A 56,156-nucleotide genomic window follows, 5' to 3' on the forward strand; every position below is an offset into this window, starting at 1 on the left:
AAGGTGCCTCCTTCGCTCGGGTGGATGCTTGCTTCGGCAGCTGCATCATCCCAAGTGGGAGGCACCTTTTCGCGAGTTCAGCCGCTCAAGAGCTCACGGCACCCAAGAGATTCGGTGGATCGAGGCTTAGGGGCGAAAAACCCCGGAAGTGGCTGAGCGGAGCTACGTCTCGAATCGTTCTCCTATCACTTCACTGTGGGTACCCACCGCCCACCCCGGCCGGGAGTGAGGGTTTCGCCTTTTCGAGCGGAGGCGGAGTCGAGGCGACCGAGCGACAGCGAGTTCTCAGGAAATCTTGTAGCGCTCGAGGAGCTGGCGGGCGATCACGATCTTCTGGATCTCGCTGGTGCCCTCCCCGATCAGCAGGAACGGAGCGTCGCGGTACAGGCGCTCGATCGTGTACTCGGCCGAGTAGCCATAGCCGCCGTGCACGCGCAGGGCGTCGGTGACGATCTCGTGGCAGGCCTCGGTGCAGAAGTACTTGGCCATCCCTGCCTCCAGGTCGCTTCGCTCGCCCGCCGACTTCTTCTTGGCCGCGTTCAGCAGCATCAATCGGGCCGCCTCCAGCTTGGTGCCCATGTCGGCCAGCTTCTCCTGGATCATCTGGTGCTGGGCGATCGGCTTGCCGAACGCCTGGCGCTCCTGCGCGTAGCGGATGGCCTCCTCGAAGGCCCGGGTGGCCAGGCCCACGGCTCGGGCGGAAACGTTCACCCGGCCCACCTCGATCCCGTCCATGACCTGGCGGAACCCGTCGCCCTCGCTCCCCAGCAGGTTCGCCGCAGGGACCCGGTGGTCCTCGAACACCAGCTCGGTGGTCTCGACGCCGTGGTACCCCATCTTCTCGATGTTGGGCGGGATGGTGATGCCCTCGAACTTGTTCGCGCCGGGCTCCTTCTCCACGAAGAGCAGCGACATGCCGCGGTACGGCGGGTCGGCCTCCGGGTCGGTCTTGCACAGCAGCACCACCAGGCCCGCCCGCAACCCGTTGGTCACCCACATCTTGGTGCCGTTCACCACGTACCGGTCGCCGTCGCGGACGGCCCGGCACTGGATGGACTGCACGTCGGAGCCCGCGCCGGGCTCGGACATCGACAGCGCCGCGCGGAGCTCGCCGGTGGCCATCCGGGGCAGCCAGCCCTGCTTCTGCTCGTCGGTGCCGTACTTCTTCAGCAGGTAGACGGCCATGAAGTGCGTGTTCAGGATGCCGGACAGCGACATCCAGCCCCTGGACAGCTCCACGCCCGCCAGCGCGTACGTGAGCAGGTCGAGGCCGGCGCCGCCGTACTCCTCCGGGACGGTGAGCCCGAACAGGCCGAGCTCCTTCATCCCCTCCACGATCTTCTCGGGGAACTCGTCGGCGTGCTCCAGCTCGTTGGCGACCGGGATGACCTCGCGCTCCACGAAGTCGCGGACGGTGGCGATGACCTCCCGCTGCTCGTCGGAAAGCTCGACCAGCTCCACCCGGGCACTCACAGGCCGGCCCCCTCCTGCTCGAGGAACTCCTCCAGCTTCTTCTGGCGCGCCATCCCGGCGGCCCGTCCCCGCATGGCCACCTGCTCGGCCATCTTCCGGCTGGCCTCGTCGATCATCTCCGTGCCGAACATGACCGCGCCGCGGAGCTCCACGTCGGTGGCGTGTCGGTAGGCCTCCAGCATGGCCTCGGACTTGTCGAACTCGTCCTGGGTGGGCGAGAAGACCTCGTTCAGCACGTCGACCTGGCCGGGGTGCAGGGCCCACTTGCCGTCGTAGCCGAGGGCCCGGCTGCGGGTGGCCATGTCCCGGAACCCGTCGAGGTCCTTGATCACCAGGTACGGGCCGTCGATGGCCTGGAGCCCGGCGTTGCGCGCCGCGATCAGGATGGTCATCAGGACGTGGTGCCAGTGGTCGCCCGGATAGCCCGGCATGGGGAGTCCCGCCGTGACGGTGGGCAGGCCGAGCGACGCGCTCATGTCGGCCGGGCCGAAGATCAGCGTCTCCGCGCGGTCGGTGGCGTTCGCGATGGCGTCGATGTTGGTCAGCCCGGTGGCCGTCTCGATCTGGAGCTCCAGGCCGATCCGCTTCTCCAGGCCGTTGGTCTCCTCGATCTGGCGGAGCAGCTCGGCCACGAATGTCACGTCGGTCGCGAACTCGACCTTCGGCACCATGATGCAGTCGAGCAGCTCACCGGCGTTCTCGACCACCTCGATGACGTCGCGGTAGCACCACTTCGTGTAGACGCCGTTGATCCGCACCACCACGGTCTTGCCGGTCCAGTCGCCCTCCTTGAGGGCCTGGACCACGTTGCCGCGGGCCTCCTCCTTGGCCCCCGGCGCCACGGAGTCCTCGAGGTCCATGAACACCTCGTCGGCGGGGAGCCCGGGGGCCTTGGCCAGCATCTTCGGCGAGGAGCCGGGCACGGAAAGGCACGAGCGGCGGGGCCTGGTCACGCGGGTCGGGCGGGTCGTCATGGCGAGAGTTCCTTTCGTCCAGCGGAGCGAGCGCGCACCAGCCGGGAGGATACCCGCGCGGGCCCGGGCCTACCGGGGCCGAAGGTGTCGCCGTAGGATCGACCGGCTCATGGCGGAACGGGAGGTCGCGAACTGCGCGCGTTGACGTGGCGGGAGGCGCCGAGCCTCCGGGGCGCCCGGGCGTCGAACCGCGGATCGGACGAGCCCGCCGACCCCCATCCGTGGCGAGCCGCCGTCTGGCTGACCCTGCTGGTGATCGGCATCGGGATGGCCTACACGATGCTCCAGTGGCCGCCCTGGCACCTGCCCCGGCAGTGGGGTCCGCCCGGCGACATCTGGCACCCCATGGTGGCAGCGCACGCCGTGGCCAGGGGCCATCCCGGCCACCTGTACCGGCCCGACGACTTCTACGTGGCCATGCCGCTGTTCGCGATCCTGCTGGCTCCGGTGGCGGCGGTGGGGCAGGCCCTGCACCTCACCGAGAGCTATCCGCGGACGGTGGCGCACCCGACGCTGTGGCTGGTGTACGGCCCGTACGGCCTGGCCATGAGCCTGCCGCTGCTGTACGCCGTCCGGGCCCTGGCCACCGAGGCGGGCATCCGGCGAGGCCGCCTGATCCTCCAGGTCCTGGTCGGGGTGCTCGCCCTCGCGTCGATCTCCGTCGTATTCGGCCACTACGAGGACGTGCTGGCCCTCGCCTTCGTCATGCTGGCCGCCCGGGAGGCCCTCCGCGGCCGGAGTGTCGCCGGGGCCCTGTGGTTGGGCCTGGCCATCGCGGTGAAGCAGTGGGCGCTCCTGGCGGTGCCGGTATACGTGGCCATGGCCCCGCCCGGACGGCGGCTCCGGGCCCTCGGCGCCGACGTGGCGCTCCCGGCCGCCCTGGCGCTGTTCACCCTGGCCGTGGACTGGCCCCACGCGTCGAAAGCGCTGTTCCAGGCTCGGACGTTCCCGCAGGTGGGGCACGCCGCGCTGTGGGTCTCCAGCCAGACCCAGGTGCTGGTGGGCACGCCCAGCCGAGCCGGCGCGTTCGCGGTGGCGTTCGCGGTGGCATGGCGCCTCCGGGGACGACCGGAGCCCGGCCCGCTGCTGGCCGGCCTCGGGCTGACCTTCCTGTCCCGGATGGCCTTCGAGCCGACCCTGTACTCGTACTACCTGGGTCCCTCCCTGGCGTTCCTGCTGTTGCACGAGTGGCTCCGCACCGGCCGGCCGTGGCGGACACTGGTTGTGGGCGGCGGCTGGCTGCTGTGGTTCGAGGCCGACCCGTGGCCATGGCTGTGGTGGGCGGTGTCGGCGGCGCTGGCCGTGGCGCTGGCCGTGCCCGCCGTGCGGGAGCTGGTCACGTTCCGCCGGGAGCCGGCCGCGGTTGCCGCTTAAGCTGGCTTCGTCGCCCGGAGCGAGAAGAACAGGGGCAGCTCGCCTTCGCCGAACTTGCTCGGAGGCAGCCGGTGCAGCCCGTCCTCGCTGTGCTCGGTCAGGGGCGGCATGGGCCAATCCACGAAGTCGAACTCGTGGAGGAAGTCGATACGCAGGCCGGCGTCGGCGATGGCCGACACGATCTCGCCCAGGCTGTGGTTCCAGCCGTATTCCTTGGGCACGGTCACCGGTTGGCTGCGGTCGGCATAGGAGCCCACGTTCTCGAACTCGAGCGGGTCGGGGCGTGTCCAGTACGGGTACCGGAGCCGCAGATAGGGCTCGTCGAGCTCGTCGTCCAGCACCATCAGGAACGGGTGCGCCTCGGTCACGTAGAAGACGCCGCCCGGCTTCAGGAAGTGTCCGACCACCTGTCCCCACCGGGCCATGTCGGGCAGCCAGTACAGGGCGCCGCGCGAGGTATATACCACGTCGAACTGACCCTCCAGGACGTTCGGCAGCTCGTACAGGTTCGCGTGCACGAACGTGGCCTCGATACCGAGCTCCGCAGCCAGCGACCTGGCCACCTCGATCCCTCGTTCGGAGAAGTCCGCGCCGGTGACGACGGCACCCTCCCGGGCCCACGACAGCGTGTCCATCCCGAAGTGGCACTGGAGGTGCAGCAGCGTCTTGCCGCGGACGGCGCCGACCTCCTCCAGCTCGTAGGGACGGAGCTTGGTCCCGCCCCGACGGAACTCGTCCAGGCCGTAGAAGTCCGAGCGGGCGTTGATGTCCACCCACTCGTTCCACATTGTCCGGTTGGACGCCAGGAACTCTCGGGAGTCGGTCACGCGGTCGATCGTTGCGGCGGCGCGACCGCGTCCAGCAGGCGCCGGGACGCCGCGGCGACCTCGTCGACCGCGGCCTCGAAGGCCGCCTGGTTGGCCCGGGAGGGCGCGCGGTAGCCGCTGATCTTGCGAACGAACTGGAGGGCGGCCGCGTGCACCTCCTCGTAGGAGGCGGCGGCGTCGGGGCTCCTGAGGGTCACGATGCTTCGGCACATGCCCTCACCTTACGTGCCGGCGGAAGCACGTCCAAGCGGGGCGAAGGCGGCAGTTTCGGGGCAAAGGCCTTGAACCGGCCTTCGACCTGGAGTACGAACCTGGGGACATGTCGAGAGGACCCGGGCGTCTCGCCGCCACCCCCAGGCGTCTGGCCGCCATCCCCAGACGTCTGGCCGCCGCGCTGGCCCTGGCGGTGCTGTTCCAGGTGGCCGGGTGGGTTCCCGCGGCCGGTGGCACCACCACGCCACCCACGGTGGGAACGGATGTCGCGGTGCCGCTGGGGCCGCTGGTCCGAGGTCTGGCGCCCGGCGCCGCGTTCCTCGACGACGGGGCGCTCCGGGCCACCACGATGGCGTGGACCGGCGCAGAGTCGCTGTGCGCGCCCTTCTGGTTCACGGCCGTCGCCCTGGTGTGGGACCAGTCGGGCCGCGGCCTGGTTCGAGCCCGGCTCGCCACCGGACCTGCAGCGGGGGACCTCGGGCAGACGACGGTCCTCACCGCGGAGCCGGCCGAGGCGCCCGACCCCGGCACTCCCGAGTACCACCCGGGCCGGCAGGGCACGGAACTGCTGTGGACCGGGGGAAGCCGGTGCGTCCGCCTCTCGCTGAGGCTCCCGGCCGGCTCGGCCCTGTCGAACCTCCGGGCGGCATTCGTGAACACCTCCGGCACCTCTGCGGGGCCGGGGACGGGTCCCCCAGACGGGGCGCCGCTGGCCTCGAGCGGCCAGGGCAGCCTGCTGGGCGGGCTCTTCGCCCCCTCCGCGGCCGGCGCGCTCACCGTTCGGCCACACCTCGTGCCCCGGTGGAAGTGGGGCGCCGACCCTGCCTACTTCAACACGGGGACGCAGGGGTGCAGCGCGCCCTACTACGCCCCGTCGGTGAAGATGGCGTACGTCCATCACACCTCGGGGACGAACGACTACGCGCAGTCGCAGTCCGACGACATCGTGCGGTCGATCTACTGGTACCACACCCGGGAACGTGGCTACTGCGACATCGCGTACAACTTCCTGATCGACCGGTACGGCACCGTGTTCGTGGGCCGAAAGGGCGGCGTGACCATGCCGGTCATCCCTGGATCGCAGATGGGCTTCAACACGGGCACGTTCTCCGTGGCCCTGCTGGGCGACTTCCAGGACGCCCCGCCCCCGGCCGCCGCGGTGGACTCCCTGGAGCAGCTGCTGGCGTGGCGGCTGGACGTGGCCCACCTTCCCCCGCAGGGGACGGCGATGATGGTCTCGGCCGGCGGCTCGACCACGATGTACTCGGCGGGAACCCGGGTGAAGCTGCGGCTGATCTCCGGGCACCGCGACACCGGGATCACCGACTGCCCGGGGGACTTCCTGTACGTGCAGCTGCCACAGATCCGGGCCGTGGTGAGCGCGAGCGGCCTCCCCAAGTTCTACCGGCCGAAGGAATCCGAGCCGCAGGTCACGTTGGGCCTGGACACCGTCACGTTCACGGCCTGGACCGGCGAGCCGGTGACGTGGCGGGTGGACATCGTGGCCGCCGACGGGTCGGTCCTGGCCTCGATGTCGCAGGCCGGAACCGACCTGGCCCTGACGTGGGACGGCACGGATGCCTCCGGCCTTCCCGTGGCGCCGGGCGCCTACACGGCGCTCATCCAGGCCCAGGATGCCGACGGCGGCGTCGCCCTGCCGGCCTCCCTGCCGATCGCGGTCAACCCGCTCCCGACGCCGTCACCCAGTCCGACGCCCAGCACGTCGCCCACGCCCACCGCGACCTCCAGCCCCACGCCGAGCTCGACGCCCAGCTAGCTCGGGCCCTCCCGAACGGCCCGAAACCTACTCGCCGCTGCCCTCTTGCACGGGCGCGGCGGTCTTGCGGGCGGCCACGGCGGCGTCGGCCAGGACGTCCAGCCCCTCGTCGAGCTGCTCGTCGGTGATCACGAGGGGAACCAGGTGCCGCAGGACGTTGTGGTAGGGGCCGCACGAAACGGACACGACGCCCCGCTTCATGGCCTCGCCGATCAGGGCCGACAGGTACCCGCCGTTCGGCTCGCGGGTCCCGCGGTCCTTCACGAACTCCACGCCGATCATGGCGCCCAGGCCCCGGACCTCCCCGATCTCCGGCACGTCAGAGGCCAGCTCCTCCCACCGGGACCGCAGCACCTTGCCCACCGTCTCCGCCCGCTCGATCAGGCCCTCCTCCTCGATGACCTGGAGCACGGCGTTGGCGGCGGCGCAGGCCACGGGGTTCCCGACGTACGTCCCGCCGATGGCCGACGGCCCCGGCGCGTCCATGACCTCGCTCGCCCCGACCACCGCGGACAGCGGGTAGCCGGACGCCAGCGCCTTCGCCAGCACCACGATGTCCGGCTGGAAGTCGAAGTGCTCCGAGGCCAGGAACCGGCCGGTCCGCCCGCACCCGGACTGGATCTCGTCCGCGATCACCAGGATGCCGTGGCGGCGGCAGATGTCGGCCAGCCCACCCAGGAACTCCGGCGTCGGGACGATGAACCCGCCTTCGCCCTGGACCGGCTCCACGATGGCCGCAGCCACGCTGGACGGGTCGACCGTGGTGGCGAAGGCCCGCTCGATGGCGTCGAGGGCGACGCGGCCGGCGTCCTCCGGCTGGCTGCTCCGGTACGGGTACGGGAAGGGCAGCCGGTACACCTCCGGCGCGAACGGCCCGAACCCGCTCTTGTACGGCTTGTACCGGCTGGTCAGGGTCATGGTCAGCAGGGTCCGGCCGTGGAAGCCGCCCTCGAAGCACACCAGCGCCGGCCGCCCCGTCGCCGCCCGGGCGAACTTCACCGCGTTCTCGACGGCCTCGGCCCCCGCGTTGAACAGGGCGACCTTGCGGTCCCCGCCGCCCACCAGCGCCACCAGCCGCTCGGCGAGCTCCACGTAGGTCTCGTACGGGATGACCGAGAAGTCGGTGTGCGAGAATCGCTCGGCCTGCCGCCTGACGGCCTCGACCACCTTCGGGTGCGAGTACCCGACCAGGTGGCACCCCAGCCCCCCGGAGAAGTCCAGGAACGTGTTCCCGTCGACGTCGGTGAACGCCGCCCCTGACGCCCGATCGACCACGACCGGTGCATGCAGGTCCAGCGCATCGGCGACCACGCGCTGCTTGCGGGTCACGATGTCCCTGGAACGAGGCCCCGGGATCTCGGTCACAAGGTCGATGGTCGGCACGGCATCCTCCTCGGTCGCTCGGCTCCCGGGAGGCTACATGCCGGATGGGACGGTGGCATTCGAAGCCAGGCCGCTTCGCGCGGGGACGGACGGGTCTTCTATCCAGCGCCGGCGGGCCGAGGCGCTCGCGCTCCACCGCCGTCAACCGCGGCCTGGGACAGCTCTTCCGCCCCAAGCTCGGAGGCCTGGCCCAGGTCCACGGCCAGATCGACCGCGGCATGCACGTTCGCGGTCGTGCGCAGGGGGATCTCCTTGAGCAGAAGGGACAGCACGAACGCAATCGCCATCAGCGGGAGGGCCAGCTCGAAGACGGTATGGAGCGCTGCCGCGAGGCTCTGGCGGACCGCCTCGAAGAGGGCGGGCGACAGGTTCCTGGCCAGGGTGGGATCGGTCAGGGTGCGGGGGTCGAGCTTGGCTCCCGCGGCGCCGAGGCGGGCCGCGAGCTCGGAGCCCAGGCGGGAGGTCAGGACGGCGCCGAAGATGGCCACGCCGAAGGTGCCCCCGATCGACCGGAAGAACTGGGTGGAGGCGGTGGCGATGCCCATCTCCGCTCGCTTGGCGGCGTTCTGCACGGCCAGCGTGTACACCTGCATCATCTGGCCGATGCCCAGGCCGATCACGATCATGGCCAGCGTGGCCTGCCCGCTGGTGGCGTTCACGTCCAGCCGGGAGAGCATCCAGAACCCCGCCAGGGCGAACACCGAGCCGCTGATGGGGAAGAGCTTGTACCGCCCGGTCCGGGTGACCATCTGACCCGAGATCACCACCGACGCCACCACCGCCAGCATCAGCGGGATCAGCACGACGCCGGAGTTCGTGGCGGACGACCCGATCACGAGCTGCACGAACACCGGGATGAAGACGATGGTCCCGAACATGGCGCCGCCGATCAGGAGCGAGGCCGCGTTCGCCACCCGGAAGATCCCGTTCTGGAACAGCGAAAGCGGCAGCACCGGCTCCGGCGCCCGCCGTTCCACCAGCGTGAACAGCACCAGGAGGACCAGGCCGCCCACCGCCAGCCCCACGATGGCCGGGGAACCCCACGCGTAGGTGGTGCCTCCCCACACCGCGACCAGCAGTATCGCCGTGACCCCGGCGGAGAGCACCGCCGCGCCCAGGTAGTCCACCCGGTGCTCCCGGCGCTCGAACGGCAGGTGCATGGTCGTGGCGATCACGAACAGCGCGATGGCCCCGAGCGGCAGGTTGATGTAGAAGATCCACCGCCAGGAGGCGTGGTCCGTCAGGTAGCCGCCCAGCAGCGGCCCGATCACCGAGGACGCACCGAACACCGCTCCGGTCAGGCCCTGGTACCGGCCCCGTTCCCGGGGGGAGAACAGGTCCCCGATGACGATGAGGGCGAGCGGCAGGATCCCGCCCGCGCCCAGGCCCTGGATCCCCCGGAACAGGATCAGCTCCGTCATGTTCTGCGACAGCCCCGACAGGGCCGATCCCAGCAGGAACAGTGTGATCGAGAAGATGAACAGCTTTCGGCGGCCGTAGAGGTCGGACAGCTTCCCGTACAGCGGCACCGTCACCGTGGAGGTCAGCAGATAGGCCGTCACCACCCACGACAGGTGCTGGAAGCCCTGGAGGTCCTCGACGATGCGCGGGAGCGCGGTGGCCACGATGGTCTGGTCCAGCGCGGCCAGCAGCATCCCCAGCATGACGCCGCCGAACACGACCATGATCTGGCGCCGGGTCACGGACGAACCTCCCGCCGGCCGGTGGGACCGGGCGAGCGGCCGGAGGGCGCGGTGCGGCGGGCGCGGAGTGCTTCGGCCACCACGCCGAACAGCCGGACCAGCTCACCGCGCTCCGCGGGCTCGAGGGTCTCCAGGATCTCCCGGAGGAACTCGCGCCGTTCGGCCCGGACCCTCCGCATGACCCTGCGGCCCTCCGCGGTCAGGCCGGCCTCGACGCACCGGCGGTCCCCCGCGGCCGGATGGCGGTCCGCCAAACCGACGGTCTGGAGGCGGTCCACCAGCCTGGTCAAGGAACTCTCCGCCAGCCCCAGCCGGGCCGCCAGGTCGCCCATCCGCACGTCCCCTTGGGCAAGCACGGTGAGGGCGGCCAACTGGATGTGCGACAGGTCGCCGGCCGGACCCCGGTACAGCGACGAGCGCATCTTCCGGTCGAGGACGAAGCGACTGAGCTCCTCCCAGTGGGCGGCCAGCTGGTCGGCCCCATCGGCGGGCGCCGGCCGTGCCTCCGCGGGCGAGCCGGTGGCACGTCCCAATGCTTGCATACCGGAACTTTCCCACATGCGAACTTCCTTCGTCAAAGCGACCGGCTCGTTTGATCGGTGAGCGAGTGCTCGTTCAGACTCGTCGGGGATGAAGGAGTCGACCCGGGCCTCACTCCGCCTGCGGGCCACGCCGCCGTTCGACTTCTCACGCTCCCTGCGCTTCCTGGAGACGTTCCCGCCCGCGGCGGGCGAGCAGACCACGGCCGGGGGCGTCCTGACGCGAGCGCTCCGGACCGGAGGACGCACCGTGGTGTTCCGGGTGCGTTCGACCGGCACGGTGGAGGCGCCCCGGTTGGCGGCCACCCTGCACACGGAGGGGTCGATCGACCGGCGGACCAGGGCCGCCGTGCGCGCCCGGATCGTCGAGCACCTCGGCCTGGAGGACGACCTCCGGCCCTTCTACCACCTGGCGCACGCCGACCCGCCCCTGGCCGACCGGGTCGAGGAGCTGTACGGGCTGCACCAGGTGCGGTTCCTCACGCCGTTCGAGAGCGCCTGCTGGTCCGTGCTGGCCCAGCGCGTCCCGCTGGAGGGCGCCCGGAAGATGAAGCGCGCGCTGATCGAGCGGTACGGCGAGGTGGCCGAGCTGGAGGGCGAGCGCTACCCGGCCTTCCCGGACCCCGAGGACATGGCCGGGGCGACGGAGGACAAGCTGGCCTCGGTCCTCGGGAACGCCCGCAAGGCCAGGTCGATTGCCGCCGTGGCGTCGGCGTTCGGGGACGTGGAGGAGAAGTTCCTGCGCAAGGGCGACCACGACGAGGTGGAGTCGTGGCTTCGGTCCATCCACGGCGTCGGGGCGTGGTCGGCGGCGTTCGTGCTGTTCCGGGGCCTGGGGCGGCTCGAGCCGATGCCCCTCACGGAGCCGATGGTCCGGGCGGCCAGGGGCGCGTACGGGCCGAAGACGTCCGACGCCAGGATCCGGAAGATCGCGGATGCGTACGGGCCGTGGCAGGGGTACTGGCAGCTGTACCTCCGGGCGACGCCCTGATCCTTGGCCCCGACCCGTTGACGCGCGGCACCGTGGCCATCTTCACCGTGGGCCACGGAGCTCGCGCCATCGAGTCGTTCGTGGCCCTGCTCCGGTCGGCCGGCGTCCGGCGGGTGGTGGACGTGCGGACGGCCCCGGGGTCCCGAAAGCATCCGCAGTTCGGACGGGACGCGCTGGCGGCGTCGCTTCCGGCGGCTGGCATCGAGTACGTCTGGCGGAAGGAGCTGGGGGGGTGGCGGCGCCCCCGTCCCGATTCCCGCCACACCGGGCTCACCTCCCCGGCGTTCCGGGGCTACGCGGACCACATGGAGACCGCCGAGTTCCGGGAGACCCTGTCCTGGCTGATCGAGACGTTCCGCCGGACCCCGACGGCGATCATGTGCGCGGAGTCGCTGTGGTGGCGCTGTCACCGGCGGATGCTCGCCGACGCACTGTCCGCCTCCGGGTGCGAGGTCCGCCACGTCATGGAGGGCGGCCGGTTGGAACCGCACCGGCCGTCGCCGTCACTTCGGGTCGAGAACGGGGACCTCGTGTACGACGTCTCGGAGGCGGAGCAGCAGGAACTGCTGTAGCGGGGCCGGGCGCCGCCGGCCTAGGCGCGAAGCGCGTGGAACCGCAGCGCTGCGTCCTCGAACGGCTCGAGCGGCGCCATGAGGTCCTGGATGGTGAAGGCCATCTGGTCGAACGACAGCTCCGGCGCGGCGAGCCGGAGCTCCTCCGCCCGGCGCAGCGCCTCCCGGACGCCGTCCCGGCACCGGTCCCACTCGGAGGCCAACGCCGGATGCCACCAGGTGTCCATCAACCCCTCGGACTCCCGGAGGTCCTCTTCGAAGGCGAACAGCGCCTCGCCCAGCGGGCGGCCGGGGGCCCGGGAGGTCGGCAGGCCCAGGGTGATGGCCTCCTTGGCCGCCTCGACCAGCCGGAGCGTGACGGTGAAGCCCGCGCCGGCTTCGGCCAGGTCCTCGGGAAGGCGCTTGCGGCGGATCACGGCGGCCATTCTAGGAGTGTGGTCGGGCGCCACGGGGCCCGGCCGGAGCCGCCCGAGCGGACCGAAGCGTGCGTTTCCCACCGGGCCGATAGAATCCGCGCACATGCACGAATCCGTGCTGGTCACCATCCCCGCCATCACCAGCCACGTCGCCCTGCTGCGCGCGGCCGGCTCCGCATTGGCGGCACGGCTCGACTTCCCGGTCGACCGCATCACGGAGCTCCAGATCGCCATCGACGAGGTGTGCGGGCGGCTGCTCGCGGTGTCCCAGTCCCCCACCACCATCCAGATGGAGTTCCAGGCGAAGGAGGACGCCATCGCCATCCGGGCCTCCGCGGACGGCCCCCAGCGGGACGACCGCGAGCTCCTGTCGGACTGGTCCCGCGTCATCCTGGAGGCCATCGCCACCGACGTCTCGCCCGAGGGGTCGGATGGGCGAACCACCCTGTCGCTGCAGATCGCCAGGGCGGCTCGATGAGGACGGCGGCGCGCCGGGGCGTGCCCGACCGGGACCACGTGAAGGCGCTGTTCCGCCAGTTTCGGGAGACCGGTGACCCCGAGGTCCGGCAAGAGCTCATCGAGGCGCACCTCGGCCTGGTCGAGTACCTGGCCCGGCGCTTCGCCGGGCGGGGCGAGCCCCTGGAGGACCTGGTCCAGGTCGCCACCATCGGCCTGATCAAGGCGGTGGACCGGTTCGATCCGGACCGGGAGGTGGAGTTCTCCACCTACGCCACGCCCACCATCGCCGGCGAGCTGAAGCGGCACTTCCGGGACAAGGGATGGGCGGTACGAGTTCCCCGCCGGCTCCAGGAGCTGAACCTCCAGCTCGGCGAGATCATCGGGCAGCTGTCCCAGAAGCTCGGGCGCTCCCCCACCGTGGCCGAGATGGCGGAGGCGGCCGGGACCACGACGGAAGAGGTGCTGGAGGGCCTGGACTCCGCGCACGCCTACACGCTCACCTCGCTCGACGCGCCCACCGGGGAGGAGGACCTGGCGCTGCGGGAGCAGATCGGAGGCGAGGACGAGACGCTCGAGCTGCTGGAATACCGGACCAGCCTCATCCCGCTCCTGGCCCAGCTCCCGCCGCGGGAGCGGACCATGCTGTACCTCCGGTTCTTCAAGGGCATGACGCAGAGCGAGATCGCCGACCGGCTCGGGATCTCGCAGATGCACGTGTCGCGCCTGCTGGCGCGGACCCTGGCCCAGCTCCGGGAGGGCCTGGAGGCCTAGCTGCGGCTCCCGGCGGCGCCGTCGCGCACACTGACGGCGAGCCGCGGATCGTTGCTGGCCACGGCGTCGACTCCCCAGCCGAACAGCGTCGCCATGGTGCTCGGTTCGTCCACGGTCCAGGTGCCCACCCGGACCCCGGACTCGTGGGCCTCCCGCACGAAGGCCTCCCCCGCCCGGAGGAGCGCCTCGACGTTCGGCAGGACCCAGGCATGGCCGGACCCCCGCGCGTACACCAGGGCCGCGGACGGCTCGATCGCACCGATCGTGAGGAACCCGGTGGGGATGTCCGGAGCCAGGGCCAGGCTCCGTTCGATGGTGATCATGTTGAACGAGGAGATCAGGACCTCCCCGACGAAGGAAGCGGCGTCGAGCTCCCCCAGGGCCGCCTGGAGGACAGACTCCGTCGGTGAGTCGAAGGCCGGTTCCCCGGGGATGTTCTTGATCTCGAGGTCCACCCCGGCCCGTCCCGACACCGCCTCCAGGACCTCCCGCAGCGTGGCCACCTCCGCCCGCGGACCCCGGCCCCGCGATGCGTCCAGCCCCTTGAGCTCCTCCAGGGTCATCTCGTGGACGAACCCGTGGCCGTCGGTGGCTCGGGACACCTCCGGGTCGTGCATCACCACGGCCACGCCGTCGGCCGAGAGGCGGACGTCCAGCTCGACCACGTCGGCACCCGCCGAGATGGCCGCCTCGAAGGACGGCAGGGTGTTCTCGGGCTGGTCGGCGGAGGCTCCGCGATGCGCGACGACCAGCGAAAAAGGACCGGAGGGATAGTCAGATTGGACCATTGCGCCTGGAAAAGCGGGGCAAGTATACTCGGCCGCCTTTCAGCCGCACGCCGGGGGGAAAGCGGCGGAGGCAGCGTCTGGCTTGGGGGGATCGCAGCGCATGGAGTGGGTTCACCGAGCACGCTGCAAGGACGAGGATCCGGAGCTCTTCTTTCCCATCGGGAACACCGGACCCGCCGCCCAGCAGATCGACGTGGCCAAAGGCATTTGCGTGACCTGCGAGGTTCGCCCCGAATGTCTGGATTGGGCCATTGCGACCGGCCAGGATGCCGGGGTGTGGGGCGGGCTTTCGGAAGAGGAACGGCGGGCCGTGCGGCGGGCCCGGAAGCGCCAGGCCACGGGCCGGGTGGCGGTGGCCGGGTAGCGCCGCAGGCATGGGCAAACCCCGGGTGGGGCGCCGGGGCCGGCGGATTCGCTCCCAGTGGTCAGTCCCCACCCACCCCACGGCACTCTGAATTCTGGGGCTTGCGCACTACACTGATCGAGCAACACAAGCCATTGCTGGTCTGGATGGAACGGCGGGGGGATGGCTCTGGGTACGGTCTTGCTGGTTGGGCTCGGTCCGGATGTGGCCGTTCGGCTGCGGGGAGCGAACGGGCCGGATGAGGACCAGTCGTTCGAGGAGGTCGGCCGGCTCGCCGATCTCCCCGCCCGCCTGCGCCGGTACAACGGGACCCTCGACGCGCTCGTCATCGGGTCGCGCCTGGAGGATGCCATCGACATGGCCAGCCGGGCCCACGCCCGGGACCCTGACCTCTCCGTCGTCATCCTGCTGGAGGCCGGCCACGAGGAAGCCATCCGGCCGAATGGCCAGCGGGGGCCGCTCCCTCCGTCGCACGTGGCCTTCCGGACGCCGTCAGAGGACGCCGAGCTGAGCGAGGCGGTCCGGTCGGCGGTGGAGGCGACCAGGGACCGGCGCCGGCGTCCGCCCCAGCCGGCCGAGGCGCTGGCCCCCCGGGTCCGCGCCGAGATCGAGCTGGAACGGACCCGCCTGGAAGCCCTGTTCCATCACGCCCCCATGCCGGCGGGCTGGCTGTGGGGGCCGGACCACGTCGTCGAGTACGCGAACCCCATGGCCCTGGAGCTGTTCGGGGGCTCGCATCGCCAGCTCCTGGGAACGAAGCCCCGCGACAGCGTGCCGGAGGTGTCGACCCAGGGCTACTTCGAGCTCCTCGACTACGTCTTCGAGTCCGGTGACCCCTTCCTCGGGAGGGAGCTGCCGGTCCGGCTGAACCGCGACGGCGAGGGCCTGTACGAGGGCTACTACACGTTCATCTTCCAGGCCACCAAGGACCCGGTCGGGAAGGTCAACGGGATCCTGCTGCTGGGCGTGGAGGTCACCGAGCAGGCCGTGGCCAGGGACCGGATCAAGGAGCTGGGCGATGCCGCGGCTTCCGAGCGGGACCGGCTGGCGCAGGTGCTCGAGGCCATCCCGGAGGGAATCCTGCTGGCCGAGGCGGACTGGCACGTGGGTATGGCCAACCGGGCCGCCGAGGAGATCCTGGGGGACGTGGTCGAGGATCTCCGCGACTACGACGGCTACGGGCTGCGCCGGCCGGACGGCTCGGCCTACGGTCCCGGAGAGCTGCCGCTGGCCCGGGCCATCCGCCGTGGAGAGGTCGTTCGGGGCGAGCAGCTGGTGATCCGCAACATGCGTACGGGCCGGGAGGTCCCGACCCTGGTGAACTCGGCGCCCCTGCGCAACAAGTCGGGCCAGATCACCGGCGGGGTGGCCGCCTTCCAGGACATCTCCCGGCTCAAGGAGATCGAGGAGCGGCTGCGGCGAGCCGTCGAGGAGAAGGACGAGTCCCTGGTGGCCCGGGACCAGGCCCTCATGGAGGCGGAGGCCGCCCGGTACAGGCTCCAGTTCCTGCTCGAAGCCAGCACGGTGATGGGGGCGTCGCTCGAGTTCCCGGAGGCGCTGGACCGCCTGGCCCGCCTGGCCACCTCGTCCCTGGCCGACCTGTGCCTGATCGACATCGTGGAGGAGAGCGGGCAGGTCGTCCGGATGGCGACGGTGCACGCCGATCCCGCCAGGCAGCACCTGGCCGATCAGCTCAAGGACCGGTACGCGCCGGACCCGGCCGGCCCGCATCCGGCGGTCCGGGTCATGGAGACGGGCGAGGCCATGATCTCCCCGGAGATGCCCGAGGAGTTCCTGCGGGCCACCACCAGGGACGAGGATCATTTCCGGCTGGTCACCGAGCTCGGGTTCCAGTCCTACATGTGCGTGCCGTTGCGGGCCCGGGGGCACACCATCGGGACGATCACGCTGGTGTCCACGCGAGCGGACCGGCGGTACGGCCCCTCGGACCTGGCGCTGGCCCGGGACCTGGCGTGGCGGGCCGCGATGGCCGTGGACAACGCCCGCCTGTACAGCGAGCGGTCCCACGTGGCCCGGACCCTCCAGGCCAGCCTGCTGCCCCGCGATCTTCCGGCCATACCCGGCGCGGAGATCTCCGCGCGCTACCACGCGGCCGGCGAGGGGAACGAGGTGGGCGGCGACTTCTACGACCTGTACGAGACGGACGACGGCTCGTGGGCCATCGTCATCGGGGACGTGTGTGGCAAAGGGGCCGAGGCCGCGGCGGTGACGGGGCAGGCCCGGTACACGCTGCGGGCAGCGTCCATGCAGCAGCGGCGCCCCAGCCGCATCCTCGAGACCCTGAACGAGGCCATGCTGGCCCAGCGCTCCGACCTGCGGTTCTGCACGGTGACGTTCGTCCGGTTCCGGCTGACCGACTACGGGGCCCGGGCCACCGTGGCCTGCGGGGGGCATCCGGCGCCGCTGGTGCTCCGGGTGGACGGCTCGATCGAATCGGTGGGGAAGCCGGGGACGCTGCTCGGGATCTTCCCGGACCCGGACATCAGCGACCGGGCCACGGACCTCGGGCCCGGAGACAGCCTGATCCTGTACACGGACGGCGTGATCGGGGCCAGGGCCCACGGCGACATCTTCACCGAGGAGCGGCTCGGCGAGGTCCTGGCGGAAGCGGCCGGGGCGAGCGCCGCCGAGGTGGCGGCCCGCATCGAGCAGTCGGTCCTGGAGTTCCAGGCTGGAGACCTGCGCGACGACGTCGCCATCCTGGTGGTCCGCCTCGCCGGCTGAGGCCCGTTGCTTGCCTTCCCTTCCCCGAGGAATCCTGAGCCTGCCACGCTCACCGTGCGACGACATCGCGGAAAAGTCGCCTGCTCATGGCTTCAGGTGCCGCATCCCTGGGGAAGGTCATGGCGATGGAGCGTGGCGCCCCACGTCCCGCACCGGGAGGCAGGGTTGCGGATGGATCTCGAACTTCCCGGGGGGCCCCTGGCTCCCAAGATGGCCAGAGCGGCCGTCGCCGAGCTCGAGGAGGAACTCCCGCCGGAGGTGCTCGACGACGTGCGCCTCGTGGTGAGCGAGCTGGTGACGAACAGCGTCCGGCACGGGGGGGCCGGCCCCGCCGAGCGCGTCCAGCTCCGGATCACGCTGGAGGAATCGATCGTCCGGCTGGAGGTGTCGGATCCCGGTCCCGGGCCGCCCACGGGCAGGCCCGAACCGCGGAGCGACCAGACCGGCGGTTGGGGGCTGCTGGTGGTGGACCGTGTGGCCGATCGATGGGGCGTGCGTCCCGGGCGACCCGGCCGCCCGCCGGCCGTATGGGCGGAACTGTCGGCCGCCTGACCGCGAACGCTCGCCGGGCGCGTGCGGCCGCGGTCGGTCAGACCCGGCTGGACGGGCAGAGGTCGTTCACCGGACATTCCTCGCAGCGTGGCGTGGGGGCCTTGCACACCTTCCGGCCGTGCTCGATCAGGACGTACGTGAAGTCGAACCATCTCCGCCGGGGGATGATCCGCATGAGGTCCTGTTCGATCTTGTCCGGGTCCGTGTGCTCGGTGAACCCCAGCCGCTGGGACACCCGTCGCACGTGCGTGTCCACGGCGATCCCCTCGACCTTGCCGTAGGCGTTGCCGAGCACGATGTTGGCCGTCTTGCGGGCCACGCCCGGAAGCGTCAGGAGGTCCTCCATGGTGTCGGGAACGCGCCCGTCGTACGCCTCCACGATGCGCCGGGCAGCGCCGCGGACAGACTTCGTCTTCTGGTTGAAGAACCCGGTGGGGCGGAGCTCCGCGGCCAGCTCGGCCTCGGGCACCGCCAGGTAGTCCTCCGCCTTCCGGTACTTCTTGAACAGGGTCTTGGTGACCTTGTTGACCCCCTCGTCGGTGGTCTGGGCGGACAGGATCGTGGCCACGAGCATCTCGAGGGGGGTGGAGAACTCCAGGGCCACCTTGGCCTCCGGATAGGCCCGGGTGAGACGCCGGATGATCTCCGGGGCCCGCTCCTCGACCGGGCTCTCCCGTGTCAGTCCGGCCTTCCCCTTCGGCCTGGCCGGCTTGGAGGGTGCGTTTCGTTCTCCGGACGGCATCAGCGCCCCCTGAACTCTGGCGATCGGCGTTCCCGGAACGCCCGCAGCCCCTCGGCCAGGTCCTCGCTGGCCAGGGCCTGCGCCGCCATCATGTCGAAGTCTGCGGCCCGGTGGCCTTCGGACACCCGGTCCAGCGACAGGTGCTCGAGGGCGATGGCGATGCCCCGCTTGGAGCCGCGGACCGAGATCGGGGCCCCGTCCGCGATGGTTCGCGCGACCCCGTCCGTCCGGCGGTCGAGCTCGCCGGCCGGCACCGCCTCGTTGACCAGGCCCCAGGCGGCGGCCTCCACCCCCGACACCGACCGCCCGGTCAGCAGGATCTCGCCGGCCCGCTTCGGCCCCACCGCGACCACCAGGCGCTGCACGATCTCGAACGGGACCAGCACGCCGAGGCGTGCCGACGGGATCCCGAGCCTGGCGTCGTCGGCCGCGACGGCCAGGTCGCAGGCCGCCACCAGCTGGCACCCGGCACCGAGCGCGGCCCCCTGGACCCGCGCCAGCACCGGCATGGGATGGGTGGCGATGGCGCGCAGGGCCTCCTCGAACGATCCGCCGTAGTCGATCGCCTCCGGCCCGGTGCGAGCCGCCTCCAGCTCCACCACGTCGGCGCCCGCGCAGAAGTCGGCTCCCTCACCGTGCAGCACGATCACCCGGACGTCCGGTGCCGCGGCCAGGTCCCCCAATGCGGACACCAGCTCGGCCAGCATGGCCCGGGAGACGGCGTTGCGCTGCTCCGGCCGGTTCAGCCCCACGCGGGCGACGTGCCCGCCCGCCTCGACCTCGACGTCCACCAGGCCCATCTAGTCGACGACGGCGATGACGTCGCCCTCCTGGACCACGGAGCCCTCCGCCACCCGGACCTCCGCCACGGTCCCGGACACCGGCGACTCCACGGGGATCTCCATCTTCATCGACTCCAGGATGACCAGCGGGTCGCCCTCCTGCACCGCGTCGCCGGGCGCCACCACGACCTTCCACACGTTCGCCACCATCTCGGCCAGCACGTCGGCCATCCGCTCAGGCCACCACGGCGGAGCGGTCGGGCTCCGCGGGAAGCGACAGCAGGACCCGGGCCCGGGCGGGCTCGGCGACCTCGCGGCCCTGGAGCCGGACGATCTGCGCGGCGGCCTCCACCAGCTCTCCGTTGGAGGACGCCATCTCGCCGGACGGGAGGTAGAAGTTGTCCTCGAACCCCACCCGCACGTTCCCGCCCAGCGCGGCCGCCGCGGAGACCATCATCCACTGCTCGCGGGACACGGCGATGACCCCCCACGTCGATGCGGGCGGCACCGCGGAGGCCATGTGGGCCAGGTTCCGGGCGTTGGCCTGGATCCCGCCCAGCACGCCGTGGATGAGCGAGAACTGGATGGGCGGGGTGATCACGCCGAGGTCGATCAGGGGCTCCACGGACTCCACATGCCCGACGTCGAAGCACTCGCACTCCGGCTTGACGCCGGCCTCGTTCATCCGCTCCAGCAGGAAGACGATGTCCTCGAAGTTGTTCTCGAACACGAAGTTGAACACGAACGCCTTGCGCTTCCGCGAGTACCGCGCGTAGTTCATGGAGCCCATGTTCAGGGCGCCGATCTCCGGCTTGAGCTGCACGATGTGGCCGACCCGCTCCGCCATGGGCAGGCCGACCCACCCGGTCGAGAAGTTCACGACGATGTCGGGGGTGTCGGCCAGGATGGCCTGGGTGATGGCCCGGTAGTGCTCGACGGCCACGGTGGGGGTCCCGTTCGGCTCCCGGGCGTGGATGTGGACCATGGAGGCTCCGGCGTCGCGGGCCCGGCGGACCTCCTTCGCGTACTCCTCGGGCGTGTACGGGATGCCGGCGCACTGCTGCTTGTTGGCCACGGCCCCCGAGACCGCGCAGGTGATGATGCAGCTGTCTGTCGCCATTGGCCCTCTCAGGTCGCCGTTCGCAGGGACGCCAACGCGTCCAGAACGGCGTCGTTCGGCGGATTATCCGCCACATCCCGATTGCGGTGCGCGAAGCGGACGATCCCCTCCCGGTCGATGACGAACGTCCCCGGCATCTGGCGATAGTCGTCCCCGCTGGCCTTGGCCACCTCCACGTCCCGCGTCAGGAGGGCCCGCGCGTAGCGGAGGATGAGCTGCGGTCCGAACAGCTGGAGGTTGCCGCCGCGCTCGAGCCCGTAGGCCCGGTAGGCCTCCTGGGTGGGATCCGACAGGCACTCGAACGGGACGTGGCGCTCGTCGCAGAACAGGGCCGCGCGGGTGTGCGGGCCCAACCCGACGAGCGTGATGCCCGCCCCGGCCCGCTGGAACCGCTCACGGTCGTCGCGCAACTGCACGACGTGCTCCTGGCAGAACGTTCAGCCGAAGTGGCGCAGGAACACGGCCACCAGGGGCCGCCGGCGCCACCGCACGGCCAGCGAGACCTTCCGTCCGGCCTTGCTGACAAGCGTGACGTCGGGCGCCTGGTCGCCGGGACGCGGGCCGCTCATGGGCCCAGCATATCGGCCCGGCCTGCGGTCCCAGCCCACCCTTGACGGCCACGAAGCCGGGCCGCTATACATCGGACGCGCTTCCCCCCAGGCGCACCTGCCGTGACTGGAGGGAGCATGGCGTCCGGACCGCTCGACCCCGCAAGCACCCCGACCCGCGTGGACCCGGTGAGGGAGATCCGGTTCGCCGTCGTCATGTACGGCGGGGTATCGCTGGCCGTCTACATCAACGGCGTCGCTCAGGAGCTGTTCCACATGGTCCGCGCCACCGCCCCGGCGGACCCGGCGGCGCCCGGCTCCACCGCCCTGGTCCCCGACGACAAGCTCACCGGGTCCGAGGCCGCCTATCGCGACGTGGCCCGGATCCTCACCCGTCGGCTCATCGACGTCGAGCCGTACGATCGGACCCCGCCGCTCGCCGTCCGGTTCGTGGTGGACATCCTCTCCGGCAGCTCGGCCGGGGGCATCAACGCCGTGTTCCTGGGAAAGGCGCTCGCCAACGACCAGCCCCTCGCCCCGCTCGAGGCGCTGTGGGTGGACGAGGGCGACATCGCGAAGCTGCTGAACGACAAGGGTTCCAGGGGCGACCGGGTCCCGCTGCCCGTGCAATCGCCGCCCCGGTCGCTGCTGAACAGCCGGCGGATGTACTGGGAGCTGCTGCAGGCCCTCGACATGATGGATGGCAAGGAGCCCGCGGCCGTCTCGCCGTATGTGCGGGAGCTGGACGTGTGGATCACCACCACGGACCTGCGGGGGCTGGTCCTCCCCATCCGGCTGGCCAACACCGTCGCCTACGAGCGCCGGTACCGCAACGTGTTCCACTTCCGCCACGATCCGGGCGACGCGGTGCGGCCGGCCCGGACGGACTTCGAACCGGACAACGACCCCATCCTCGCGTTCGCGGCCCGGTGCACGTCGGCGTTCCCGTTCGCCTTCGAACCAATGCGGCTGGTCGACGTCGACGACCTCCTCGATCGCTACGAGCGGCGGCCGGGGGCGCGGAGATGGGATCGCTCGGACTCGCCCCGGTGGGAGGCCTACTACGGAGACTACGTCCCCGGCCCGGGCGAACCGGCGCTCCGGAACCCCTTCCCGGTCCGGTCCATGGCAGACGGCGGAGCCCTCGACAACAAGCCGTTCTCGTGGGCCACCGACACGCTGCTCACGCGGCGAGCCGACGTCACCGTGGACCGCAAGCTGATCTACGTCGAGCCTGATCCCGGCCAGCCCGAGCTCGAGAGGGAATCCGGCGATCAGCTGGACGCGATCCAGAACATCCAGCTCCAGGGGATGACGCTGCCCCGCGCGGAGACCATCCGGGACGACATCCAGCGCGTGGTCGATCGCAACCGGACCATCGAGCGCATCGCCCGCATCCTGCGGTCGGTGGACGCCGACGTGGCTCCCCGTGCGGAACCGGAGCCCGGGGACTGGGGAACGCTCGGGCTGGCCGCCCTGGTCCGGGAGCGGGGGTCGGCCTACAGCGGGTACCACAAGCTCAAGGTGGCCACGGTCACCGACGACCTGGCCGACCTGGTGTCGTCCGTGGCGGGGTTCCGCCTGGAATCCGACGAGCCGACGGCGGTGCGCTACCTGGTTCGATCCTGGCGGGACGGCGCCTTCGCCTACGATCCCGGGCCCGACGACACGGTGGAGTCGTTCAACGCGTTCCTGGTCCGGTACGACCTCCGCCACCGGCTCCGCCGGCTGGCCTTCCTCCAACGGAAGGCGGACGACCTGTTCGAGCTGGACCCCCAGGCCACCCAGGTCCTCGCCTCGCGCGAGGATGCCGCGGACCGTGTCCTCGAGCTCATGGCCGACGCCGGGAGGCGCCGAGCGTTTCGGGACGAGCTCCTGTCCATCAAGGGCGGAATCAATGCGATCCAGGGTGGGCTGCTCGCGCTGGACGAGGCGATGCGCCGCCGAGGCGACCTGAGCCCGGTGTGGCCGGCCGTCCGGGACACCGGCATCAGCTCCTCTCTGCTACGAACCCTTCTCGCGCAGCCCACCGACCTCGACCGGCGCGCGTTCGCCGCCCGAGTGGTCGGGGAGAACCGGGAGGCGTTCGAGGCCCTGGCCTCCGCCACCGCGAAGGCGTTCGCCGAGGGCGCCGAGGTCCGCCTCCCCGACGGCACCACCGCGTTCGTCGAGGGGACGGTGGAGGCCCGGTCCCGGCTCGACGCCGTCCTCGGCGGCGAGGGGCCGGGGTCCGGCCAGGGGCCCGGCCCCGAGGCGGCACGGGAGGCCCTCTCCCTGTATGCGGCCTGGTTCGACGACTACGACATGGTGGCGTTCCCCATCGCCTACGGAAGCGACGCCGGCGAGACGGACGTCGTCGAGATCTTCCGGGTGAGCCCTGGGGACGCCACCAACCTGGTGGACGAACGCGCCATGGACAAGCGGAAGCTGGCCGGGTTCCGCTACGGCCACTTCGGGGCGTTCCTCGATCGGGGGTGGCGCCAGAACGACATCATGTGGGGTCGCCTGGACGGCGCCGAGATCCTGATCAAGGCCCTGCTTCCGGAGCCCTCACCCGAACGGGACGCGCTGGTGGACCGGGCGCAGCTGGCCGTCGTGCAGGAGGCGCGGGGCCCCGACTGGGACCTGGCCAGGTTCCGGGCGGCCTACCCCATCGAGCCCCACCTCGAACCCGAACCGACCATCCACGCGGCCGGGCGAGCCGCGCACATCGTGGGGAACCTGATGAAGGGGATCAGCCAGGCCCGGGGGCTCCTGACCAGCCCCGTGGCCTGGTTGGCGAGGCTGGGGGCGCTGATCGGGGGCCTGGTCGAGGTGGCCCTCCCGGGCAGCGCCAGGCACCTGGTCTTCAAGCATCTCCTCAGCCTGCTGTATGCCTTCGAGGCCCTGCTGATCGCGGGCGGGATCGTGCTCGGCTCTGCCCCCGTGGCCCGGCTGGGATGGATCGCGCTCGGCATCACCGTGCTGGTCCGCATGATCGTGCTCGTGCTCCACGACGTCATGGAGGGGAAAGGACCGTGGAGGGCCGCGCTTCGAGGCGGCGTGGTGGTGCTGGTGCTGGCGGTGGTGGCCCTGGCCGTCTCCGGGGGCTTCCACATCGGCCACGACGTGAAGGACATCTGGCACTCGGTCAAGGACCGCGTGAGCAGCTGGCTCTGAACCGCGGAACCGGCCGGTCACGCGATCCAGCGTAGGGCGACGGCCGGCTACGGAGCCGTCCAGTCCGCCCGGCGCCCGAAGAACGCGAGGTACCGGGTCTGGAGGCCGGCGCCTTCCGGCACCTCCACCGTGGGCCCCAGCTCGCCGGCCGGACGCAGCAGCGCCTCGTATGGCCGGAAGTACGCGAGGGACCGCTCCATGCACTCGGGGTCGAGCGCCACCTCCACGCCGATAGCCCGGGCCAGGTCCCAGTTGTGCACCGTGATGTCGTTCATGCGCTCCCCGCAGTAGATCCACGCTTCCGACGGGCCCCGCGAGAGCTGCACGATGGTCTCGTTCCCGGCCCGCTCGAAGCCGGCGCTGGCCTCCTCGATGGTGCGAAGGGTCACGCCGATGGGGTCCTCACCCAGGACGTCTCCCTTCACCGTCGGCGCCACCTCGGCAAGGTTGCGTCCGTCGCACAGCGGCGCCACCCACAGGTTGTTCCAGGCGATGTGGTACGCCAGGTCCCGGACGTCCCACTCCGAGCAGGGTGTCGGAAGGTGCCACTGGTCGTCGCGGATCTCCTTCACCGTCTCGGCCAGCAGGTCCCCGGCCCGGCGGTGCAGCTCGTAGTACTCGCTCATGGTCGCCTTTCTCCGCGTCGCGTCGGTCGGGCTCAGCTCCGGGGCGGGTGGTGCTCCAGGTGGGCGGTGAATGAGGCGCCCGACGGGAACTCCGTCCATTTCCCGGCCTCCATGATCGCCGCTCCGCCCTTGCCGAAAATGTGCCAGTCGGTCCCGTCGCCGACCACGGCGGTGTCCTCGTCGATGGCCAGCAGCCGGCAGTCGTGCGGGATGGCGGCCACGATGGAGGCACGCAGCCCCGGGACGTGGACGTCGAGCGCGTCCCAGTGCGGCCCGAAGTACAGCTTCGGGAACAGCCCCAGGCCGGGCCGCCAGAAATGCGCGCTGGTGGGGTCGTTGGACGTGCTGTCCGGCGCCACGTCGCCCAGGCAGGCGATGCCGGCGCTGCACCCGGCGTAGGCCAGTCCCCGGTCCAGACCATCGAGGATCGCGTTCCAGAAGGGCGTCCCCTCGAGCGTCTCGGCGAGATGGGCCGGATTGCCGCCGGAGAAGTACACCACCGACGACCGGATCACCTTCTCCACCAGCTCCGGGCGCTCGGCGTCCTCCCGGACCTTCAGCGGCAGCACCTCCGAGGAGATGCCGCCTTCCTCGAGGTGGGCCAGCCCGAGGTCCCCCCACCGGTTGAACACGCGGTCCCCTTCGGGCGCGCTGGCGGTGGGCAGGATGAGCACCGTGCCGTCGCCGGTGGTTCGCTCCAGCAGGAAGCGATCCACCTCGTCGGTCCACGGCAGGAACTCGCCGGATCCGAGCAGGGCGAACAGGCTCACGCGGGGCGCTCCGCGGCCAGGCGGAAGAACTCCTCACGATGCGCTTCCCGGAAGAAGTCCTGCCCGAACGCGTTCAGCATCCCTTCGACCTGGCTCACGTGGGCCTCGATGGCCCGGAGCTTCAGGTCGAGGGCATCCGCCGGCAGCTCGTACAGGATGGCCAGCTCGCCCCGCGGCGTGACCGGCGGGACGTCCGGGCCCATGAACACGTTGAACCGATTCATCCGTTCAACGAACGTCTCCGCCCACTCCGGCGTCATGGTCGCGTAGTACAGCCGCGCCCCCGGCTTCCCGGCCCGCTCGAACGCCTCGGTGGTCCACGCGCACACGGACTTGTGGTCGGGATGGTTGGTCATGCCGTCCGGCCCGAACGTGAACACCGAATCGGGCTGGACCTCCTCCATGACGGCCTGGACCTTCACCGTGGCCTCACCGGCATCCGCCTGCGCGCACGTCCCGTCGTGGTAGTCCAGGAACCGGTGGTCGCGGACGCCGAGGATCTCCAGGGACCGCAGCAGCTCCTGCTCGCGGACCGCGCCGAGGGTCGCGGTGGGCCACCGCTCCTCGTCCCACGACCCCTCCTCGCCCCGGGTCGCCGTCACGCACACCACACGACTTCCCTGCTGTACCCCCAGCGCCATCAGCCCCGCGGTGAGGTAGGTCTCGTCGTCGGGATGCGCCCACACCCCGAGCACGGTCCCGAGGCGCGGGACGGCGCGATCCTCCTCGGTCATGGCGGCGACCTTACCCAGCGACCCGGGAGCGTGACAACGGGACCGGCCCGGCGAGGGGCCCGTTGTAGGATGCGGGTCGTGACCCCCCGCCTGTCTCCGCGCATCGCCCCCGTCATCGAGGTGCTCCAGCCGCTGCTGGGCATGTTCATCGAGGCGCAGAGCCTCATCGAAAAGGCCGGCCCGGATCTCTGCGACTTCATGGCCGGCAATCCGCAGGAGCTGGCCATGCCGGCGTACGTGGAGGCGCTCCAGAAGTGGGCGGAGCCCGAGCGGCGGGACTGGTTCGCCTACGTCCAGAGCGACCCCAACGCCCAGCAGGTCGTGGCGGCCTACCTCCGGGAGCAGCAGGGCCTCGAGTTCGAACCCGAGGACGTCACCATGACCAACGCCGCAATCGGAGCCCTGGCGGTGGTCCTGCGAACCATCGCCGGCGACGGCGACGAGGTCATCATGGTGAGCCCGCCGCATTTCCTGTACGAGCCGCTCATCCGGGCGGCGGGAGCGGAAGCCGTCCGGGTGAAGGTCCACCCGGAGACCTTCGACCTGGACCCGGAGGACGTGCGGGCGGCGATCACGCCCCGGACCCGGGCCATGATCCTGAACTCCCCGCACAATCCGACCGGACGGATCTTCCCGGCGGAAACGTTGGAGAGCCTGGGCCGGGTCCTGTCCGAGGCCTCGGAGCGGCACGGCACGATCTACCTGCTGTCGGACGAGGCGTACAGCCGGATCCTGTTCGACGGCCGGACCTTCGTCCCGCCGGCGGCGCACTATCCCAACACGTTCGTGATCTACAGCTACGGCAAGCAACTGCTGGCGCCGGGCCAGCGCATCGGCTTCATCGCCATGCCGCCGACGATGCCGGAACGTAAGGAGCTGATGCTGCCGCTGATGGCGGCTCAGCTGATCACTGGGTGGGCCTGGCCCAACGCGCTGCTCCAGCACGCGCTGCCCGACCTGGACCCGCTTTCGGTCGACATGGAGAGGCTCCAGTGGCGGCGTGATCGCATCGTGGAGGCCCTCCGGGACATGGGGTACCGGCTGCACGTCCCCGAGGCGACCTTCTACCTGCTGGTCGAATCGCCGCTGGAGGACGACTGGGCGTTCTTCCGGTCGCTGGCCGAGGAGTCCGTGCTGGTGCTTCCGGGGACCATGCTGGAGCTGCCGGGCACGTTCCGGATCTCCCTCACCGCGAGCGACGACATGGTCGAGCGGTCGCTCCCCGCGTTCGCCCGAGCCATCAAGCGCGCGCAGGAGTAGCCCGCCGCAGGGCAGCGCCCGCGACGCTCAGGGCTCCCACAGGTACATGGTCACGGTGCACACGGGACGGAACCCGATCCGCCGGTACAAAGGGAGGGCCCGTGCGGCCGACCCGAGCATGGCCACGCGGTACCCGAGCTCTCGGGCCCGGAGCATCGCCGCCGAGGTCATGGCGGCGCCGATCCCCCGTCCCCGGAGCGCCGGGGCGGTCGACACGCTGTAGATGCCGGCGATTCCGCCGCCCAGCATCGCGCCGGAGGAGGCGACCGCTCGACCCTCCACCAGGCCCACGAAGCGCTGCAACGGAGCGTCCGGCGCGTATCCCACGGCATCGCCCAGGCGCGCCATCGCGTGGAGCTCGGCGTCCTCCATGCCGAACCCCACCCGCATGGCCTCCTGGCACCGGGCCTGCGCCTCCGGCCCGTCGACTAGTTGGACCTGGAGCGGAACCTGGGCCCGAATGGCGGTGAACCCCTCCAGCCCGCACGCCATCCACGGCAGGTCGTAGTCGTGCCGGAAGCCATGGGCCTCGAGCCGCTGGCCCAGGTCTGTGGGCGAATCGTCCGGCCCTACCCACCACGTGGCCGGGACGCCATGCGCCCGCAGGACGTCCACGACCTCGGCGATCCGCCCGTCGGCTTCATCCGGCTGGAACCGGGCTCCCTGGATCCCGTTGGTGAAGGCGACCGGCTCGCCGACGATGGTGACCAGCAGGTCCTCCTGCGCCCGGACGAACCCGCCCTGGATCCGGGCCCAGCGCTCCGACAGCACCCAGCCGTGGCGGTCCAGGGCCCGGACCAGCGTCGCTGGCGCCAGGTCGGTGACCACCGGGTCCGGGTCCGTGGGAACGCCCACGCCAACGCCCACGCCCACGCCGGCGGTGCCGGTGCCGGTGGCGGCGGTCACACCGGCAGCACGCCGTGCTTGCGCCACGGCCGCTCGACCGTCTTGGTCTCGCCGATGTCCAGGCCCCGGACGATGGCCGCGCGGGTCGCCTGGGGCTCGATGAGGTCGTCCAGGAAGGACCAGCCCGCAGCGATGTACGCGTTGATCTGCTCCCGCACCGTCTGCGCCATCTGGTTCCGCATCGTGTCCTGCGCGTCCTGGTCCCCCGCGGCCTCGATCTGCTTGCGGAAGATGATGTTCACGGCGCCCTCCGGCCCCATCACCGAGATCTCCGCCGTGGGCCACCCCGCGATGTAGTCGGGCTCGTAGGCTCGCCCGTTCATCACGTAGTAGCCGGCGCCGTAGCCCTTGCGGAGCACCACCGTGACCTTGGGCACGGTGGCCTCGGCCACGGCGAACAGCATCTTGGCGCCGTGGCGGATGATCCCCTGCTTCTCCACCGCCGACCCGACCAGGAACCCCGGGCAGTCCATCAGGAACACCAACGGGATGGAGAACGCGTCGCACAGCCACACGAACCGCGCGGCCTTGTCCGCCCCGTTCACGTCGAGGGCGCCCCCCAGGAACATGGGCTGGTTCGCCACGATCCCGGCCGGGCGGCCGGCGAAGCGGGCGAACCCCGTGACCAGGTTCCGGGCCCATTCGGGCTTCATGGGGAAGAAGTCGCCGTCGTCCACGATCTCCCGGATGACCTTGCGGACGTCGTAGGCCTGCCGGGGGTTGGCCGGGACGATGTCGAGCAGGGCGTCACAGGACCGGTCGAGCGGGTCCGCCGGCTCCGCCACCACGGGTGGCTTCTCCCGGTTCGAGGACGGAAAGTAGCCGAGGTACTTCCGCACCACCTCGATGCACTCCCGGTCGTCGGCCACCTCCAGGTCGGCCACGCCGGAGATCTTGCAGTGCACCGCCGACCCGCCCATCTCCTCCGCGGTGACGTCCTCGCCCACCGCCGCCTTGACCAGGTGCGGTCCGCCCAGGGCCATGTTCGAGGTTCCCTTCACCATGGGCACGAAGTCGGCCAACCCGGGGATGTACGCCGTGCCGGCCGCGCCCGGGCCCATCATGGCGGCGACCTGCGGCACGACCCCGGACATGTGCACCTGCTCGCGGAACAGGTCGCCGGTCCGGGCGAACATGGAACCGGCCGCCTCCTGAATCCGCGCCCCCGCCGAGTCCACCAGCCACACGATCGGGATACGCTCGCGCAGGGCCAGCTCGCGCATCCGGGAAGCCTTCAGCTCCCCCACCATGCCCATGGACCCGGCCATGACGGTGAAGTCATACGCGATCACCGCCACCCGCCGTCCGTCGATCCGCCCCACACCGGTCACCACCCCGTCGCCCGGCGTGAGCTTCCCCTGCATGGACGGGGCCTGCGACTGGTGGTGGGCCAGCAACGAGAACTCGCCGAAGGTTCCGGGGTCGAACAACAGGTCCAGCCGCTCGCGGACGGTGAGCTTCCCCTGCTCGTGCTGGCGGGCGACCCGCTCTGGGCCGCCCATCTCCCGGAACCTGGCCTTGCGTTCCCGGAGCTGCTCGACGTGCCCGGGCATGTCGGGACCGGAGTAGACCAGGGTGGGAACGTACTCCCGCGGCTCGGCGGCGCCCTCGGTGGGCTCGCTCATGCGCCCAGACCTCCTCGGGGCCCTTCGCCGGGAGCTGCCTCCCGATGGCTGCCCGGGCCCGCTCGGCCGAAGTGTACGCCGGACGCTACAGCGAGCCGAGCGGGGCGATGGCGCGGAGAGGCTGGCCCGTGACCCCCGCGATGACCTCGAAGTCCCGGTCGTAGTGGAGCAGGGGAAGGGCGGCGAGCTCCGCCGCCGCTGCGATCAGGAGGTCCGGCAACTTGACCTGCCGGTGATGGAGAGGACCACGGGAGGCGAGCAGGCCGAAGATGTCGGTGGCGCGTTCCCACACGGGTTCGCCGATGGGAACGTACAAGAGGGCGTCGAGGCGCTCGCGAAGCGCAACGAACGCATCCAGGTCCCGAGCGGTCCACAGGAGCTCCAGCCGAACCATCGCGCAGGTGGCGATCTCGCCGACCTCCACCAGAGCGTCGAAAGCGGTGCGGAGTTCGGGATTCTTCTCGCGATTGGTCCAGGCGCTCGTGTCGGCAAGCTCCATTCAGGATCGCGACCGCCCCGGCCAGGAGCGGGTGGCGCGGAGCTCATCGAGCTTGCCTCCCAAAAGCTCCGCAAACGACTGTCGGGCCAGCTCGGCGAGCCGCTCCCGCCGGACAGCCTCCGCGAGGGCCCGATGCACCGTCTCCGTCGCTCCGCTCGTTCCGAGCACCCCCGCCGCCCTACGAACGAGGTCCTGATCCAGGTTCATGCTGGTACGCTTCACCATGCGCCAAGTATATGCCTCATAAGAGGCATCGGATACATACGGCTGGGCGAGCTCAGCGGCCCTTCCACTCGGGCTTGCGCTTCTGGAGGAACGCGCTGACGCCTTCGGCCAGATCGGGCTCCTCCAGGTTCGCGGCCAGCATCTCCTTGAGGTGCTGGAGGGCCTGGCCGAAGGCTTTGTCCTCGGCGCCGGTGAACGACCGCTTGCCGAGGCGGAGGATGGCCGGGCTCTTGGAGGCGAGCGCGTCGACCAGCTCCGCGACGACCCCGTCGAGCTCGGCCCGCGGGACCACCCGGTTCACCATGCCCCACCGAAAGGCCTCGTCGGCACCCACCCGTCGGCCGGTCAGCATCAGCTCGAGCGCGATCCGCCGGGGAACGGTTCGCTGGACCACCGCCGTGATCACGTGCGGCCACAGCCCCAGGTTGATCTCCGGCATCCCGACCTCGATGTCGTCGGCGGCCACGGCGAGGTCGCATCCGAGCATGAGGCCGAACCCGCCCCCCAGCGCGGTGCCGTTCACCCTGGCGATGGTGGGCTTGGGATGGTGCCACAGCGCGTCCAGGAGACGGACGATGGCCGCGGGAGCCGACTCCGCCGTGTCCTCGCCGAACCCCCCGACGTCGCCGCCCGCGCAGAACGCCGCGTCGCCCGCTCCCGTGATCACCACGGCCGCCGCACCCTCGTCAGCCGCGGCCCGCCGCAGCCCTTCCAGCAGCCCGTCGATCACACCGGGCGACAGCGCATTGCGCCGCTCCGGTCGGTCGATGGTCACCCACGCCGCCGGGCCGCGGAGCTCGAACAGGACCTGGTCCGTCATCCGAGGGAACCCTATCCCCACACGGCCGGGTGAACGAAGAGACGGCCCCCGATCGGAGGCCGTCTCTGGCTGCCGCCGGGGCGCCCGAGCGCCCTAATCTGATGGCCTTACGCTCAAGGGTGGCCCGACCGGCCCTGTGGGCCGGGGATCAGGACTTGCCCGGGGCGAGACGCTTGCCCCGGTAGTTGGGGAACACCACGTCGGCGTGCTGCCAGCAATAATCGGCTGCGTTGTAGACCGACAGCTTGGTGTTGCAGCCGGGCTCGGCGCAGACGCGGCCGCGCTTGGTCGTACGGGAAGGCTGGGGCAGATGCCCAGGCCGAGTTCCTTTCACGAGCGGCTTCCTCCTCCTCACTAACGTTCGACGCGCAGGGGGAGGAGGATTCAGGGGGAGAGGCTCGGACTCAGGAAGGGCGAAACGAGGTCAGCGCCCGGATTCCTCTTCGATCACCAGGCGGATCCGGGCGACCAGCGTGCGGGGCATGGCGTCTCGGGTGCACTTGTGGGCGACCATTGTCTGGAGGGCCCTGCGGAAATCGGCCCGCTCTTGGCACGGCCAGCAGGTGAGGAGGTGCTCGGCGATGACCCGGGACTGGTCCTCGGGGAGCTCCCCGTCCAGGTAGAGCTCGACCTCTCTCAGCACCTCGTTGCAGTCAACCACGGACCAACCCTCGCTCACGCACTGTATTCCACAACCGTTTCTCCAGCGCTTTCCTTCCCCGGTGGAGCCGTGACATGACCGTTCCGATGGGGATGTCCAGGATCTCGGCGATCTCCTTGTAGGAGAACCCCTCCACGTCGGCCAGCCACACGGCCATGCGGAACCCCTCCGCAAGCGACTCCAGCGCGGCCTTCACGTCCTCGTCGGGGATGCGGTCCAGGACCTCCGTCTCCGCCGAGGCCGCCTGCCCCTCCTGGGACATGTGGTCGTACAGGTACCAGTCCGGGATCTCCTCCTCCAGCACGGTCACGGGCTCCCGCTGGCGCTTCCGGTAGCTGTTGATAAACGTGTTGGTGAGGATCCGGTACATCCACGCCCGCAGGTTCGTCCCCTCGGTGAAGCCGCCGAAGCCCCGGTAGGCGCGCAGGAAGGTCTCCTGGACCAGGTCCTCCGCGTCGGAGGGGTTCCTGGTCAGCCGGAGGGCGGCCGAGTACAGGCTCGACAGCAGGGGCATGGCGTCGCGCTCGAACCGCTCCCTGAGCGCGGCCTCCTCCGGGTTGGATGTCTCGGACGTCGAGACGCTATCCCTCAACGATGGTCACCTCGTGATATCCGCTGGATCCACTGTACTCCGGCGGGACAACCCTCCCCGTCTGCACCGCGCCGGTCCCGTCCACCGCGCGGACCAGGACCTCCACGTCGCTCGCTTCGTTCGCGCTCTTCGCGGAGAACTGGAACCGCCACAGCTGCCACGTGAACGGCGAGAGCGCCGGCTTCAGCACGGCCGGATCCCAGCGGTGGCCGCCGTCGACGGACACCTCGACCCGGGAGATGCCGCGGTCGCCGGCGAAGGCCACCCCGGCGATCGTCACCGTCTGGGCGACGTCCTGGCCCTGGCGGGGCGTGTCGATGCGCGACATCGTCTTGACCACGGCCTCCTTGATCCAGCCCCGCTGCTCCCAGAACCCCTGGAACGGCCGGTCCACCACCTCGATCGCGCCCAGCCACTTCGGCATCTTCATGCCGTAGTACCCGGGGACCAGCAGGCGGGCCGGGAAGCCGTGCTCGCGGGGAAGCACGCGGTCGTTCATTCCGACGGCCACCAGGGTGGTCCGGCGAAGCGCCGTGGCCAGCGGGATGGAGTCGGCGAAGCCGTCCACCGAGTACGAGACCACCTCGACGGCCCCTGGGCTGACCCCGGCCCGGCGCAGCAGGTCCGGCATGGGTATCCCCGTCCACTTGGCGTTCGAGATGAGGTGCCCGCCGACCTTGTTGCTGATGCACTCCAGGGTCTGGAACTGCTCGACCGCCCGCATCGAGGTGAGCGCGCGGTAGGAGAGCCGCAGCGGCCGGTCGACCAGACCCCGGACCTCCAGCGACCACGTGTCGGAGTCGATGTCAGGGTAGACCAGCTCCTCGTTCACCACGTAGAAGCGGTCGTTGGTCGTGATCTCCGGGGAGAGGCCGGCGATACGACCGAACGCGGCCTGGCCGAGCCCTCCCGACGGGGTGGCCGCGGGGGACACGTCGCCCAGCCGGAGCGGAAGCCGGCCCGGGTTCGGCCGCCGGAACACGAACCGGCCCAGGCTGGCCCACCCGGCCAGGAACCCCACCCCGCCGATCCATACGGCGTTCACCACGGTCCGGCGGAGGGCGTCGTGCGAAGCCCCGCGGGCGGGGTCGGTCAGGCTCCGGTAGACCCGCGCGGAGACCAGCGCCGAAAGGGCCAGCATGGGAATCAGCACCAGCGAGTACACCAGCAGGCTCACCGTGCCCATCTCGTGGCCGTACGCGGCCAGCGCGATGGCGTACGCGGGCAGGGCCAGGACCGCCGCGGCCGGCTCGATCCGCCCCAACGCGGCATGGAGCCTGGGAAGGGCGAGCCCCAGGAGGACCGCCAGCACCAGGAACCCCACTCCAGAGGCGATGACAGCGCTGGGCCGGGCGGCGTGCTGGAAGCGGTCGATGAAGAAGGCGTCGAGCTTCCCGGGAGCCACGCGAATCACGGCCTGGGCAACCGAGACGGGAGTGAACGGGAAGGAGTTCCAGAACGTGTGCAGGACGGCGTCGGCCACGAGCGCCGCGGCCGCGCCGGCCAGCCCGGCGGCGGCCCCCGACGCCCGATGGGAAGGCAGCTCCCTCCCCCGGGGGGGACCGCCCTCGCTGGGCCGCGCCTCGCTCATCGTCGGCTCCACCGCTCCCAGGATATGGCCCGCTCCCGCATTTCGAGGGTGTGGTTCCGGGCGAGAGGAAACCGTTGCGCCTCGGTGTCAGGAATCACGGGCGGTGGGATCATTAGACCGATGGCGAACAACGGGGGCCGCAACCAGAAACAGCGGCGCGACCGCTGGCCGGGATTCGACCTGGGCGGGGGCGGCGGCGGCTCGAGCGGCGGCCCCCAGGCCGAACGGAACCGCCGGATCCGGACGATGGTCTGGGTCCTGGCCGGGCTGATCCTCGTCTTCTTCTTCCTCCCGCGCCTGCTCGGCGCGAGCAGGACCACCATCGACTTCTCCCAGTTCGAGGACCTCGTCAGCCAGCAGGCCGTGACCGATGTGTTCGTGGCGGACACCCAGGTCTCCGGGGTGTGGGAGAGAGGCGGGAACCGGGTCGACTTCGTGACCACCCGCCCGCCGGGAGACGACGGAGGCGCCCTGGTCCAGCTCCTGCGGAAGAACCACATCCGGTACACGGGGTCGCAGCCGAGTGGCTTCGCCGCGCTGCTGTACACGTGGGTGCCGACGATCCTGATCTTCGGGCTGCTGTGGTTCTTCTTGATACGCCGCATGGGGACCGGCGCGGCCAGCGCGCTCCAGCTCGGCAAGAACAAGGTCCGCATCTACGACCGCAAGGAGATGAAGACCACCTTCGGTGACGTGGCGGGCCTCGACGAGCCGGTCCAGGAGCTCCGCGAGATCGTCGACTTCCTGAAGAATCCCAAGAAGTACCAGCGGCTGGGCGGCCGGATTCCGAAGGGCGTGCTGCTCCTGGGACCGCCGGGGTGCGGCAAGACGCTGCTGGCCCGGGCGGTGGCCGGCGAGGCCAACGTGCCGTTCTTCTTCATGTCCGGCTCGGAGTTCGTGGAGATGTTCGTGGGCCTGGGCGCCGCCCGGGTCCGGGAGCTCTTCAACCAGGCCAAGGAGAAGGCGCCGGCGCTGGTGTTCCTGGACGAGCTGGACACCATCGGGAAGGGGCGCATGGGCGGGCTGGGCGGCTCGCTGGGCTCCCACGACGAGCGGGAGCAGACCCTGAACCAGCTGCTGGTGGAGATGGACGGGTTCGACGCCAGCCGAGGCGTGATCATCATGGCGGCCACCAACCGGCCGGACGTGCTGGACCCGGCCCTGGTCCGCCCGGGGCGGTTCGACCGCCAGGTCGTGGTGGACCGGCCCGACCTCCGGGGCCGCGAGGCCATCCTGAAGGTGCACGCCCGCGGGGTGGCGCTCTCCCCCACCGTCGACCTCAAGGTGCTGGCCGCGCGGACTCCCGGGTTCACCGGGGCGGACCTGGCCAACATCATCAACGAGGCGGCGCTGCTGGCGGCCCGCAAGGAGAAGGACGCCGTCGAGATGGACGACCTCGAGGAGGCCATCGACCGGGTGGTGGCCGGCCTGGAGCGCAAGAGCCGGGTCATGAGTGAGAAGGAGCGCCAGATCGTGGCCGTCCACGAGATGGGCCACGCGCTGGTCGCCCTGGTGGTGCCGACGGCCGACCCGGTGCACCGGGTGTCGATCATCCCTCGCGGCGCCGCGGCCCTCGGCATGACCATGCAGCGGCCGCTGGAGGACCGCTACCTGCTGACCGAGCCCGAGCTGGCGGACCGGCTGGCCATCCTCCTCGGCGGGCGCACGGCCGAGGAGATCATGTTCAAGCAGGTCTCCACCGGTGCCCAGAACGACCTGGAGCGGGCCACGGAGATCGCCCGGGCCATGGTCACCGAGTACGGCATGAGCGAGAAGGTGGGCCCGCTGTCCTACGGACGCGACGGGTTCCGGGGCTCCGAGGGGCGGCTGCTGTTCCCGGGTGATCGTCCCGAGATGTCCGACGCGCTCGCGTCCATCGTCGACGACGAGGTCAAGCGCCTGGTCAACGAGGCTCACGTCCGGGCCCAGGAGATCCTCCGGGACCGGCGCGAGCTGCTGGACAGGCTGTCCCGGGTGCTGATGTCGGCCGAGGTCATCGAGGGAGCCGACCTCAACGCCTACGCGGAGGGCCGCAAGCCCATCCCCGAGCCCGAGGAGCGGGCCGACGGCGACCAGACCCAGCCGCTTCCCTCGTCCGGGCCCGACATCGTGCAGTCCCCCTCCGAGTAGCTCCTCCGGCCGCTCAACGCTCCGTCGGCTCGGGGTGCCGGTGCGCCACGCACAGGTCGAGCCGGCCCCGCCACCGGTCCAGGAACCGGTTGAAGTTCCGCTCCGACAGCCGGTCGCGCTCCTCGGCTGGCGTGTTGGCCCACATCCGGTGCTCGTGGCGGGCCAGCGGCACCGGGACCACCACGCAGCGGAGCCCCCGGTCCTTGACCCGGAACGAGAGCTCGATGTCGGCCGCCCGGTAGAACCGGAAGCGTTCGTCGAAACCGCCGGCCTCGACGAGGGCCTCCCGGCGAGCGGCCACCAGGTACCCCTCGATGGCGTCGACGTCCGGGCCCTCGGACTCCTCGAAGCGGTCGAGGTCGTCGGTGACGATGCCGAAAGGCCCCGCCAGGCCCACCGCCGGGTCCTTCAGCGCCCGCTCCAGCGGTCCCAGGACGTCGCCCGTCGGTTCGACCGATCCGTCCGCGACCACGACCATGCGTCCGGCCGTTCTCTTCAGACCCACGTTGCGGCCGGTCCCCCAGCCGTGGTCGCGGTCCAGGGGAACGACCTCGACGTCCGGGGGCCAGGACGCGGGGTCCGTTTCCGCCGCGTCGACGACGACATGCTGGACGGAACGTTCGCCCTGGAGCCGCCGGAATCCGTCGATGCCACGGAGGACGTCCCCCGGCCAGCCCTGGACCAGCCACTGCACGGTGACATCGAACGAGGGCGGCTGCTCGAGGACCGATGGAACCTGGTCCGGAGTGACCCTGGGGAGGCGCGGGGCAGACACCGGCGTCACTTGCGATCCGGCCGGAGAATCCTCCACGTCGAATCCCAGCTCCCGGATTCGCCGGCGGAGTCTGTCCGCGGCGGTGAAGTCGCGAGCACGGCGGCGCTCCTCCCGCTCCCGGACCAGGCGTTCGACTTCCGGCGGAACGTCAGCCACCGGGGTGCCTCCGGATGAAATCGAGCACGGCCCGGTCGGACTCCTCGGCCTGCTCGGAGTGATACACATGGCCGGCCCCCTTCAGCAGGACCAGCTCCGCCCCCGGGATCATCTCGGCCAGGATGCGTGCGTTGGCCGGATCGACCATCCGGTCCTCGGTGCCGTGGAGGACCAGCGTGGGGACCCGGATGCCGGGCAGCCGGCCGTACGAATCGAACCCCTGCATGGCCTCCCACTGACCGCGCCGGCCCAGCGGCTTCTGGGGGCTCTCGCTTCCCACGCGGAGGTCCTCGGCCACGTGCTCCGGATGGGCCCGGGCGAACGCCTCCGAGTACAGGGCCAGGAACGGCTGGCCCTTCGGAACCGCAGCCCGGGAACGAATCACGTGTCGCCCGCCGCAGTGGGTCGCCGCCAGGATCAACGTGAGGACCCGCTCCGGACGGGCCAGGACCAGCTCCTGGGCCACCATGCCGCCAAACGACTGCCCGTAGAGGTGCGCCTTCGGCAACCCGAGCTCGTCCAGCAGCGCCACCGTGTCGTCCACGAAAGTCGTCATGGTCATCGGTTCGTCGGGTGGATCGGAGCGCCCGTTCCCCCGGAAGTCGTACGCGATCACGAACAGCTCCCGGGCCAGGTGCGGGATGTTCCGCCGCCACCCGGGAATGTCCCCACCCAGCCCCTCCAGCAGCACGATCGGCGGCGCGTTCGGGTCGCCGTGCGTCTCGTAGTAGAGCCGGGCACCGCCTGGACGCTCCAGCAACGGCATCTCAGCGACCCGGCGCGAAGGCCTTCAGCAGGAGCTCGTAGCTGGCCCGCTGGTGCTCGGGCGACGGGCCCACCCAGGCGCTTCCCAGGATCAGGCGGTCGGCGATACCGTCGTACGCGGCGATCCGTTCGCGGGCCTCCTCGGGAGTTCCGGCCACCGCCAGGGTGTCGACCATGGGGAGCGCGATCTCGATCATGGCGGCGGTGTCGCCGGCCGCGAACGCCTTGCGCAACGCGCCGACGCGGTCCTCGAACCCGTGGAGGGCGAGCACGGGGGCGTAGGTCCGGGTGGTGGCGTAGAAGCCGAGCTGGAGCGCGGCCTCCTGCCGGGCCACCTCCCGGTCCGCGTTCACCTGCACGATGAGGTTCGTGGTCACGTTGATCTCCGCGGGATCCCGGCCGGCGTTTCGGGCACCCCGCTCGATAGCCGGCCTCAGGACCTCGGCCACCCATCTGGGGCTGGTCATGGGGTGGCCGGAGATGCCGTCCGCGACCCGCCCCGCCGCCTCGGCCATCCGCTCGTTCACGGCCGCCAGGTAGATGGGCACGGTTCCCGGCGCGGGGCCGGCCCCCGGGAACGGCGGCATGGTGATGGTGTAGAAACGTCCGCGGTGCTCGGGCGGCTTCCCGTGGAAGGCGTCCAGGACCACGCGGATGGCCTCGACCGCTTCCGCCATCTTGGCGGCCGGATGCTCGAAGGGAACCGAGAACCGCTGCTCGTTGACCCGTTTCACCTGGGAACCCAGGCCGAGGATGAACCGGCCTGCGGACAGCTCGGCCAGGTCGCGCGCGGCCATCGCCGTGATGGCCGGGCTCCGGGGGAACGCCAGCGCGACGGCGGTTCCCACCGTGACGTGCTCGGTGGCCTCGCAGACCAGGGTGGCCTGCACGAACGCCGAGCGGGCCGTCTCCGCCACCCACACGCTCTCGTAGCCCGCTTCCTCGGCCATCCGGGCCAGCGCGGGGAGCCCGCGAAGCTCGCCGCCGACCACGATCCCCAGACTGGGCATGCCGGGGCGAAGGGTACCCGTCCACACGGGGTGTGGTTCTCGGGGGGCGAACGGGTACATAGGCCCAGATGCTGAAGCTCGACCACACGCTCTCGGGGCGCTACCGGGTCGAGGGCCTGCTGGGGTCGGGCGGGATGGCGCAGGTGTACCGGGGAACCGACACCGTGCTCTCCCGCACCGTGGCGATCAAGGTCCTCTCCTCGGATTACGCGCGAGATCCCGCCTTCGTCGAGCGGTTTCGTCGGGAGGCCCAGGCCGCGGCGCGACTGAACCACCCGACGGTGGTATCGGTGTACGACTCCGGCTCCGACGGCGGCGTGCATTTCATCGTGATGGAGTTCGTGGCGGGACGGACCCTCGCGGACGTCCTCGCGGCCGAAGGGCCCCTTCCGCCGGAACGGGCCGCCGCGATCTCGGCCCGGGTGGCCGAGGCACTCTCGTTCGCCCACGAGGCCGGCCTGGTCCACCGCGACGTCAAGCCGGGCAACGTGATGATCACGGAACAAGGCGACGTGAAGGTCGTGGACTTCGGCATCGCCAGGGCGGCATCGGGACAGACGGTCACCCAGACCACCTCGATCCTGGGCACGGCCTCGTACCTCTCGCCGGAGCAGGCCGAGGGCAAGCCCGTCGATGGCCGGAGCGACATCTACTCGCTGGGGATCGTGCTGTACGAGCTCCTGACCGGGCGGGTTCCGTTCACCGGCTCCTCCCCGGTCGCGGTGGCGTACCGGCACGTGACGGAGGAGCCCGTGCCGCCGTCGGCCGTCCGTCCCGGCGTGCCGCCGGCCCTCGAGGCCATCACCCTCCGGGCCCTGGCCAAGGACCCCGCGCAGCGCTACCAGTCGGCCGAGCTGATGCGGTCCGACCTGGAGGCAGTGGCGCGGGCTGGTGCGGCGGCCAGTGCGACCGCGGTCGGGGAGCCCGACACCGAACGGCTCGACCGGGACCGCACCGCGACCCTACCGCCGGTCGTCGCCCCGCCAACGCAACCGTCCCCTGCCGGGCGGCCGCCGGCCCGCCGCCGCGCATGGCCGTTCGTGCTGGCCGCGGTCGCCGTCCTCGCGATCGTCGCCTTGATCGTGGTGGGGTTGCTGGGCGGAAACGGGGGCCCGATTCGGCACGCCTCCGGTGGCTCCCCCCGGCCCTCGGGAGGCGGGCATCATCCGTCCTCGCCTCCCGCCCCCGCGACGTCCTCGGTCCAGGACGCCGTGGTCAACCTGGCGAACGTCCTCTCGCGGGGGGTCTCCTCCGGGGCGATCAGCGACAAGGCGGCCCAGGACGTCCTCCACCACGCGGCCGACGCCGTCCACGACTACCAGGAGGGGAAGCTGGACGACGCCCTCAAGAAGCTGTCCGACCTGGCTGGGAAGATCGCCCAGGCCGTCCAGCACGGCGACATCTCCTCCGCCTACGCCGGCCAGCTCACCCAGGCCGTCCAGGCCCTGGCCACCGCTATGCAGGCTCAGCCGACGCCGAGCGGCGAGATCACCCTCCCCGGCGAGGGCGACTGACCGGCCCGGAGAGACCGGCACGCGTCGGTGAGGCTCAGCCCGTGGGCAGCTTGGTGACGTTTCGGAGGCGCGTGGCCAGGACCTCGAGCACCTTCATGGCGATCGACGGGTGCTGCTCGAGCAATCCGCGGAACACCCAGAACGTGATGCCGATGAGCTTCACCGGCGTCATCGCGGTGACGGTCGCCGTTCGCGGGCCCCGGTCCAGCAGGGAGATCTCGCCGAAGAAGTCACCGGGGCCGAGCGTGGCCCGTCCCTTTCCCCCGATGCTGATCTTGACCTTGCCGTCGGTGATCAGGAAGAACCCCACTCCCCGATCGCCTTCCCGCGCGATCACGTGCCCCTCGGGATGGGAGACCTCCTTGGCGGCCAGCACGATGGCCTGGAGCTCCCGCTTCGTGCATCCCGAGAACATGGGGACCTTGGCGAGCTGATCGACCGCCCCTCGAGTGTCCACCTGACCTCCTCGCCCCTGGTTGAACGCCGCGCCATGCGCGGATTCGCGCGCTCGCACCATCGCTCACTCACGCCCGGCCGAGCGAACCCGGCCGCGCGATTTTAGCCGACACAGCCGTCGGGCCGCCGTGTACGCTCGACCCTCGATGGGGGACGACGGACGCGGGCCGCGGCGATTGGTGTCATCGGGCTCGCCATACGAGCCGGTGATCGGGTTCTCCAGAGCGGTGGCGATGGGCCACCACGTGTACGTCTCCGGCACGGCGCCCGTGATGCCAGACGGGTCCGACCCGCCGGGCGATCCGTACCGCCAGGCCCGGCGGTGCCTGGAGATCGTAGCCGCGGCGCTGGCCGAGGCCGGGGCGCGGGTGGAGGACGTGGTTCGGACCCGCATCTACCTGACCCGGGCAGAGGACTGGGAGGAGGTCGCCCGCGCCCACGGCGAGGTCTTCGCCGAGATCCGCCCGGCCGGCACGTTCGTGGTCGTGACGGGGTTCCTGGATCCGCGATGGCTGGTGGAGATGGAAGCCCAGGCCTACGTGCCATGAACGGCCAGGGCTAGGGAAACCGAACCTCTGTCGCCGTTCCGAGAAAGGCTCCAAGCCGCGCCGCGTCCGCCTCGAGCTTCCTTCGAACCGTCGGGGACAAACGGTCGAACGGACGAACCTCCACTCGAAACGTCCCCGGCGCGCGTTCCCCCTTCCACGTGCCGATAGCGCGACCGTCCGAGAGGACGACGGGGTGGAGCCATCCGCCGCCACGGTTGATCACCTTCCACCCGCCGGGCTCGACGGCGAATGCGCGGTCCTTCCATCCCAGGAAGTACTCGTCGAAGGACGGGACCAGCCGGACCAGCCCGGGCGGCGCCTGGTCCGGCCCTGACCCGAGTGCCCACAGCCGCGCCCCGGGAGTCCGAGCCGGCCCGGGCAGCTCGACCTCGACCATGCGGTCCTCCACGGCGCGCCAGGCCCGCCTGGCGTCGCCCATCCGAATCCCGGACCAGAAGGCCAGGTCCTCGGGCGTCGAGGGCCCGTGGGAGGCCAGATACCGAACGGCCAGCTCCGCGAGCGCCGCCTCGCGTTCCATCGGTTCGGGCTCCCCGATCCAGTCGCGGACCAGCACGAAGTACCGCTCGCCGTTCCGGATCGGCCCGTGGCAGACCCGGCCGGTCGACGCCGCCAGCCACAGCAGGTGGACACCGATGGCCGGGTCGCCGGTCGGGATGCGGCGTCGTCGAAGCCGCGCCAGGACCTCGGCCCGGGTGAGCGGTCCCTCTCGGTCCAGCATCCGCTCGATCGCCGCCGTCGCCCGGTAGGGTTGGTCCCCGGTCAGGCCGAGCTCGTGCAGACGGCGGCGCGAGTTCGACACGCGGGGCTCGACCACCAGCGGCTGGAGCCATCCGTAGTCCTCGGCCGCCACCAGATGCAGCGTCCCGCGCATCAACCAGGTCAGGACGATGGACCGCTCCTCCACCCGGGCCCGCTCGACCGCCCCGGCCGTGAGCCCGTCCGTGCGGGCGGCGAGGGCCAGCCGGGCGGCGGAAAGCACCTGCGCCTGCACCCCGAGGAGATGCCGCACGAGGTCGCCCGGGCTCGCCCGATGCGGTCGGTGCAGCAGCTGGGCCGCCTCGCGAATCCGTCGCAACCGTGCCGTCGAATCTGCGGTCGGGCGGGGCATGGACGCATGCTACGGTGCGGCCGTGGCCGATCGGATCGAGGTACCGACGCGCGACGCCATCTTCCGGTTCGACCCCGGCGAGCGCGTGCTCGAGGTCTTCGGGATCGGCCCCGACGGATCGGCCCGCTATCGCGTCGAGATGCTCCGGGACTTCGGCATCGACGACGTGTTCGTGAGGATCACCTGCCCGGACACGACGATCCTGAACTACATCGTCGACGAATCGCAGCGCCCGCAGATCCAGGAGCTGGTCAGCGCCGTCGCCGCCGCCCGCAGCTCGTAACCGTCCGGCCCAGCTCCCAAAAGGAGAAGCCGCAGGCCGATGACCTGCGGCTTCCGTTCGTCGCGGGGACAGGATTTGAACCTGTGACCTCTGGGTTATGAGCCCAGCGAGCTACCGGACTGCTCCACCCCGCAGAACGATGCTAGCAGCCCCGCCCGTCCCCGCCCACCAGATCAGCTGGCGCTGGGGGATGGAGTGGGTGAAGGGCTCGGGGTGGGCGTAGGCTGGCCGGGGTTCGTGGACAGCGCGTTGGCCTGCTCGATCAGGCTCTGCGCGGCCTGGATGTCCTTCTGGTACGTGCCCAGATCGCCGGCCTTCAGGGCCGCATCTGCCGCCTGGAAGAGCTGCACGGCCTGCGCCAGCAACGCCGCCACCTGCTTGTTGATGGGTCCGGTGCCCCCACCGGAGGGCGGCGTCGGGGGCGCCTGGTTGAAGGAGTCCGCGATGGCGTCGGTCAGGTTGTTGCCGAACCCGACCGACCCCCCGTGGACCACGAGCACCCGTTTCAGCTCGGGGAACGACCCCGACTGGGCCCCCTGCACGAATACCGGATCCACGTACAGGAAGCCGTCCCCGATCGGGATCACCAGGAAGTTCCCGAACACCAGGTTCGAGCCCTGCTGGCTGACCAGCGTGCGGAACGACGAGAAGTTCGGGTTCGAGTTGATCCGGTTGAAGATCTGTAACGGCCCGTCGACGTTCGTCCCGGAGGGGAACTCGAAGCTCACCAGCTGCCCGTAGCTCTGGGGGTCCGAGCGGGCGGCCATCCACGCCACCATGTTGTTCCGCTCGGCCGGGGTGAACGGCAGGATCAGGGAGAACTCCTCGGTGCTGTTCCCCGGCAATGCCGTGACCACGTAGTACGGGCGCAGGGCCGAGCCCGTCGAGCCGGCGCTGATGGTGGTGTTGGGGTCCGTGGCGATGGCCCACGCGTCCTGGTTGCCGTAGAAGACGGTGGGGTCCAGGACGTGGTACCGGGCGAACTGGTTGGCCTGGACCATGAGCAGGTCCTCCGGGTACCGGAAGTGGGCCTGGAGGTCCGCCGAGGCCTGGCTGAACGGCGTGAACAGGTCCGGGAACGCGTTCTCCCACACCTGGATGATGGGATCGGTCGGGTCGGCCACGTAGTACTTCATCTGGCCGCTGTAGGCGTCCACGACCACCTTCACCGAGTTCCGCATGTAGTTGACCTGGCCGGACAGGTCGCTCTGGGTGGCGCTCCCCAGGCTGATCCGCTGCGAGTACGGATAGTTGTTGGTCGTCGTGTAGGCGTCCTGGATCCACACCAGCCGCCCGTCCACGATCGCCGCGTACGGATCCGCGTCGTACTGGAGGAACGGCGCGGCCTTCGGGATCCGTTCCTGGATGTCGCGGAAGATCATGATCCGGCTGTCGCCGGTGACCAGGCTCGAGATCAGCAGGTTCACGTCCTTGTAGCGCCACGCGAACAGCAGCCGGCCGAAGAACCCGCCCATCTTGATCCCGCCCGGGCCGGTGTATTGCGGCGCGGTCTGCTGCGCCGAGTCCTTCTGGAAGTCCAGCTCCTTCACGCCCGAGTCCACCAGCACGAACGGGACATCCTCGCGCTCGCCGTAGTACACGCGGTTCCCGAGGCCGTTCAGGTGGAGCTGGCCCTTGGGCGGGACGTCCTGGAGGATGAAATCGGGCTGGCCCTCGGTGGTGGCCGTGTTGACCTGGCTGGCCACCGCGCCGTACCCGTGCGTGTACACGAGGTGCCGGTTCTGCCACGTCCCGGCGTTGCCGGGGATGCCGTTCTGGCTGACCTCCCGCGCCGAGATCATGACCATCCGCTGGGCGTTGCCGAGCTGATACCGGTCCACGTCCACGTCCTGGAACTCGTAGTACTGGCGGATCCGCTGGAGCTGGTCGTAGTTGTCCTTGAGGATGGGGACGGGCTGCCACAGCCGGATGTTGGACACGGTCGTCTCGTTCGACGTGACCTCCGTCGACGTGAGGTCCGGTGACGGCGTGATGTCCTGGCTCTGGATCTTCCGTAACTGGAACGCCACCCGGGTGGAGTGGATGTTTCGGGCGATGAAGGGCTCCTCCCGCTGGAGCTGCTGCGGCGCAACGGAGAAGCGCTGGATGGCCGCCGGGAAGATCCCGCCCGCCACGACGGAGGCCAGCACCAGCAGCCCCAGCGCGATGGCCGGCAGCGCCCATCCCCGGAACCGGATGTTCACCAGGAACGCCACCGCGCAGCCGATGGCGATGAACACCAGCAGGGTCAGCGCGGGCAGTTGGGCGTGGACGTCGGTGTAGGAGGCCCCGGTGCCGACCCCGCGCCCGGACACCACCAGGTCGAAGCGGCCCAGCCAGTAGCCCCACGCCTTGACCAGGACGATCAGCCCCAGCAGGACCGATAGATGCGACTTCACCTGCGGCGTCACCCGCTCGCCGGTGGCCTGGAGGCGGATGCCGCCCCACAGGTAGTGGGCGATGGCCACGATGACGGTGATCCCGACCAGTGCCGAGAACAGCCACCCCTGGACGAAATGCAGGAACGGCAGCTTGAAGATGTAGAACGCCGGATCCTTGTGGAACTGGGGGTCCACGGTGTGGAAGGTCACCCCGCCCGAGTGCCGCCACAGCAGGAAGTTCTGCCACTCAGACGATGCGCCGATGCCCACGAACAGGGCCACCAGCGCCGAGAAGGCAGGCAGGATCCACTTGACGTAGGGCTCCACCGCCACCCGGTAGCGCTCGATGACCTCCTGCTCCGGCGTGAACACCCGGAACGGCGGGGTCAGGCGGCGGACGATGAGCAGGTTGGCAAACACGACGGCGAAGAACACCACGCCGAACACCAACCCCAGGACGACCTTCGACCAGAAGATGGTCCAGAAGACGCTCGAGAAGTGGACTTCCCGGAACCACAGGAGGTCCACGTAGAAGCCAGACAGGACGTTCAGGGCGATGATGACCAGGACGACGGCCACGCCGAGGGCGATCAGCCACCGTCGTCTACCCCCCCGGATCGCCTGCGCCACGTTCCCTCCGCCCTCGCGGGCGCTCAATGTATCACCGGTGCCCGCGCTTCCCCGTCCTCACGAGCCGCCCCGGAGGTAGGCCAGGGCGTCCTGGAACCGGTCCACCGGGACCAGGGGGAGCTTCCCGGCCACCTCCCGAGCGTCGGCCAGGTTCCCCCGTGGAAGCAGGAACACCGTGGCCCCCGCGGCCTTGGCGGCGGCGATCTTCAGCTGCACCCCGCCGATGGGCACGACGGTGCCGTCGAGCTCGATCTGGCCGGTCCCGGCGATGGTGCGGCCGCCGGTGAGATCGCCAGGGGTCAGCAGGTCGTACAGGCCGAGCGCCCACATCAGGCCGGCCGACGGCCCCCCGATGTCGCCGCTCGAGATGGTGATGGGGAAGGGGAAGTTGGGCACGGTGGTAATCCCCACCAGACGCCGCCCCGCGCCCTGGCACCGGCGCGGCGTGATCGGGACCGGGAAGGTCCGCCCCGAGACCTTCACCAGGAACCGGACCGGCGTGCTGCCGGGCGTGGCCCGGATGATCCGCCCCAGGGCGTCGGAGTCCGGCACCGGCTTCCCGTTCACCGCCACCAGCAGGTCGCCCGGGAACAGTTTCCCGTCCGCCGGGCACCCGTCCCCCACGCTCTCCACCAGCAGGCCCTGGCCGTGGGACTTCGGGTACCCGGCCAGCCGGGACAGCACCACCACGGCCGCGTCGATCTTGCTCTGGTCCATCTGGGAGACCGACCGCCGGGTCGCCTCCTGGCTGGACTCTCCCGGGGGGATGAGCACGTCCTCGGCCACCACGTTGCGGGCGGGGTCCAGCCACGCCCCGATGGCCTGGAAGGCGTTGACCGGGGTGAACCCGACGGAGGTCAGGATGAAATGGCCGCGAGAGGGGAACTCGTCGTGCCCGGAGATGCGGATGAGCGGCTCCACGTCGCGGGCCGGCCCGGGACCCTCGGCGAAGTAGGGCAGCGACACCGACCACAGGGCCGCCAGGAGGGCGGCGACGGGCACGAGGGCGGCCAGCTTGCGGTTCATGGACCGGCCCATCGTACGGGACGTCCCGCCCCAACCGGGGGTCGCGGTCCGGTGCCCGTTGACGCACAATGTCGCCCCATGGTCGCTGTGGTGGTGGGCGTGTTGGCGGTCGCGGCCGTCGCCTCGACCGCCGTGGCGTGGCACGTGGCCTCGCCTCCCACGGGCTCGAGCGCCCGGCGCCGGAGGATCCACGTGGAGGAGCTCCGGGGGTGGAGCCTGTCCCGCGCGGCCGCGGTTTCCGGAGGGCCGCCGCCGCTGGATTTCGACGTGTGGCTGCGGGCGGAGGAGCGGCCCACCACGATGTGGCGGCGGGTCCTCAGGCTCCTGGGACTGGTGGTGCTGCTGGCCGCGGCTGCGGGGGCCCTGGCCGGGACGGCGGTCGGCGTGGCCCGGCTGGCCGGGATGGAGCTGGCCCGGTTCGTGGGCCGGTAGCTCGCACCGACCGAGCGGCTCCTTTCAGGCGCCCCGGGTGAACAGGAATGCCGACCGGTAGTCCGACAGATGGTCGAGCATCCGCCCGGCCCCCAGCACCACCGTCTCCAGGGGCTGCTCGGTGAGGTGGACCGGGACCTCGCACTCCTTGGCCAGCCGGACGGCCAGGCCGTGCAGGAGGCTTCCTCCCCCGGTCAGGAACATCCCGGTCTCCAGCACGTCGTGGGCCAGCTCGGGCGGGGACTGGGCCAGGGTGTCGCGGGTGGCCTCCACGATGCGCTGGACCGATTCCGAGAGGGCCTCGCGCACCTCCTCCTCGCTGACCTCGACCTCCTTCGGCATCCCGGTGGCGAGGTCGCGGCCCCGGACCTGGGCACCGGGCAGGCCGGGCGTGGGGTAGGCCGAGCCGATGGCCATCTTCATCTGCTCGGCGGTCCGCTCCCCCACCGCGATGCCGTAGACCTTCCGGACGTGCTGCTGGATGGCGGCGTCCATGTCGAACCCGCCCACGCGGATGGCCTTCCCGGTGACGATGCCGCCCATCGAGATGACGGCCATCTCGGAGGTCCCCCCGCCGATGTCCACGATGAGGTTGCCGATGGGCTCGTGGACCGGCAGGCCCGCGCCGATGGCCGCCGCCAGCGGCTCCTCGACCAGCGCCACCTCCCGACCACCGGCGCTGCGGGCGGCCTCCTTCACCGCGCGTCGCTCCACCTCCGTGATGGCCGAGGGGACGCAGATCAGGACCCGGGGCCTGGGGAACCGGCTCACGCCGACCCGCTTCAGGATCAGCCGGATCATGTGCTCGGTGATGTCGAAGTCGGTGATGGCCCCGTGCCGGAGGGGCCGCATCGCCACCACGTTCCCCGGGGTCCGCCCGATCATCTCCCACGCGTCGTCGCCCATGGCCAGGACGTCGCCGGAGCGCGTGTTCAGCGCGATGACGGTGGGTTGGTCGAACACGATGCCCTCGGCCTGCCGGTACACGAGGGTGTTCGCCGTGCCGAGGTCGATCGCCAGGTCGCGACCCAACTAGCTGCCCATCACCCAGTGCGACTCGCCGGAGGTGAGGGCTTCCTTCTTCCAGATCGGCGCGTCTTCCTTGATCCGTTCGATGCCGTGGCGGCAGGCCTCGAACGCCTCCGCCCGGTGGGGAGCCGAGCAGGCCACCACGACCGACGCCTCGCCCACGTCGAGGGGGCCGGTGCGATGCAGCAGGGCGACCTTGCGGACGGGCCACTTCTCGAGCATCTCCCCGGCGACCTCGGCCAAGCGGGTCTCCGCCAGCTCGGCCCAGGCCTCGTAGCGGAGGCCGGTCACGTCGCCGGCGGCGGAGTGGTCCCGGACCGTGCCCAGGAACAGGCAGGTCCCGCCGGCGCCGGGGTCGGACACGAAGGCCAGGGCACCCCCGGCGTCGAGGGCGTCGGCGGTGATCCGAACGAGAACCCGGTCGTCCATCGGCCCATTGTACGGACGAGTCGCGAATGGCCGATCGAACTGGTCCTGGGGAGACCAGACCGCGCCCCTAGCGGCGAGGAACGTGCCCGCCGGGTTCGGCAGGTCCTTGGGGACTATCGGTTCAATCCGTGGGAGCGTTCTCCTTCCAGTGCAGAGGCAAAGACCTCGATCGCGGGCGACCTCACGCGTGAGCGTTTCGAAATCCCGACGCTTGCTCGCCCAAGCGGCCGCTAGACCCAGGCCGTCCCGGCTGACGCGCCACCTGCTCGTGGCCGCTGCCCTTCGCGAAGCCCTGACCCACGACCCGATCGTCGTCGGTGGTACCGCCGAGGTGTACTGGACGTCCGCCGAGTACCACGAGCCTGACCTCGACATCTGCGTTCCACTCACGGAATCAGACCGCAAGACGCTTGGCTCGCTGGGCTTCGAGCTGGAGGGGCGGCACTGGTACCACCCGAAAGCGCAGGTCGCGGTCGAATTCCCCGACTCACGGATCGATGGAATCGAGAGGCGGACGGTGGAGACGCCCGTAGGGTCCGGCAGGGCCAGACTCATCGGCTTGGACGACCTTTACTTCGACCGCCTGAAGCAAGCGACCATCAACGAGCGTCGCGAGGAAATCGAGTTCCAGTCGGCTCTCGCGGTGGCCGCGGCGAACCTGGAGGCCATTGATTGGACCTATGTGTCAGCGCGGATACGACGAGTGATCGAGACCGATCGCCCGCTCGGTGAACCGATGAGGCGGCTCGACTCCAGGATTCGTCGGCGTGCTCGGCAGCGACTCTCGGAAAACCCGAGCCGTTACCGTGGCCGCCGGAATCATCGTGAACCCGTTCTTCTTATCCCTAGTGACTGTTTGAGACAAAGGTAGGCGCCTACACGATGAGTGAGTCTGTCGGGTTCCAGGGTTTGGGTAGGCCCTCCAAAGGGTACAGCCCCGTCGGCGATCCCGATAGAAGGGAGTTCCTGATGGAACTTGTTCGGCGGTGCCTACGCTCCGCTCTCGTACTTCTTCTGGGCGTGGCTCTGCCGCTCGCAGCTAGAACTCCTCTGGTTCATGCAGCTGCGGGCGACCCGGTCATCTTTACTGGCCAACTGCTTGTCGGGAGCGCCTCCCCTCCGGCGGTCGTGGTTGATAGCCAGGTTTTTCTGTTCCTGCTTCCGTATCCCGGCGATGCGCCTGCAATTGGATCTGAGCAATTGCTTCCCTTAGTAGTGTCTACTTCCACCGATGAAGAGGGTAACTTTGAGCTCGCCACGCCTCAAACGCCGGAACTTGCGAGCGAGGCCGCCTCAAATGGTGGCTGGGACAACTTCTTCCTGGCGGGAGTGAGCAAGGTCAAGATCAATGGTATTACGGAGTCGCATCTGTATCATGTCGTCTTCACTTCCTTCTTCACCGGCTCAAGCTGGGATACACCCTTCGATGTCCCAGATCCCACCCTTGGACAGGGGTGCGACACTCTGACGGAATGTGACGTCGTGGTCCCGGGCCCCCGAGTTGGTCCCCAGAATCAAATCCTCATTCCACCGGATGCCCAGGTTCCCACCCTGACTTTCGATCAGCTGGTGCAGTCGATAGCGACGGACTGTAGCCGCCACTTTATCGCGAACCAGGGAGCTCAGACAGTGGTTGGGGAGATCCATACGGCGGGCGACATTAGCTACGCCCAGCTGACTTATGGCCCCACGGCTGACACCTATGTCAATGCACTGGACTGCAAAGCGGACAGCGACTGCGGGAACCAGAATAACTGGGCTATCGAACCATCACAGGTCCACGTCGGCACCAACGCGGGAGCAACCGTCCTTCGCAAGGTAACGACAGACAATTGGGGCCATCGCATCCGGTCGGGTTTCAACTACACGGAGTACTACTGGGGAGGCGGCTGTCAGCCGTACAATCTTTATGAGATCGTCCCGACTAATTGGACGCAAGGCATGACGGATGGAAGCGACAACTCGAGTTTTGACCACCAGTGTACCAGCACGTATTCACAATACGTCTCGAAGTTCGGTTCTGGGACGGCATATTATCGGTCTGCAAACCAATACGTCACCTTCTTCTTCGCGGCCACCTTGTCTACGCTTGCGGGAGGGAAAACCACGAACGCCCACAGCGGCCTGTCGCCTAACGTCGATGTGCAGTGGCACTTCGGCTCGAACGATCACGACCACTATCTTTGCGGTAACGACGCTCACATCGATAGTTCTCACCGAATCTTCGCTGGGGCTTAAGGTTGCGCCTCCGCCGGCGTCTGCTTCCGGCTATGGTGCTCGCAGTGGTCGCTGTCTCAGATATGGCGTGTGCTAGTGGCGAGAGTCCGATCCGACGAAGCTCATCGGCTGGGCATGCCGACCCGCTCTACTGCAAAGCGTGCCAGCCACAAGGCGGCACGATCCTGGCCAATATTCATCAGCCCGTTTCGGTCGGCCTCCTCATCCTGCGCAACTTCGGGCAATCCCCAGTCAGCGTCTCTGCTGTGGACCTAGTGGCGCGTTCCCCCGGTTTGCAAGTCTTGGGCGTACGGTTCGTCTCCGCCAACGGGCCGACGACTGGGATCGAGCCCGGCTTCCCGCCACCCGGCCTCGGTCCATCATCCGCGATCGCTGATTTTGGGGAGCGGATCCTTCCCTTCGGGACTTCACGCCAGCAAGAAGAAGTCATCATTGGTCTGACCGCTACTCGGGCGGGGGTGCTAGGGTTTGGAGGACTGGTGGTCGCCTATAGCGACGGAACCACCCAGTACCGCACCCCGTTTTCCATTTCTTTCGCTATCTGTGCTCCCAAAGCCCGATTTAGCGACGCTTCTCCGGGCATATGCAAGCCACCGGGATTCGACTGAGGCCCCCCCTAGCGGCGGGAGTGGCTCCCCCCGGTCAAGCGGCTCCAAGATGCGGCCGAACTCCTCCGATCTACACCAAAGGCGGGTGGCCGGCCAACCGCGATGTCCGGGAAACCCGTGACCGTGGCCTGATGGGGGCCGGCCGAACGTCGGTTGCCTCCTAGAATGGGTCACGTGGACGAGCCGGAGCCGCCGAAGCCTCCCGAGGTGCCGCTGGGGGACGTGTTCTCGGAGATCCCCCTGTTCCGGGAGATCCAGCGGGTCCTGCTGTCGGGGACCGGCCCGGTCAACTGGGAGCTGGCCCGGCAGGTGGCCATCGCGGTGGCCAGCTGGGGAACCGACGACCCGCCGCCCACCGACGAGGACCGCAGCGGGTTCGAGGACACCGTCCGCGCGGCCGAGCTGCACGTGGCTGAGCTGACCGGCCTCCCCTCCCCCCCGGAGGTCGCCACGGTGGAGGTCCAGCGCCGCTCGCAGTGGGTCGAGGCCAGCATCCGGGGCCTCCGCGAGCTGATCGAGCCGGCCGCCACCCGAATGAGCGAGTCCTTCTCGAAGCTCCAGCAGGACCAGCTTCCGGCGGAGATGGGGGGGCAGTTCGCCGGCGCGGCCGCGATGCTGGGCCCGCTCTCGGCGCTGCTGCTCGGGGTCCAGACGGGGACCGTGCTCGGCACCATCGGCCAGCGAGCCCTGGGACAGTACGACGTGGCCCTCCCCCGCCCGGGACCGGGCACACTCCAGTTCGTGGTGCCGAACATCGCCCGGTTCGAGCAGGAATGGAGCCTGCCGCCCCTCGAGTTCCGGGCCCGGGTGGCCGTGCACGAGGTCATCCACCATTTCGAGTTCGCCCGCCCCTGGGTCCGGGGCCACCTGGTGGGCCTGGTCCGCGACTACGCCTCCACGTTGGACCTCGACCTGGGCGGCCTCCAGGAGCGCCTGGAGCGGATGGACATCTCCGACCCCGAGGCCCTCCAGGGGCTGTTCCAGTCCGACGAGGGCCTGTTCGGGCCGGTGATGGACGACGAGCAGCGCCTCAAGCTGGCCCGGATCCAGTCGTTCGTCATCGCCGCCGAGGGCTACGGCGACCACGTCACCTCGCAGCTGGGTGCCAGGCTCCTGGGCTCGGAGTCGCAGATCGGGGAGGCGCTCCGGCGCAGCCGCGAGGGCGAGAGCGACGACCCGGTGTTCGAACGGCTTCTGGGGATCGAGATGAAGCGGGACCAGTACCGGCTGGGCACCCAGTTCTGCGACACGGTGGTCGAGCTGACCGACGAGGCCACGCTGGCCCGGATGTGGGACTCGGCGGAGAACCTCCCCTCCCTCCCCGAGCTGGAGGAGCCGCGCCTCTGGCTGGCCCGGGCGGCCTGACGTAGCATCCCGGACATGCCGGGCGACTTCGCGACCACCGTACGGCCTCGGGTCGAGGCGCAGCTCGACGCCGGGGAGTCGCTCCAGGGCCTGGTCGCCGCGACCCAGCAGAAGACCTTCAGCGGCCAGCTGTACGCGATCGCCGTGACCGACCGGCGGCTGCTCCTCGTGCCGCTCGACCGCCGGCTCCAGCCGAAGGGTGATTCCCTCTCGATCACGGCGCAGTCGCTGGCCTCGGCCGACGTCGACGGCGCCGGCGGCGGGTGGTGGACGGCTCCCGAAGCGATCCTGGACGAGGCGGCCCTCACCCTGCGGATGCAGACCACCGACGGCGAGAAGTTCAAGCTGATGATGATGAAGGGGACCGGGTTGCTGGGCGGGCTGGGCGGTGGGCAGGCCCAGAGCGACGGCATCCTGGCCCTGGCCGACTGGATGCGGCGGAACCTGGGCGACCGCACCGCCTGAGCCTCGACTATCCTTCCTCCCGATGCCGCTCGGTGAGCTCGTGTTCGCGAACCTGGTGGACCTGCGGGTCTACCAGGGCCAGGGCCGGGACGGCGCGCCGGGGATCTACGTGGTGTCGCTCCCCGGTCGGGCCCTGCCGTTCGTGGCCTACCGGGCCTGGAAGGTCCCCACCGGCTTCGTCGGCGAGGAGATCCGGCTGACCGCGCCCTCCGGAGTCGTGGCCTACCGGTGGGGGCCCAACATCCGGCGCATGGTGGGGGCCATGGACCTCACCGTGGAGACCGACGTCATCGAGGACGCCGTGCTCTCCGAGGCCGGGGCGTACCTGGCGTCGTTCATCCTGGAGGACCAGGTCCTCGGCGAGGTCGAGGTGCGGGTGTACCTCCAGTCGGCCCCCGCCACCCTTCCCAAGCACGTCGAGGACGGCCTGAAGCGGTCCGACGTGATCTGGGTGGGCGTTGAGGGAAGCAACGGGCAGCGACCGAAGACCATCCCGGCCTGGTTCGTGTACCGCCAGGGGAGGATCTACCTGGTGTCGCAGCTGGAGCCGGGACCGAACGAGCAGACCGTTCCCGGCGTGCCCGGTGCCTCCGAGCTGGTGGTGATCACCAGGCGGAAGGGCCGCGACACCTCGCTCGACCGGTTCCACGCCAGCGTGCGGGTCCTGGAGCCGGGCCAGCCGGAGTACGACCAGGCCATCAAGCTCCTGGCGGACCGGCGGCGGAGCCGGTTCGGGCCACCGGAGGAATCCATCGCCCGATGGCGGCAGTCCTGCGTGATCGCGGAGCTCACGCCGGTCGTCTCCGTCTGAGCCTTACCGGGCCCCCACGGCGGCAGCGGGCAGTCCCTTTTCGTCGGCGCGCTCGGCCGGGGTGGTGACCGGCCGTCCCAGGGCCCGGGCCAGCGCCGACAGCTCGGCCACCAGCCCGATCAGGTCGTCCGGGGTGAGGGCCTGGGGGCCGTCGCACAGGGCCTCGCTCGGTGAGGGGTGCACGTCCACCATGATCCCGTCGGCCCCGGCCGCCAGCGCGGCCCGGGCCATGGCCGGCACCAGGTCCCGCCGGCCGGTGGCATGGGACGGGTCCACGATGACCGGCAGGTGGGTCTCCAGCTGGGCCACGGCCATCCCGGCCAGGTCGAGGGTGTTCCGGGTGGACGGCTCGAACGTGCGGATCCCCCGCTCGCACAACACGATGTCGGAGTTCCCCTGCTGGGCGATGTGCTCGGCCGCCATGATCCACTCCTCCACCGTGGCGGACAGGCCTCGCTTCAGCAGGACCGGCCGCTGGGCCCGACCGACCTCCTTCAGCAACGAGAAGTTCTGCATGTTCCGGGTCCCGATCTGGAGCGCGTCCGCCACCTCGGCCACGTGCTCCACGTCCCGGGCCTCCATGACCTCGGTCACCACGGGAAGACCGGTCTCCTCGCGGCACTCCGCCAGGATGGCCAGGCCGTCGCGAGCCAGCCCCTGGAACGCGTACGGCGACGTCCTGGGCTTGTACGCGCCCCCCCGCAGGAGCGTGGCGCCGGCATCCCGGGCGGCCCGGGCCGAGGCCAGGGCCTGGTCCCGGTTCTCCACCGCGCAGGGGCCCGCGATGATCGCGACCCCGGCCCGACCCACCAGCGCGTTCCCGATCTGCACCGTGGTCAGGGCCGGGTGCAGCTCCCGGGCCACCAGCTTGTAGGGCTTGCCCACCTGGACCACGTGGTCCACGCCGGGGAGAGTCGACAGCGGCAGGGACAGGAAGGCCTCGGTGTCGCCGACCAGCCCGATGATCGTCCGGAACTTCCCGTTCACGACGTAGGCCTCCCCCGACGCGTCCTGCACCCGCATGACCACACGGAGGATGTCCTCCTGTTTGGCGTCGCTCCTCATCACCACGACCATCGCGACCTCCCGGTCCTCAGCGGGCCGGCCCCGGGAACGGAAGAACCCCGGGGGTTTGGCCCGGGGTCCCTGTCGGTGCTTCTGTTGGCAACAGGTGGCTACGCCGGGCCACGCCCCGCGAAATACCAGCCGCCAAAGAAGAACCGCTTCATCGTGGGCGGCATCTTGCCCGATCCGCCCGGATCGTGCAAGGCCTGCTCGGAACGAGATGCCGTCTCAGTACAGGTCCGAGCCCATCTGGTCGCCCTTCTCGGCCGTCCCCGGGATGTCCATCTGCGTCAGGGTGCCGATGCCCGCGGCGTTGAGGTCTCCGTTCAC

General features: G+C 70.4%; 57 protein-coding genes, 1 tRNA gene and 1 pseudogene (1 of these 59 running past the window's edge). 21 read left to right on the forward strand and 38 right to left on the reverse strand.

The genetic code is table 11. From position 1 onward, the window contains the following. Positions 1-285: 285 nt before the first annotated feature. Positions 286-1,473, reverse strand: coding sequence for an acyl-CoA dehydrogenase family protein (locus M3Q23_10880; GenBank protein MDP9342571.1), 1,188 nt, complete (start codon positions 1,471-1,473; stop codon positions 286-288). Continuing rightward, positions 1,470-2,447 carry a CoA ester lyase gene (locus M3Q23_10885; GenBank protein MDP9342572.1) on the reverse strand — a complete coding sequence of 326 codons (978 nt, stop codon included), beginning with the start codon at positions 2,445-2,447 and terminating at the stop codon, positions 1,470-1,472. The genes M3Q23_10880 and M3Q23_10885 overlap by 4 nt, the downstream gene beginning before the upstream one ends. 141 nt (positions 2,448-2,588) lie before the next feature. Here M3Q23_10885 and M3Q23_10890 point away from each other — a divergent pair, with 141 nt between their 5' ends. Then, complete coding sequence (locus M3Q23_10890) at positions 2,589-3,821, forward strand: hypothetical protein (GenBank protein MDP9342573.1); 1,233 nt, start codon at positions 2,589-2,591, stop codon at positions 3,819-3,821. Here the strand turns inward: M3Q23_10890 and M3Q23_10895 are convergent. Together M3Q23_10895 and M3Q23_10900 are read right to left on the reverse strand one after the other, a co-directional pair. After that, entirely contained in the window at positions 3,818-4,609 is a 792-nt protein-coding gene (locus tag M3Q23_10895; GenBank protein MDP9342574.1) for a class I SAM-dependent methyltransferase, read from the reverse strand. The genes M3Q23_10890 and M3Q23_10895 overlap by 4 nt on opposite strands. Before the next feature lie 35 nt (positions 4,610-4,644). Then, positions 4,645-4,860, reverse strand: a complete 216-nt coding sequence (locus tag M3Q23_10900; protein MDP9342575.1) for a DUF2277 domain-containing protein — start codon at positions 4,858-4,860, stop codon at positions 4,645-4,647. A gap of 107 nt (positions 4,861-4,967) precedes the next feature. Between M3Q23_10900 and M3Q23_10905 the strand changes: the two genes are divergently transcribed. Continuing rightward, positions 4,968-6,638 carry an N-acetylmuramoyl-L-alanine amidase gene (locus M3Q23_10905; GenBank protein MDP9342576.1) on the forward strand — a complete coding sequence of 557 codons (1,671 nt, stop codon included), beginning with the start codon at positions 4,968-4,970 and terminating at the stop codon, positions 6,636-6,638. A 27-nt stretch (positions 6,639-6,665) separates the two neighbouring features. Here the strand turns inward: M3Q23_10905 and gabT are convergent, their stop codons facing one another. The 3 genes from gabT to M3Q23_10920 all read right to left on the reverse strand — a co-directional run bounded on the left by gabT (position 6,666) and on the right by M3Q23_10920 (position 10,284). Beyond that, the gene (gabT, locus tag M3Q23_10910) at positions 6,666-8,021 is read right to left on the reverse strand and encodes a 4-aminobutyrate--2-oxoglutarate transaminase (protein ID MDP9342577.1); all 1,356 of its coding nucleotides are present in this window, start codon (positions 8,019-8,021) and stop codon (positions 6,666-6,668) included. Positions 8,022-8,119: 98 nt separating this feature from the next. Further along, the gene (locus M3Q23_10915) at positions 8,120-9,724 is read right to left on the reverse strand and encodes an MFS transporter (protein ID MDP9342578.1); all 1,605 of its coding nucleotides are present in this window, start codon (positions 9,722-9,724) and stop codon (positions 8,120-8,122) included. Further along, complete coding sequence (locus M3Q23_10920) at positions 9,721-10,284, reverse strand: MarR family winged helix-turn-helix transcriptional regulator (protein ID MDP9342579.1); 564 nt, start codon at positions 10,282-10,284, stop codon at positions 9,721-9,723. Before M3Q23_10920 ends, M3Q23_10915 begins: the two co-directional genes overlap by 4 nt. A gap of 70 nt (positions 10,285-10,354) precedes the next feature. On the opposite strand from M3Q23_10920, the gene M3Q23_10925 reads away from it, so the two are divergent. Beyond that, positions 10,355-11,254 carry a DNA-3-methyladenine glycosylase 2 family protein gene (locus tag M3Q23_10925; GenBank protein ID MDP9342580.1) on the forward strand — a complete coding sequence of 300 codons (900 nt, stop codon included), beginning with the start codon at positions 10,355-10,357 and terminating at the stop codon, positions 11,252-11,254. After that, a complete protein-coding gene (locus M3Q23_10930; GenBank protein MDP9342581.1) occupies positions 11,212-11,826 on the forward strand; it encodes a DUF488 domain-containing protein in 615 nt (204 codons plus the stop codon). Before M3Q23_10925 ends, M3Q23_10930 begins: the two co-directional genes overlap by 43 nt. A gap of 20 nt (positions 11,827-11,846) precedes the next feature. On the opposite strand, the gene M3Q23_10935 is transcribed toward M3Q23_10930, so the two are convergent. Next, the gene (locus M3Q23_10935; GenBank protein ID MDP9342582.1) at positions 11,847-12,242 is read right to left on the reverse strand and encodes a hypothetical protein; all 396 of its coding nucleotides are present in this window, start codon (positions 12,240-12,242) and stop codon (positions 11,847-11,849) included. Positions 12,243-12,345: 103 nt separating this feature from the next. On the opposite strand from M3Q23_10935, the gene M3Q23_10940 reads away from it, so the two are divergent. Further along, positions 12,346-12,720 (forward strand): ATP-binding protein, encoded by a 375-nt coding sequence (locus M3Q23_10940; GenBank protein MDP9342583.1) that lies wholly within the window; start codon positions 12,346-12,348, stop codon positions 12,718-12,720. Between the two features lie 41 nt (positions 12,721-12,761). Continuing rightward, positions 12,762-13,472, forward strand: a pseudogene (locus M3Q23_10945) (RNA polymerase sigma factor SigF). Here the strand turns inward: M3Q23_10945 and M3Q23_10950 are convergent. Continuing rightward, positions 13,469-14,260, reverse strand: a complete 792-nt coding sequence (locus M3Q23_10950; protein MDP9342584.1) for a glycerophosphodiester phosphodiesterase — start codon at positions 14,258-14,260, stop codon at positions 13,469-13,471. The pseudogene M3Q23_10945 and the gene M3Q23_10950 sit on opposite strands and share 4 nt — an antisense overlap. A gap of 100 nt (positions 14,261-14,360) precedes the next feature. Between M3Q23_10950 and M3Q23_10955 the strand changes: the two genes are divergently transcribed. From M3Q23_10955 to M3Q23_10965, 3 genes are all read left to right on the forward strand, one after another. Further along, entirely contained in the window at positions 14,361-14,624 is a 264-nt protein-coding gene (locus M3Q23_10955) for a WhiB family transcriptional regulator (protein MDP9342585.1), read from the forward strand. Positions 14,625-14,828: 204 nt separating this feature from the next. Next, on the forward strand, positions 14,829-17,369 hold the full coding sequence (locus M3Q23_10960) for a SpoIIE family protein phosphatase (GenBank protein MDP9342586.1): 2,541 nt from the start codon (positions 14,829-14,831) through the stop codon (positions 17,367-17,369). Positions 17,370-17,540: 171 nt separating this feature from the next. Further along, positions 17,541-17,921, forward strand: coding sequence for an ATP-binding protein (locus M3Q23_10965; protein MDP9342587.1), 381 nt, complete (start codon positions 17,541-17,543; stop codon positions 17,919-17,921). Positions 17,922-17,958: 37 nt separating this feature from the next. Here M3Q23_10965 and nth read toward each other — a convergent pair whose 3' ends face one another. The 5 genes from nth to M3Q23_10990 are packed head-to-tail and all read right to left on the reverse strand — an operon-like array spanning position 17,959 to position 20,981. Next, entirely contained in the window at positions 17,959-18,663 is a 705-nt protein-coding gene (nth, locus tag M3Q23_10970) for an endonuclease III (GenBank protein ID MDP9342588.1), read from the reverse strand. Continuing rightward, a complete protein-coding gene (locus tag M3Q23_10975; protein MDP9342589.1) occupies positions 18,663-19,454 on the reverse strand; it encodes an enoyl-CoA hydratase/isomerase family protein in 792 nt (263 codons plus the stop codon). Before M3Q23_10975 ends, nth begins: the two co-directional genes overlap by 1 nt. A 9-nt stretch (positions 19,455-19,463) precedes the next feature. Then, a complete protein-coding gene (locus M3Q23_10980) occupies positions 19,464-19,676 on the reverse strand; it encodes a biotin/lipoyl-binding carrier protein (GenBank protein MDP9342590.1) in 213 nt (70 codons plus the stop codon). A 4-nt stretch (positions 19,677-19,680) separates the two neighbouring features. After that, positions 19,681-20,565, reverse strand: a complete 885-nt coding sequence (locus M3Q23_10985; GenBank protein ID MDP9342591.1) for a 3-keto-5-aminohexanoate cleavage protein — start codon at positions 20,563-20,565, stop codon at positions 19,681-19,683. Positions 20,566-20,573: 8 nt separating this feature from the next. Continuing rightward, a complete protein-coding gene (locus tag M3Q23_10990; GenBank protein ID MDP9342592.1) occupies positions 20,574-20,981 on the reverse strand; it encodes an AhpC/TSA family protein in 408 nt (135 codons plus the stop codon). 270 nt (positions 20,982-21,251) lie between these two features. On the opposite strand from M3Q23_10990, the gene M3Q23_10995 reads away from it, so the two are divergent. Continuing rightward, positions 21,252-24,272 carry a patatin-like protein gene (locus M3Q23_10995; protein ID MDP9342593.1) on the forward strand — a complete coding sequence of 1,007 codons (3,021 nt, stop codon included), beginning with the start codon at positions 21,252-21,254 and terminating at the stop codon, positions 24,270-24,272. A gap of 47 nt (positions 24,273-24,319) precedes the next feature. On the opposite strand, the gene M3Q23_11000 is transcribed toward M3Q23_10995, so the two are convergent. Genes M3Q23_11000 through M3Q23_11010 form a run of 3 tightly spaced genes read right to left on the reverse strand, consistent with a single transcriptional unit; the run spans position 24,320 to position 26,402 of the window. Further along, a complete protein-coding gene (locus M3Q23_11000) occupies positions 24,320-24,898 on the reverse strand; it encodes a TIGR03086 family metal-binding protein (protein MDP9342594.1) in 579 nt (192 codons plus the stop codon). A 32-nt stretch (positions 24,899-24,930) separates the two neighbouring features. Beyond that, the gene (locus M3Q23_11005; GenBank protein ID MDP9342595.1) at positions 24,931-25,668 is read right to left on the reverse strand and encodes a Type 1 glutamine amidotransferase-like domain-containing protein; all 738 of its coding nucleotides are present in this window, start codon (positions 25,666-25,668) and stop codon (positions 24,931-24,933) included. Continuing rightward, positions 25,665-26,402: a PIG-L family deacetylase gene (locus M3Q23_11010; GenBank protein ID MDP9342596.1), complete on the reverse strand. Its 738-nt coding sequence runs from the start codon at positions 26,400-26,402 to the stop codon at positions 25,665-25,667. Before M3Q23_11010 ends, M3Q23_11005 begins: the two co-directional genes overlap by 4 nt. A 69-nt stretch (positions 26,403-26,471) precedes the next feature. Between M3Q23_11010 and M3Q23_11015 the strand changes: the two genes are divergently transcribed. Beyond that, positions 26,472-27,662: an aminotransferase class I/II-fold pyridoxal phosphate-dependent enzyme gene (locus tag M3Q23_11015; GenBank protein MDP9342597.1), complete on the forward strand. Its 1,191-nt coding sequence runs from the start codon at positions 26,472-26,474 to the stop codon at positions 27,660-27,662. A gap of 27 nt (positions 27,663-27,689) precedes the next feature. On the opposite strand, the gene M3Q23_11020 is transcribed toward M3Q23_11015, so the two are convergent. The 9 genes from M3Q23_11020 to M3Q23_11060 form a co-directional block, all read right to left on the reverse strand. Beyond that, positions 27,690-28,568 (reverse strand): GNAT family N-acetyltransferase, encoded by an 879-nt coding sequence (locus M3Q23_11020; GenBank protein ID MDP9342598.1) that lies wholly within the window; start codon positions 28,566-28,568, stop codon positions 27,690-27,692. Then, positions 28,565-30,193, reverse strand: a complete 1,629-nt coding sequence (locus M3Q23_11025) for an acyl-CoA carboxylase subunit beta (GenBank protein MDP9342599.1) — start codon at positions 30,191-30,193, stop codon at positions 28,565-28,567. The genes M3Q23_11020 and M3Q23_11025 overlap by 4 nt, the downstream gene beginning before the upstream one ends. Positions 30,194-30,278: 85 nt before the next feature. Then, positions 30,279-30,692 (reverse strand): PIN domain-containing protein, encoded by a 414-nt coding sequence (locus M3Q23_11030; protein ID MDP9342600.1) that lies wholly within the window; start codon positions 30,690-30,692, stop codon positions 30,279-30,281. Further along, positions 30,693-30,917: a type II toxin-antitoxin system VapB family antitoxin gene (locus M3Q23_11035; GenBank protein MDP9342601.1), complete on the reverse strand. Its 225-nt coding sequence runs from the start codon at positions 30,915-30,917 to the stop codon at positions 30,693-30,695. 52 nt (positions 30,918-30,969) lie between these two features. Next, entirely contained in the window at positions 30,970-31,737 is a 768-nt protein-coding gene (locus M3Q23_11040) for an enoyl-CoA hydratase-related protein (GenBank protein MDP9342602.1), read from the reverse strand. Between the two features lie 148 nt (positions 31,738-31,885). Then, complete coding sequence (locus tag M3Q23_11045) at positions 31,886-32,071, reverse strand: hypothetical protein (protein MDP9342603.1); 186 nt, start codon at positions 32,069-32,071, stop codon at positions 31,886-31,888. Between the two features lie 90 nt (positions 32,072-32,161). Then, complete coding sequence (gene rsrA / locus M3Q23_11050; GenBank protein MDP9342604.1) at positions 32,162-32,398, reverse strand: mycothiol system anti-sigma-R factor; 237 nt, start codon at positions 32,396-32,398, stop codon at positions 32,162-32,164. Continuing rightward, positions 32,391-32,990, reverse strand: coding sequence for a sigma-70 family RNA polymerase sigma factor (locus M3Q23_11055; protein ID MDP9342605.1), 600 nt, complete (start codon positions 32,988-32,990; stop codon positions 32,391-32,393). The genes rsrA and M3Q23_11055 overlap by 8 nt, the downstream gene beginning before the upstream one ends. After that, complete coding sequence (locus M3Q23_11060) at positions 32,980-34,581, reverse strand: molybdopterin-dependent oxidoreductase (protein MDP9342606.1); 1,602 nt, start codon at positions 34,579-34,581, stop codon at positions 32,980-32,982. Before M3Q23_11060 ends, M3Q23_11055 begins: the two co-directional genes overlap by 11 nt. A gap of 120 nt (positions 34,582-34,701) precedes the next feature. On the opposite strand from M3Q23_11060, the gene ftsH reads away from it, so the two are divergent. Next, positions 34,702-36,711 (forward strand): ATP-dependent zinc metalloprotease FtsH, encoded by a 2,010-nt coding sequence (gene ftsH / locus M3Q23_11065; protein MDP9342607.1) that lies wholly within the window; start codon positions 34,702-34,704, stop codon positions 36,709-36,711. Between the two features lie 13 nt (positions 36,712-36,724). Here the strand turns inward: ftsH and M3Q23_11070 are convergent, their stop codons facing one another. Genes M3Q23_11070 through M3Q23_11080 form a run of 3 tightly spaced genes read right to left on the reverse strand, consistent with a single transcriptional unit; the run spans position 36,725 to position 39,417 of the window. Then, on the reverse strand, positions 36,725-37,642 hold the full coding sequence (locus tag M3Q23_11070) for a glycosyltransferase (protein MDP9342608.1): 918 nt from the start codon (positions 37,640-37,642) through the stop codon (positions 36,725-36,727). Further along, a complete protein-coding gene (locus tag M3Q23_11075; GenBank protein ID MDP9342609.1) occupies positions 37,635-38,408 on the reverse strand; it encodes an alpha/beta hydrolase in 774 nt (257 codons plus the stop codon). The genes M3Q23_11070 and M3Q23_11075 overlap by 8 nt, the downstream gene beginning before the upstream one ends. A 1-nt stretch (position 38,409) precedes the next feature. Beyond that, positions 38,410-39,417, reverse strand: coding sequence for an LLM class flavin-dependent oxidoreductase (locus M3Q23_11080; GenBank protein MDP9342610.1), 1,008 nt, complete (start codon positions 39,415-39,417; stop codon positions 38,410-38,412). Between the two features lie 68 nt (positions 39,418-39,485). Here M3Q23_11080 and pknB point away from each other — a divergent pair, with 68 nt between their 5' ends. After that, positions 39,486-40,931 (forward strand): Stk1 family PASTA domain-containing Ser/Thr kinase, encoded by a 1,446-nt coding sequence (pknB, locus tag M3Q23_11085; GenBank protein MDP9342611.1) that lies wholly within the window; start codon positions 39,486-39,488, stop codon positions 40,929-40,931. 34 nt (positions 40,932-40,965) lie between these two features. Here the strand turns inward: pknB and M3Q23_11090 are convergent, their stop codons facing one another. Further along, on the reverse strand, positions 40,966-41,388 hold the full coding sequence (locus tag M3Q23_11090; protein MDP9342612.1) for a cyclic nucleotide-binding domain-containing protein: 423 nt from the start codon (positions 41,386-41,388) through the stop codon (positions 40,966-40,968). Positions 41,389-41,533: 145 nt separating this feature from the next. Between M3Q23_11090 and M3Q23_11095 the strand changes: the two genes are divergently transcribed. Continuing rightward, on the forward strand, positions 41,534-41,935 hold the full coding sequence (locus M3Q23_11095) for a RidA family protein (GenBank protein MDP9342613.1): 402 nt from the start codon (positions 41,534-41,536) through the stop codon (positions 41,933-41,935). A 10-nt stretch (positions 41,936-41,945) separates the two neighbouring features. On the opposite strand, the gene M3Q23_11100 is transcribed toward M3Q23_11095, so the two are convergent. Then, positions 41,946-43,031, reverse strand: a complete 1,086-nt coding sequence (locus tag M3Q23_11100) for a winged helix DNA-binding domain-containing protein (GenBank protein ID MDP9342614.1) — start codon at positions 43,029-43,031, stop codon at positions 41,946-41,948. Positions 43,032-43,086: 55 nt separating this feature from the next. Here M3Q23_11100 and M3Q23_11105 point away from each other — a divergent pair, with 55 nt between their 5' ends. Further along, positions 43,087-43,347: a hypothetical protein gene (locus M3Q23_11105; GenBank protein MDP9342615.1), complete on the forward strand. Its 261-nt coding sequence runs from the start codon at positions 43,087-43,089 to the stop codon at positions 43,345-43,347. Positions 43,348-43,407: 60 nt separating this feature from the next. Here the strand turns inward: M3Q23_11105 and M3Q23_11110 are convergent. From M3Q23_11110 to M3Q23_11120, 3 genes are all read right to left on the reverse strand, one after another. Next, positions 43,408-43,481: transfer RNA gene (locus M3Q23_11110), tRNA-Met, on the reverse strand. Positions 43,482-43,520: 39 nt separating this feature from the next. Beyond that, entirely contained in the window at positions 43,521-46,358 is a 2,838-nt protein-coding gene (locus M3Q23_11115) for a UPF0182 family protein (GenBank protein ID MDP9342616.1), read from the reverse strand. A 57-nt stretch (positions 46,359-46,415) separates the two neighbouring features. Then, positions 46,416-47,384: a PDZ domain-containing protein gene (locus M3Q23_11120; protein ID MDP9342617.1), complete on the reverse strand. Its 969-nt coding sequence runs from the start codon at positions 47,382-47,384 to the stop codon at positions 46,416-46,418. Positions 47,385-47,462: 78 nt separating this feature from the next. Here M3Q23_11120 and M3Q23_11125 point away from each other — a divergent pair, with 78 nt between their 5' ends. After that, positions 47,463-47,816, forward strand: a complete 354-nt coding sequence (locus tag M3Q23_11125; protein MDP9342618.1) for a hypothetical protein — start codon at positions 47,463-47,465, stop codon at positions 47,814-47,816. 24 nt (positions 47,817-47,840) lie between these two features. Here M3Q23_11125 and M3Q23_11130 read toward each other — a convergent pair whose 3' ends face one another. Together M3Q23_11130 and M3Q23_11135 are read right to left on the reverse strand one after the other, a co-directional pair. Beyond that, positions 47,841-48,848: a rod shape-determining protein gene (locus M3Q23_11130; protein MDP9342619.1), complete on the reverse strand. Its 1,008-nt coding sequence runs from the start codon at positions 48,846-48,848 to the stop codon at positions 47,841-47,843. Next, positions 48,849-49,274, reverse strand: coding sequence for a molybdenum cofactor biosynthesis protein MoaE (locus tag M3Q23_11135; GenBank protein MDP9342620.1), 426 nt, complete (start codon positions 49,272-49,274; stop codon positions 48,849-48,851). Positions 49,275-49,542: 268 nt separating this feature from the next. Between M3Q23_11135 and M3Q23_11140 the strand changes: the two genes are divergently transcribed. The 5 genes from M3Q23_11140 to M3Q23_11160 all read left to right on the forward strand — a co-directional run bounded on the left by M3Q23_11140 (position 49,543) and on the right by M3Q23_11160 (position 54,761). Further along, positions 49,543-50,145, forward strand: coding sequence for a hypothetical protein (locus tag M3Q23_11140; GenBank protein ID MDP9342621.1), 603 nt, complete (start codon positions 49,543-49,545; stop codon positions 50,143-50,145). A gap of 149 nt (positions 50,146-50,294) precedes the next feature. Then, entirely contained in the window at positions 50,295-51,512 is a 1,218-nt protein-coding gene (locus tag M3Q23_11145; GenBank protein MDP9342622.1) for a hypothetical protein, read from the forward strand. A 782-nt stretch (positions 51,513-52,294) separates the two neighbouring features. Further along, positions 52,295-53,485, forward strand: coding sequence for a zinc-dependent metalloprotease (locus M3Q23_11150; protein MDP9342623.1), 1,191 nt, complete (start codon positions 52,295-52,297; stop codon positions 53,483-53,485). A 15-nt stretch (positions 53,486-53,500) separates the two neighbouring features. Further along, complete coding sequence (locus M3Q23_11155) at positions 53,501-53,950, forward strand: hypothetical protein (protein ID MDP9342624.1); 450 nt, start codon at positions 53,501-53,503, stop codon at positions 53,948-53,950. 22 nt (positions 53,951-53,972) lie between these two features. Continuing rightward, positions 53,973-54,761 carry a hypothetical protein gene (locus M3Q23_11160; GenBank protein MDP9342625.1) on the forward strand — a complete coding sequence of 263 codons (789 nt, stop codon included), beginning with the start codon at positions 53,973-53,975 and terminating at the stop codon, positions 54,759-54,761. Between the two features lie 3 nt (positions 54,762-54,764). Here the strand turns inward: M3Q23_11160 and aroF are convergent, their stop codons facing one another. Continuing rightward, the gene (gene aroF / locus M3Q23_11165) at positions 54,765-55,838 is read right to left on the reverse strand and encodes a 3-deoxy-7-phosphoheptulonate synthase (GenBank protein MDP9342626.1); all 1,074 of its coding nucleotides are present in this window, start codon (positions 55,836-55,838) and stop codon (positions 54,765-54,767) included. 216 nt (positions 55,839-56,054) lie between these two features. After that, positions 56,055-56,156: the 3' end of an integrin alpha gene (locus M3Q23_11170; GenBank protein MDP9342627.1), read on the reverse strand. 1,698 nt of this gene lie beyond the right edge of the window; only the last 102 of its 1,800 coding nucleotides appear in the window; its start codon lies off the right edge, out of view; its stop codon occupies positions 56,055-56,057.

It is taken from the genome of Actinomycetota bacterium, from assembly GCA_030774015.1.
Taxonomy (GTDB): Bacteria; Actinomycetota; UBA4738; order UBA4738; family JACQTL01; genus JALYLZ01.

Bases quoted from the DNA above. Each gene is read 5' to 3' on its own strand.
- M3Q23_10980 (MDP9342590.1), bottom strand. From the start codon at position 19,676: ATGGCCGACGTGCTGGCCGAGATGGTGGCGAACGTGTGGAAGGTCGTG.
- aroF (MDP9342626.1), bottom strand. From the start codon at position 55,838: ATGGTCGTGGTGATGAGGAGCGACGCCAAACAGGAGGACATCCTCCGT.
- M3Q23_10905 (MDP9342576.1), top strand. From the start codon at position 4,968: ATGTCGAGAGGACCCGGGCGTCTCGCCGCCACCCCCAGGCGTCTGGCC.
- M3Q23_11075 (MDP9342609.1), bottom strand. From the start codon at position 38,408: ATGCCGTTGCTGGAGCGTCCAGGCGGTGCCCGGCTCTACTACGAGACG.
- M3Q23_10985 (MDP9342591.1), bottom strand. From the start codon at position 20,565: ATGGCGACAGACAGCTGCATCATCACCTGCGCGGTCTCGGGGGCCGTG.
- M3Q23_11135 (MDP9342620.1), bottom strand. From the start codon at position 49,274: ATGGACGACCGGGTTCTCGTTCGGATCACCGCCGACGCCCTCGACGCC.
- M3Q23_10955 (MDP9342585.1), top strand. From the start codon at position 14,361: ATGGAGTGGGTTCACCGAGCACGCTGCAAGGACGAGGATCCGGAGCTC.
- M3Q23_10950 (MDP9342584.1), bottom strand. From the start codon at position 14,260: ATGGTCCAATCTGACTATCCCTCCGGTCCTTTTTCGCTGGTCGTCGCG.
- nth (MDP9342588.1), bottom strand. From the start codon at position 18,663: ATGCCGTCCGGAGAACGAAACGCACCCTCCAAGCCGGCCAGGCCGAAG.
- M3Q23_10940 (MDP9342583.1), top strand. From the start codon at position 12,346: ATGCACGAATCCGTGCTGGTCACCATCCCCGCCATCACCAGCCACGTC.
- M3Q23_11095 (MDP9342613.1), top strand. From the start codon at position 41,534: ATGGGGGACGACGGACGCGGGCCGCGGCGATTGGTGTCATCGGGCTCG.
- ftsH (MDP9342607.1), top strand. From the start codon at position 34,702: ATGGCGAACAACGGGGGCCGCAACCAGAAACAGCGGCGCGACCGCTGG.
- M3Q23_11160 (MDP9342625.1), top strand. From the start codon at position 53,973: ATGCCGCTCGGTGAGCTCGTGTTCGCGAACCTGGTGGACCTGCGGGTC.
- M3Q23_10900 (MDP9342575.1), bottom strand. From the start codon at position 4,860: ATGTGCCGAAGCATCGTGACCCTCAGGAGCCCCGACGCCGCCGCCTCC.
- M3Q23_11040 (MDP9342602.1), bottom strand. From the start codon at position 31,737: ATGACGGACCAGGTCCTGTTCGAGCTCCGCGGCCCGGCGGCGTGGGTG.
- M3Q23_11060 (MDP9342606.1), bottom strand. From the start codon at position 34,581: ATGAGCGAGGCGCGGCCCAGCGAGGGCGGTCCCCCCCGGGGGAGGGAG.
- M3Q23_10920 (MDP9342579.1), bottom strand. From the start codon at position 10,284: ATGTGGGAAAGTTCCGGTATGCAAGCATTGGGACGTGCCACCGGCTCG.
- M3Q23_11015 (MDP9342597.1), top strand. From the start codon at position 26,472: ATGCGGGTCGTGACCCCCCGCCTGTCTCCGCGCATCGCCCCCGTCATC.
- M3Q23_11025 (MDP9342599.1), bottom strand. From the start codon at position 30,193: ATGAGCGAGCCCACCGAGGGCGCCGCCGAGCCGCGGGAGTACGTTCCC.
- M3Q23_10965 (MDP9342587.1), top strand. From the start codon at position 17,541: ATGGATCTCGAACTTCCCGGGGGGCCCCTGGCTCCCAAGATGGCCAGA.
- pknB (MDP9342611.1), top strand. From the start codon at position 39,486: ATGCTGAAGCTCGACCACACGCTCTCGGGGCGCTACCGGGTCGAGGGC.
- M3Q23_11080 (MDP9342610.1), bottom strand. From the start codon at position 39,417: ATGCCCAGTCTGGGGATCGTGGTCGGCGGCGAGCTTCGCGGGCTCCCC.
- M3Q23_11035 (MDP9342601.1), bottom strand. From the start codon at position 30,917: ATGGTGAAGCGTACCAGCATGAACCTGGATCAGGACCTCGTTCGTAGG.
- M3Q23_10925 (MDP9342580.1), top strand. From the start codon at position 10,355: ATGAAGGAGTCGACCCGGGCCTCACTCCGCCTGCGGGCCACGCCGCCG.
- M3Q23_11155 (MDP9342624.1), top strand. From the start codon at position 53,501: ATGCCGGGCGACTTCGCGACCACCGTACGGCCTCGGGTCGAGGCGCAG.
- M3Q23_11120 (MDP9342617.1), bottom strand. From the start codon at position 47,384: ATGAACCGCAAGCTGGCCGCCCTCGTGCCCGTCGCCGCCCTCCTGGCG.
- M3Q23_11000 (MDP9342594.1), bottom strand. From the start codon at position 24,898: ATGAGCGAGTACTACGAGCTGCACCGCCGGGCCGGGGACCTGCTGGCC.
- M3Q23_10895 (MDP9342574.1), bottom strand. From the start codon at position 4,609: ATGTGGAACGAGTGGGTGGACATCAACGCCCGCTCGGACTTCTACGGC.
- M3Q23_11010 (MDP9342596.1), bottom strand. From the start codon at position 26,402: ATGACCGAGGAGGATCGCGCCGTCCCGCGCCTCGGGACCGTGCTCGGG.
- M3Q23_10995 (MDP9342593.1), top strand. From the start codon at position 21,252: ATGGCGTCCGGACCGCTCGACCCCGCAAGCACCCCGACCCGCGTGGAC.
- M3Q23_10885 (MDP9342572.1), bottom strand. From the start codon at position 2,447: ATGACGACCCGCCCGACCCGCGTGACCAGGCCCCGCCGCTCGTGCCTT.
- M3Q23_11125 (MDP9342618.1), top strand. From the start codon at position 47,463: ATGGTCGCTGTGGTGGTGGGCGTGTTGGCGGTCGCGGCCGTCGCCTCG.
- M3Q23_11030 (MDP9342600.1), bottom strand. From the start codon at position 30,692: ATGGAGCTTGCCGACACGAGCGCCTGGACCAATCGCGAGAAGAATCCC.